The following is a 57,671-nucleotide window of genomic DNA, read 5'->3' as shown; positions in this document are numbered from 1 at the left end:
CGGAAAACGCCTTTGTCGCGGATTTCATCGGAGATTCCAACATCGTCCCGGGACTCATGCTGGAGGACCGGCTGGTCCGGATCTTCGGCGCGGTCTTTCCCTGTGTGGACAGCGGCTTCGGGCGGAACCGTCCGGTGGATGTCGTCATCCGCCCGGAGGATGTGGAAATCCTGGAGAAGGAGGATCCGAGGGCGATTCTGCATGGCGTCATGAGCCACAGCATCTTCAAGGGGGAGATGTATGAGATGGAGTGTACTACGGAGAACGGCTATGAATGGCTGATTCACTCTACGGAGCTCCATGAGGTGGGAACTGAGGTTGGTCTCTATGTGAAGCCCTCCAACATTCAGATCATGAATAAGCCGGCTTCGGAGGATGAGGAGGCCATCGGCGTTGAAGAGTAAGAGGATGAAACTGCTGGCGCTGCCCTATCTCGTCTGGATGGTCGGCTTTATCGTAATCCCGCTGCTTCTCGTGTGCTTCTATGGCTTCACCGATCAAAGCGGCAGCTTTACGCTTGAAAATATCGCGGAGATTCTGGTCCGGGAGAATTACCGGCCGCTCTGCCTCGCACTGCTTCTCTCCGCTGTGAGCACGGCGATTTGCTTCCTCGCGGCCTTTCCGCTCGCTCTGATTCTGAGAAGCAGGAAGATCGGAAGGGGCTCCTTTGCCGCCTTCCTCTTCATCCTGCCGATGTGGATGAATTCCCTGCTCCGGATCCTGGCCTGGCAGACCCTCCTTGAGAGAAAGGGGGTCCTGAACGGGATCCTCACGGCCCTGCATCTCCCGGGGCAGAGACTGATCAATACGCCCTATGCGATCATACTGGGTATGGTCTACGACTTCCTGCCCTTTATGATCCTTCCGATCTACAATACGCTGAGTAAGATCGATGACAATACGATCAATGCGGCCTATGATCTCGGAGCGAGCATTCCGACGACGATTTTTCGGGTGATTCTGCCTCTTTCCGTCCCGGGCATTGTATCCGGCGTGACGATGGTCTTTGTGCCGGCCCTGACTACCTTTGCAATTTCAGATATCCTGGGGGGCGGGAAGATATTCCTGATCGGAAATGTGATCGAGCAGGAGTTCGTGCTGAACTCGAACTGGAATCTGGGCTCGGCGCTCTCCATGGTCCTGATGCTCTTTATCATCCTGTCGATGGCGCTTTTGTCCCGCTACGACAGCGGAGAGGGGGCGATGTTCTGATGAAGAAAGGGAAAAAGCTTCTCGAGAACAGCTATCTGATTCTGGTGCTGCTCTTTCTCTACGCGCCGATCCTCATGCTGACGGCGCTCTCCTTCAATGCCTCCCGTTCGAGAGTGCGCTTTACGGGGTTTAGTCTTCGCTGGTACCGGGAGATGCTCTCCGATCCCGCAGTCCTCCTCGCCCTTCGGAATACGCTGCTCATCGCCCTTGGCTCCGCCCTTTTTGCGACGCTTCTTGGGACGATGGCGGCGATTGCCCTCCGGAGCATGAGGAAGCTGAGCAGAAATCTCGTGCTCGGGATCACCAATGTCCCGATGCTGAACGCGGATATTGTGACCGGAATCTCCTTGATGCTTTGCTTTATCGCGTTTCGGATCAGCCTGGGCTTTCAGACGATTCTGATCTCGCACATTACATTGAATCTTCCCTATGTGATCCTCTCGGTGCTCCCAAAGCTCAAGAAATCATCCAATGTGAGCTTTGAGGCGGCGCTGGATCTCGGCGCGGGTCCGGTCTACGCCTTCTTTCGCGTGGTGCTCCCGGATATCATGCCCGGTGTGCTCTCCGGCTTCCTTCTCGCCTTTACGATGAGCCTCGATGACTTCATTATCACGCATTTTACGAGAGGGGCCGGCATCAACACGATTTCCACCCTCGTCTACTCGGAGCTTCGCCGCGGCATAAAGCCGAGCATGTACGCGCTCTCTACCATGATCTTCGCCGTCGTTTTCCTTGTGCTCCTTTTTGTCAACTTTGCGCCGGCCTGGTTCTCCGGGAAGGAGGAGAAAAAGTGAGAAAAGCTTCCGCTTTGTATCTTTTTTCGCTCTGTCTTCTTTCGGTTTTCCTCGGGCTTTTTCTCTCCTCCTGCGGAAAAAGCGCGGAAAAAGAGGAGAAGGAGCAGGGCGGGGAAAATGTCGTGAATGTCTACAACTGGGGGGAGTATATCGATCCGGAGGTCATCTCCCTCTTTGAGAAGGAGAGCGGGATCCATGTGGTCTATGATCTCTTTCAGACAAATGAGGAGATGTATCCCGTCATCGAGGCAGGGGCTGTGCGCTATGACGCGGTCTGCCCCTCCGACTATATCATTCAGAAGATGATGAAGAACGGTCTTCTCCGGGAGCTGGACTACGACAGGATCCCGAATATCCGGGAAATCGGAGAGGAATACGAGAGGATGTGCGCGGAATTCGACCCGGGAAACCGCTATGCGGTCCCCTATACCTGCGGTACGGTCGGCATCATCTATAACAAGGGGATGCTGGATGCCCTGGGCGTCCCGTATCCGACGAAATGGGCGGATCTCTGGGATCCCCGCTTAAAGGGGGAGATCCTGATGCAGGATTCCGTCCGGGACGCCTTCATGGTGGCGCTGAAGAAGGATGGCTCTTCCATGAATACCGTGGAGGATCAGGAGCTCGACCGGGCGAGGGATGAGCTGATCCGGCAAAAGCCGCTGGTGCAGGCCTATGTGGTCGATCAGGTCCGGGACAAGATGATCGGAGGAGAGGCAGCGGTCGGCGTGATCTATTCCGGGGAGATGCTCTATATCCAGGGAGAGGTCGAGGGCAGCGGCATGGACTTGGAGTATGTGATCCCGGAGGAGGGGACGAATCTCTGGATGGACGGCTGGGTTATTCCGAAGAACGCGCCCCACTGGGAGAATGCGGAGAAGTGGATCAACTTCCTCTGCCGGCCGGATATCGCAAAGAAAAACTTCGAGTATATCACTTATACGACGCCGAATGAGGGCGCATATCGGCTCCTCGACAAAAGCTATACGGAGAATAAGGCGCTCTTTCCGGATATGGGAGAGCTTCTGAAAAAGGGAGAGGTATACCGCTATCTGGGGGAGGCGGAGGAGGCGAAGTACAATAAGCGCTGGAAGACTGTCAAGGTGAGCTGAGAGCGCGGTATTCTCGGATCTTGGTGAAGGCGGAGACAGAGAGAAGGCAGGGCCGGATATCGGCCAGGCCGGCATTTTCGGATTTCAGCGAAGCCGGGCGCAGAGGGCACGGCAGCGCTGCTTTTTCTAAGGAGGCAGAAGGATGAAGAAAAGATACGCGGCTTATGTGGGCTCCTATTCCTATACCGGCTCCGCGAAGGGGATTACGATCTGCGATGTGGATCCCGAAAAGGGGATTCTCAGGAAGCGGACCGAGGTGGAGGTGAATAATTCCTCTTATCTTGTGGCCTCGCGGAATCAGAAGACGCTCTACTCGATCGCGGATGAGGGTGTGGTCTCCTTCCGCATCCTGGAAAATGGAGCTCTCTCCCGCCTGAACTGTCGGAATATCCGCGGCATGAGGGGCTGTCATCTCGCCATCGATCAGAAGGATGAGTATCTGATCGTATCCGGATATCACGATGGGAAGGCGACGCTTTTACAGCTCGAAAAGGACGGCTCCGTCGGGCCCATCATCGACGGCGTCTATGACAAGGGGATCGGCTCCGTCGCCGAGCGGACCTTTCGCCCCCATGTCTCCTGCTCCCGCATGACGGACGATCAGAAGTATATCCTGGTGGCGGATCTCGGCATCGATCAGGTCCGCATCTTCCGCTTCGACAAACCGGACGGGAAGATGCGCCAGATCGATACGCTGCGCTGTGAGCTTCAGTCCGGCCCGAGGCACTTCCGCTTCAGCCCGGACCGGAAGTTTCTCTATCTCATGTATGAGCTGAAAAATGTCGTCGATGTCTACCGCTTTTCGGAGGAAAAGGGAGGGAATGACGTCCTTCTCGAGCGGATTCAGACGGTCAAGACCCACAGCGATCCGGAGAATAACCCGCTGATTGCGGCCTGTCAGATGCGCTTTTCGCCGGATCCGGAGGCCAGGCATCTCCTCGTCTCCAATGCCGGGATCAACACGGTATCCGTCTATGACCGGGACGAGGAGAGCGGCCTCCTCACGATGAAGGGCTCTCTTCCGATCGGAGGCGAGTATCCGAAGGACTTTTGTATCTTCCCGAATGAAAAGCATATCGCGGTCGCGAACAATGAGTCGGGGACCATCACCTTCTTCTCCGTGGATTATGAGAGGGGACTGCTCGTCATGAGCGCAAGAGAGCTCGAGATCGATGAGCCGAACTGCATCTGCATGGTGCGGCTCCCGCAGGAGGGCTGATTTATGGCGGGAAATATCTTCGGAAAGCTCTTCCGCATCGCGAGCTTCGGAGAGTCCCATGGTCCGGCCCTAGGCGTCGTGATCGACGGCTGCCCGGCGGGACTTCCCTTGACGGAGGAGAAAATCCAGGCCTTTCTGGACCGAAGAAGGCCGGGGCAGGGCTTCGGGAGCACGGCGCGGAGAGAGGGGGACCGGGTCGAGATCCTCTCCGGCGTCTTCGAGGGGAGGACGAGCGGGACCGCTATCGCCATGCTGGTCCGGAATGCGGATCAGCGCTCCAAGGATTACGAGGAACTTCGGGATGTCTTTCGCCCCGGGCACGCGGACTATCCCTTTCAGGAAAAGTACGGTCTCCGGGACTTTCGGGGAGGCGGGAGATCCTCCGGGAGAGAAACCGTTGCGAGGGTCGCGGGAGGCGCCGTCGCAAGCCTGATCCTCTCGGAGCTCGGCGTATCGGTTCACGCCGAGCTCACAGAGCTTGCGGGAGAGGAGTTTGTGAGCGAAGAGGGGAGGAAGAGGGCGGAGAAAAAGCTTTCGGAGCTCCGGAAGGAGGGGGATTCCGCGGGGGGAGTCGTCACTTTATCCGTAAAGGGACTTCCCGCGGGGATCGGGGAGCCGGTCTTTGACAAGCTGGACGCGAGACTTGCGGAGGCGATGCTGTCGATCGGAGCGGTGAAGGCGCTGGAATTTGGGGCAGGGGAGGAGAGCGCGAGGATGCGGGGCTCGGAGAACAACGACTCCTTTCTTCCCTCCTTTTCCTCCGGAGGGGAGGAGGACGGGCAGAGAAAGGGCACGCTTCGGAAAGAAAGCAATCACTCCGGAGGAGTTCTCGGCGGCATGAGCGACGGTTCAGAGCTTTTGCTCCGTGTCTTTTTTAAACCGACACCCTCCATCGGACTTCCGCAGCGGACGGTCGATCGCTGGGGGCGGGAGAGGGTAATCGCGATCTCCGGCCGCCATGACCCGACGGTTTCCATCCGGGCCGCTGTCGTCGTCGAGTGCATGGCCGCGCTGGTTCTCCTCGACGGCATGATGGAGAATGCGCTCTCGCGGCTCGATCAGCTGAAGAAAATCTATCCCTGAGCTCTTTTCAGCAGAGACTTGAAGAGAAATTAAAGTGCGGCTATAATAAAAAGAGTGACTTATGGCAGGGAAATTTTCACAGAAAGGCAAAGACTATGGCGGAAAAGAAGCTGGTAGAGCAGATCACTCCGATGTCGGAGGATTTCGCGCAGTGGTACACAGATATTGTGAAGAAGGCGGAGCTTGCGGATTACTCCTCCGTGAAGGGCTTTATGGTGATCCGACCGGCGGGCTATGCGATCTGGGAGATGCTCATGCAGGCGCTGGACAGCCGCTTTAAGGCGAGCGGTGTGCAGAACTGCGCGATGCCGATGCTGATCCCGGAGTCTCTCCTCAGCAGGGAGAGCGAGCACGTGGAGGGCTTCGCCCCCGAGGTGGCCTGGGTGACGATGGGCGGAAAGAAGAGGCTGGAGGAGAAGCTCTGTGTGCGCCCGACCTCTGAGGTGCTTTTCTGTGATTATTACTCAAAGATCGTGAAATCCTATCGGGATCTGCCTCAGCTTCTGAATCAGTGGGTCTCGGTCATCCGCTGGGAGAAGACCACGAGGCCCTTCCTCCGGACGAGGGAATTCCTCTGGCAGGAGGGACACACGGTCCATGCCACCGCGGAGGAGGCGGAGGAGCGCACGATTCTGATGCTCAATATCTATAAGGATGTCGCGGAGAACGAGATGGCGATTCCGGTCGTGAGCGGAAGAAAGACGGACAAGGAGAAGTTCGCCGGCGCGATCGCAACCTATACCATCGAGGGGCTGATGCACGACGGACAGGCGCTGCAGTGCGGAACCTCCCATAATTTCGGAGACGGCTTCGCGAAGGCCTTCGGGGTGCAGTTCCTCGATAAGGACAATCAGCGAAAGACGGTGCACCAGACATCCTGGGGCTTTACGACCCGGATGATCGGCGCTCTCATCATGGTGCATGGGGATGACTCCGGACTGAAGATTCCCCCGAGGATCGCGCCGACACAGATCATGATTGTGCCTGTGCAGCAGCAGAAGGAAGGGGTTTTGGACAAGGCCTTTTCTCTCAGGGAGAGGCTCATTAAGGCGGGATTCCGCGTCAAGGTCGATGACTCCGACCGCTCCCCGGGCTATAAGTTCGCAGACTGTGAGATGCGGGGCATTCCGCTTCGCCTCGAGATCGGACCGAGGGATATTGAAGCGGGACAGGCCGTTCTGGTCCGCCGGGATACGGGGGAGAAGCTCACAGCTCCTCTCGATGGGCTGGAGAAGGAGTGCGGAGAGCTCCTGGAGCGGATCCAAAGCGATATGCTGGAGCGCGCGAGGAAGTTTATGAAGGAGCGCACGACCGACGCGAAGAGCTTAGAGGAGCTGGTGTCCTCTATCGACCGTCGGCCCGGCTTCGTCCGTGCGATGTGGTGCGGCTGCCGGGAGTGCGAGGATAAGCTGAAGGAATACTCCGGCATCAGCGCCCGCTGCATCCCCTTTGAGCAGGAGAAGATCTCCGATCACTGCGTCGTCTGCGGAAAGCCCGCATCGAAGATGGTCTACTGGGGAAGAGCGTATTGATTTCGCGGAGCTCCGCCGCATGGCGGGGCTCTTTTACTGTATCAGTTCCCGTTTAGAGGGAGAGGCGTTTGTGATGCAGAGGATTGAGCTTCCGGACGGGGTGCAAAGAATCATCGGAAGACTGGAGAGCGCCGGCTTTGAGGCCTATGCCGTCGGGGGCTGTGTGCGGGACAGTCTTCTCGGAAGGACGCCGGAGGACTGGGATATCACGAGCTCTGCGCGCCCGGAGGAGCTGAAGAGGCTTTTTAAGAGGACGGTGGATACCGGAATCCAGCACGGCACTGTGACCGTTCTGATCGGAGGAGGGGAGGGCGGCAAACGGGCGCAGGCCTTCGAGGTTACAAGCTATCGGGTCGACGGGGAGTATAAGGACGGAAGGCATCCGGAGTCCGTCCGCTTCACCCCCTCTCTCTCGGAGGATCTTTCGAGGCGGGATTTTACGATCAATGCGATGGCCTACAATGAGAAAAGCGGGATCGTGGATCTCTTTCAGGGCATGGAAGATCTTGAGAGGCGAGAGATCCGTGCAGTGGGAGAGGCGGAGCTTCGCTTCCGGGAGGACGCGCTTCGGATGCTCCGGGCGCTCCGCTTCTCGGCGCAGCTTCGCTTCCGTATCGCTCCGGGGACGCTGGAGGCGGTTCGAAGCCTCGCACGGGGACTTTCCAGGGTATCGAAGGAGCGGATCCGGGGGGAGCTCACAAAGCTCCTCCTCTCGGACAGTCCGGAGCAGATGGAGCTTGTGTTTCAGACCGGACTCGCCCCCTATGTCTCAGAGCATTTTCCGGAGATCGCGTCTCCCTCTCTCCCCGAGCTCTCGGGAGATATGGAGAGAGAGGCCTTTCTTCGCTGGGGGATGCTCCTTCGGGGAAGAGAGCAGCTTGCAAAGCGGATCCTCCGGGAATTGAAGATGGACCGGGCGACGATCGATCGAGCGGGCTCGATCGCGGCTCTCCACGGAGAAAGGATTCCGGAGGAAGCTCCCGAAGCAAGGAGGCTTCTCTCCCGCTATGGGGAGGAACTTTTCTTTTCCTGGCTTTCCATGGAGGAGGCACTCGCCCTGCATTTTCCGAGGGAGAGGGAGGCTCCGCTTCCCGGAGAGAGAAGCCAGGGGAAAATCCGAAGGGCGCGCGCCCTCGGAGAGGAGATCCTGAAAAACGGGGACTGCCTCTCCCTTTCTGCCCTTATGATTAACGGGGAGGATCTGGCGGAGCTCGGGATTCCGAGGGGGCCGGAGTACAGCGCTGTCCTCCGCGCCCTTCTCTCCGAGGTGCTGGAGGATCCGAAGCGGAACCGCCGCGAATACCTGAGAAAGAGAGTGAAGGAGATCCGGGGCTTAACGCACTGATTCCTCTCTTTCTTCGCTTCCTTTCGGACAACAGAGCAGGAGCATCAGAAACATCCATAGATTTCCAATGCTGATCTCCGATGTAAGCATTCCATTCTCAAAGGCGGAACTCCCCGGGAGCAGAACAAAAAGAGAGCTGCAGAGAATCCCGATAAAAATATTAAAGAAAGCGGCATAGCGGGGATAAGGGGTTTTTCTCTGAAAAAAGGCGATGAACTGAGATAGGTTCATCAGCATAAAGCCGAGCATAAAGAGGAGATAGACCGGGAGCAGGAAGTGGTACTGAAAGTCAGATGCGATGACAAGGGCTGCCTCTTCATTGAGAGCAGAGATTCTCTTAAAGAGGAACATCAATACGCTGCAGTTTAAGTGCACGCCGCAGCAGCCCCACGCGAGATAGCAAAGCATTCCTGCCCGAAACAGTGTGGAGAGCCGGGGACTCTTTCTCTGGATTAAAAGATAGATCTGGTAGAAGCCGATGCATTCTGCGGCGATGCCGACTACGCCGAGCAGTCCTCCTGCTAATATCCTGCTCTCCGGAATTCGGAGGGCATACTCCAAGAGACGGTAGCGGCTCGCTTCTGCGCCATTTAAGCTGACGGCGCCGAGTAAAAGGTCGCCGATCAAGGTGAGGACAGCCGCAAAAAGACCGATCAAAAGACCCCTTCGATAGGATGAACCTGCTCCGCAGAGTCCGCGCGTTTCTTGAGTCATTTTCATAAAAAGCTCCTTTCTTAGTATTTGTTGGTGTTTTCCGGCCTTACATAACAAGCGTTATGTAAGGCCGGAAAGAAAAGAAACTCGCCTTGCGGGTTTCTTTTCTTTCCGAAATCCTCTTTTTTACTCCTCCCTTAGGAGAGCGAGAAAACCGGATTCCGCATAGATTCTCATCTTCTGCACCAGCGCTTTCGCAAGAGGCAGAGGGTAATCATGATCGATCAGCTCCAGATAACCTGCCATTCTCATTTTCACAAGGATGCGGATCAGCTCCGGATCGGCTCGCTGCCCCCGCTGCTTTTCGTAGAACTCCAGAAAGCCCTCCTGCAGCTGTTTCTCCAGAATTTTCCCGAAATCACGGTATTTCGTCTCTCCGGCACAGCCAAAGAGAAGCTTTATCTCTTTTCTGTGATGAATGAGGTATTCCAGAATTTCGGATTCGTTTCTCTCACTGCTGCTGATATCGGAAAGCTCTCTTTCCCGGCTCAGCTGAAGCATATCGAGGAGATGTTCATAGCTTCCCTTTACGATATTTTCCAGGAGATCCCTTTTGTTCCGGAAGAAAAAGTACAGAGCCCCGGTCGTCACTCCGACCCTCGAACAAATGTTTCGAACGGATGCACCCCGATATCCCTTTTCCAGAAACTCCTCTGTCCCGGCCCGAAGGAGAAGCCCTCTTACATTCTGCCCCGCTCTATCCTCCATCTCCCTCCGCCTTCCCGGAATCAGGAAAATTTCTCCGGCATTTTATCGTCTTACGCTGGCTCGTTGAGGCCAGGCAATTTTTCAGCCCCGGGCTTCCATTCGCCGTCCGCCGTGCTGCTATGGGAAAAATACGAGGAAAGCTCGAAAAAAGGCAGACAGAGGAGACGACGCAGAAGCCGCAGGATGGAAAATCATGAAAAGCAGCCTTTGCAGCAAAATCAATATATTCCTTCCGGGGTGAGACGTCAATATTTTTTTATGCCGTTCCAGGAAGCCGTAAACACCTTAAATGACCGTCTTTGCGGCCATTCTGCATGGAAGCGAGACGGTGCGGAAGGCGGGTACAGCCGTAAAAAGCGCCGACAAAGCGAACCGTAGGTATACGGAGGAGAGCTGTGTCAGCGGCTTCGGCGAAGCGATGAGAAGCTTCCATGTCTGTCGAAGCGATGGGACTTTTGGCAGAGCTATTGCACGGAGGGATAGCAGCTGTTATGATCTTTCGAAAGAGAGCCGGAGCTTCGGGAAGCTTCTGGAGGATGAGAAGAAAGCATGAGGATGAGAGGGGAGCATGAGGATGGGAAGGGAGCATGCAGGAGCTTTGCGGGAATGGATCAGCGATGCAAGGGCTTAGAAGAACGGAAGCGGCAGCCGGGGCTGTCATGATAGGGATGCTGCTCTTAAGGGCTTCGGCAGGGATATCTAGAGGGGGGAGGCAGCTGTGACGACGGAGGATTTTCAGAGGAAGAGCGAGTTTTCCATCCTGTTTTCTTATTTCAGGCCGCACTGGAAGCTTTTCCTTTTGGATATGGCGGCCGCTCTTATGATTTCCATCATCGACCTGTCCTTTCCCTTTGCCTCCCGGCTCTGTCTCTACTACCTTCTCCCGAAGCAGGCCTTCCGAGCCTTCTGGGCGATCATGGGGCTTTTTCTCCTGCTCTTCCTGCTCCGGGGGCTTCTGAACTTCGTGATCACCTTCTTCGGGCACAATTTCGGAATCCGCGTGGAGACGGATATCCGAAGGGACCTCTTTTGCCACATGCAGGAGCTCGGCTTTCGCTACTATGATGAGACGAGGACCGGACAGCTTCTGAGCCGGCTGACCTCGGATCTTTTCGATATCACGGAATTTTCCCACCATGCGCCGGAGGACCTCTTTGTCTCTTCCGTCACGATCATCGGGGCACTTATCCTCATGTTCCGCATCCAATGGAGGCTCGCCCTTGTGATTGCACTGATGCTCCCTGTCTTTCTCCTTCTGATCTGGAGCTGCAGGATCTCCATGCGGAACGCTTCCCGTAGGGTGAAGGCCGTGATCTCCGGGATCAATGCGGACTTCGAGTCGGAGATCTCCGGCATCCGGACGACAAAGGCCTTCGCGAATGAGGAGAAGTCCCTCGAGCGCTTTGACCGGGCCAATATCCGTTATCAGGCGGCGAAGGTCTCCTATCATCTCGCGATGGCGCGCTTCTTCTCGGTTCTTGAATGCAGTCTTTCGATTCTTCCGCTCGCGGTGATTTCGGCCGGCGGAGCGCTGATCATGATGGGAAGACTGGATCTGATCGACCTCATCACCTTCAGCCTCTACACGGCGACCTTCGTCAATCCGGTCCGAAAGCTCGCGAACAGCTCCGAGCTGATCGCAAACGGCATGGCGGGGCTTCACCGCTTCACGGAGCTTATGCGGACGGAGGCGGAGCTTCGGGACAGCCCGGATGCGGTCTCGCTCCCCTCGATCGGAGGAGAAATCTGCTTTGAGCATGTGGACTTTTCCTACCGGGAGGGAAGGGAGGTTCTCTCCGATGTGAACTTCCGGATCCCCCCCGGAGAAATGCTGGCCCTTGTCGGCTCCTCCGGCGGCGGAAAGACGACGATCAGTCAGCTGATCCCCCGCTTTTATGAGGTCAGCGCCGGGGCGGTCCTTCTGGACGGCTGCGACATACGTAAGATCCGGCAGGATTCCCTCCGAAGGGGGATCGGGATCGTGCAGCAGGAGGTTTTCCTCTTTGCGGACACGGTGCTCGAAAATATTCGCTGCGGGCGCCCGGACGCATCATACGAGGAGGTGATCGAAGCCGCGAAACGGGCGGAGATCTATGAGGACATCCTCAAGATGCCGGATGGCTTTTTGAGTAATGTCGGGGAGCGCGGAGTCCTTCTCTCCGGGGGGCAGAGGCAGAGGATCGCGATTGCCCGCATCTTTTTGAAAAATCCTCCCGTCCTGATCCTGGATGAGGCGACCTCGGCTTTGGACAGTGTCACGGAGGCGAGGATACAAAAGACCTTCGAGCAGCTCTCCCGCGGAAGAACCAGCATCGTCATTGCGCACCGCCTCTCGACGGTAAGGAATGCAGACCGGATCGCAGTCGTCGAGGGCGGGAGGATCCGGGAGCTTGGAAATCACGAGGAGCTCATGAAAAGGGGAGGAGAATACGCGAGGCTGATCGAGAGCCAGAGACTGATGTAGACAGGGACCGCTCGGAGGGATATCCGATTTTTGCCGTTTCGCCGCTCCGACAGGAAATGCTTTTACCTTGCGGCTTATATCCGCATCGGGCTAAGAGACGGCGGTGTGGAAAGGCCCGGGAAGAGGACGGGGCTCTGGGGAGCTGCAGCCGGACGGATGGGGAAGCGGAAAGTCCTGCAAAAAGTGCTCGGAGAGCACAAAGTTCCGGCATAATGCAGAGCGGCAGAAAGTCTCGAAAAAGCGCTCAGCGACTGCAAGGCTCCGGCACGGTGAGTGAGGACGGCAGAAGATCCTGAGAAAGGTGTTCAGCGCCGCGGAAGCAGATCATTTCAATGAAAAAAGACACCCGGGAAAATCCCGCGGCGTCCTTCGTCCAAGCGCGAGACGGGAATCGAACCCGCGACCTTCTCCTTGGCAAGGAGACGTAGTACCACTCTACTACTCGCGCAAATATCTCAATTTCTCAGAATAAACTTTACTAAATGCCAAAAGCTAGTATAAGGGAAGGAGGGGAGAGCTGTCAAGAGGATCAGAAGCTAAAGCAAGGCTCAGACAGGAACCGAAGCGGATTCGCATCGGTTCCGCTCAGCTCTCTGAGGAAGGAAGGAATGTATAGAAGAGAAAGGCCGCGGACAGCCGAAAGAAAGGGCTTGGAGAGGCGGAACGCAGAAATGCAGAATAGACAGCAGAATAGATCAGAATAGATAAGAGAAAGAATTTCAGGGAGGAAAGTGCATTGATGGGAGACTTATCGATCCAAAGAGCGGCGCGGGAGGACATCCCGCGCATACTTTCGATCTATGAGAGAGCGAGAAGCTTTATGGAGGAGCAGGGAAACGGAGGGCAGTGGGGAAGGCATTACCCCGCGAGAGAGGATGTGGAGGAGGATATCGCCCGGGAAAGCAGCTATCTCCTTCTTTCCGAGGGGAGAGTCGTCGGCGTCTTTTGCTTTTTCATCGGGGAGGAGCCGAGCTATCGGAAAATTACCGGGGAGGGCTGGCACAGCGATTCTCCCTATGGTGTGATCCACCGCGTCGCCTCGGACGGGAGCGTCCGCGGGGTGGCCGAAAGCTGCTTCTCCTTTTGTCGGGAGAAATCTCCCTATCTCAGAATCGACACCCACGAGAGAAATATCCCGATGCAGCGCGCGATACGGCGCTTTGGCTTCCGGGACTGCGGGATTATCCGGCTCCGGGAGGGGGAGAGACTCGCCTTTGACTACCTTCGGGAGAAGGACATAGATTGTTCACAAAGAAATTAGCACTCGATCATTGACAGTGCTAACAGCTGTGCTATAATATTCGGCAGATAGAAGAAAATACAGATGCGCTGTCAGTGTGAGAGAAAAGACGCGCCCTTAGAAGAGGGGGTAGACTATGAATATCAATAAATTTACGCAAAAATCGGTGGAGTCGATCAATGACTGCCAGAAGGTGGCCATGGATCACGGGAATCAGCAGATCACTCAGCTCCATCTCCTCTACAGTCTGATGACGGTGGAGGACAGCCTGATTGAGAAGCTTCTGACCAAGATGGGAGTTCCGAAGGATGCCTTCCTCAGGGATCTTTCGGAGGAGATCGACAAGCTCCCGAAGGTCTCCGGCGCGGGACAGCAGTATTTCTCGCAGGGGGCCAACCGGGTGATCAGCTATGCGGAGGACCACGCGAAGGCGATGGGGGATGAGTATGTCTCGGTGGAGCATCTCTTCCTCTCTCTCCTGAAGGAGGCAGAGCCCGAGCTGAAGCGTCTCTTTCAGAAGTATCAGATCACGAAGGACGGCTTCCTGAAGGTCCTCTCCGAGGTGAGGGGGAATCAGAGGGTGGTCTCGGACAATCCGGAGAGCACCTACGATACTCTGAATAAGTACGGCTATGAGATGGTGGAGCGGGCGAAGCAGCAGAAGTTCGATCCCATCATCGGGAGGGACGAGGAGATCCGGAACATTATCCGGATTCTGTCCCGAAAGCAAAAGAACAATCCCTGTCTGATCGGGGAACCGGGCGTGGGAAAGACCGCGGCAGTAGAGGGTCTGGCCGAGCGGATCGCGAAGGAGGATGTGCCGGAGACCTTAAAGCATAAGAAGATCTTTGCCCTGGATATGGGAGCTCTCATCGCGGGGGCGAAGTACAGGGGAGAGTTCGAGGAGAGACTGAAGGCTGTCCTGGACGAGGTGAAGAAGTCGGAGGGGGAGATCATCCTCTTCATCGATGAGATTCACAATATCGTCGGAGCGGGGCGGACCGAGGGCTCCATGGATGCGGGAAACCTCTTAAAGCCGCTTCTCGCAAGAGGCGAGCTCCACTGCATCGGCGCCACGACGCTCGACGAGTACAGGAAGTATATCGAAAAGGACGCGGCGCTCGAGAGGAGGTTCCAGCCGGTGCAGGTGGATGAGCCGAGCGTCGAGGATACGATCTCCATCCTCCGGGGCATCAAGGAGAGATACGAGGTCTACCACGGCGTGAAGATCACAGATTCCGCGCTTGTCGCCGCGGCGGCGCTTTCCGACCGCTATATCTCGGACCGTTTCCTCCCGGATAAGGCGATTGACCTCGTGGACGAGGCCTGTGCGATGATCAAGACGGAGATGGATTCCATGCCGGAGGACATGGATGAGCTTCGTCGGAGGATCCTGCAGCTTCAGATCGAGGAGCTCGCGCTGAAGAAGGAGGACGACACGCTCTCGAAGGAGCGGCTTTCGGATCTCCAGAAGGAGCTCTCGGAGCTCAGGGACCGCTTCAATGTGAAGAAGGCCCAGTGGGAGAATGAGAAGAACTCCGTCGGAAAGCTGCAGGCGCTCCGCGAAAAGAAGGATAAGCTGAATTCCGAGATCAATATCGCAAAGCAGAAATACGACTATGAGAGGGTCGCAAAGCTGCAGTACCAGGATCTCCCGGCCGTGGAGAAGGAGCTCAAGGAGGCAGAGGAGAAGGCCCAGAGCGAGAGCAGTGAGAGACTGGTCCGGGACAAGGTGACGGAGGAGGAGATCGCCCGCATCATCAGCCGCTGGACCGGAATTCCGGTGACGAAGCTCAATGAGTCCGAGCGCTCGAAGGTGCTCCATCTGGATCAGGAGCTCCATAAGAGATTGATCGGACAGGATGACGCGGTGCGGAGGGTCTCCGATGCGATTCTCCGCTCGAAGGCGGGCATCAAGGATCCGACGAAGCCGATCGGCTCCTTCCTCTTCCTCGGGCCCACCGGTGTCGGAAAGACGGAGCTCGCGAAGGCGCTCGCGCAGAATCTCTTCGACGATGAGAATGCGATGGTGCGGATCGACATGTCGGAGTATATGGAGAAGTATTCGGTCTCCCGCCTGATTGGCGCGGCCCCCGGCTATGTCGGCTACGAGGAGGGAGGACAGCTCACGGAGGCGGTCCGGAGAAAGCCCTACTCCGTGGTCCTCTTCGATGAGATCGAGAAGGCGCATCCGGATGTCTTCAATATCCTTCTGCAGGTGCTGGATGACGGTCGGATCACGGATTCCCAGGGAAGAACGGTGGATTTCAAAAATACCATCATTATTCTGACCTCGAATATCGGAGCGCAGGATCTTCTGGAGGGGATTGACGCGGAGGGGAAGATCTCGAAGAAGGCGGAGGAGCTCGTTATGGAGCAGCTGCACGCCTCCTTCCGACCCGAATTCCTGAACCGGCTCGATGAGATCATTCTCTTTAAGCCGCTCACGAGAGAGGATATCGAAAAGATCACGGCGCTGATCCTGAAGGATATCAATCGGCGCCTTTCGGACCGGAGACTCAGCGTAAAGCTGAGCCCGGAGGCGGAGCGCTATGTCATGGAAAACGGCTACGACCCGAGCTTCGGCGCGCGTCCCCTGAAGAGATTCATCCAAAAGAATGTGGAGACGGTGGTCGCAAAGGTCATTCTGGAGGGCAATGTGAAGGAAGGAGACACGATCCTTCTCACAGAGCGGGACGGAAGGATGCAGGCGGAGATCGAAGAGGGAAGAGAGGAAAAATAAAGGCTCTGAGGCCGCGAACTAAGCAGAGATCCGCGTTCGAAGAAGTACTGGACAGGAGAAGAATGGGATCACCGGGATCACTCCGGCGATTCCGGGAAAAGAAGGATTGGCCCGCCGCACAAGAAAGCTGTGCGGCGGGCCGAGATTTTTTGGCTGTGTTTTCGGATCAGTACTTTTCCGGATCAGTACTTTTCTTTTTCCTCCATTTTCGATAAAAGACGTAGAGGAAGGCCAGTAGACCAAGAGCCAGGGCAAGCTCAAAAAGGAGAAGCTTGTTTCTGGGAGGACGGAAGCAGAAAAGAAGCGAGATGAGAAAGAAAGGAATGCCGACGATCAGATTGACGATCCCGTTCTCACGGTAGTCTCTTTTGAGATTGAAAATCCCGACAAGGATCAACAAAAAACCAATCAATGCGGAAAAGAGATAATGGCTCAATGTCCCCACCTCCCGACTGAACCCTGGTAAGAAGTTCACCATGTGTATCGCTGCAGAAATTATGCTGCTCAGCGCTGCGCCTGATGCGGCGGATAGCAATACCGCTGCGGATAAGTTTTTTATAACATAGCAGGTTTTATTTGCTATGTAAATAATAATATTAACATTAGTCAATTAGCTAATTGAGAGACCCGATAGATGTGAGGTTGAGGGAGCATAAAGACAGTTTTCCGGACCGATCCATTCCTATCGGAGGTGCATAATCGAGGAGGTCGTTCTCTTGACCCGGTTTTCAAGAGATGAGAGGCATTAAAAAAATATTAAATTTTAGGGGCTTGTTCTGTAAGAGACAGAGAGGATAAAATAAGAAAAAAGCGGAGGAGAGTCTCGGCTTGTCATCGAGCGGACGGGGAGGGGGCCATGAGGAAGATTGAGTATTCGAAGGTGTATACGGCGGGCTGTGAGGCCCCTCTTAAGATATGCAGGGGGCACTTCGCCACAAATCACGCGCACTTAAACTACTATATCGATATCACGACTCTGAAGACCCGGAGCGGGGAGGCCTATGATATCGCCCGCTGCCTGAGCGGAGTCTACTTCTACGGCGCGGTGATCGACACCATCGTGTGCATGGAGGGGACGGATGTCATCGGGGCCTTCCTCTCGGAGGAGCTCACGAAATCCGGTGTTCTCTCCGCAAATGCCCATAAGTCGATGTATGTGGTGCACCCGGAGTTCAACAGCAATTCGCAGCTTATCTTCCGGGACAATCTGATCCCGGAGATCGAGGGAAAGAACATCCTGGTGCTGCTGGCCAATCTGACGACGGGGAAGACGCTGGACAAGATTCTGGAGTGTATCCAGTATTATCAGGGGAGGCTCGTCGGGGTTTCCGCGATCTTCAGCGCGGTGGAGGAATACCAGGGGATTCCGATCTTCTCCGTCTTCGGGAAGAAGAATATCCCGGACTATGCCTCCTGGAACTACAGGCAGTGCCCCCTTTGCCATGCGGGAGAGAGGATCGACGCTCTGGTAAATGCCTATGGCTATGAGCCGCTGGAGCAGTAGCGGAGCTTATGGAAGGGCGGGCATTACCGTGCCCGGGCTTTGACTCCGGGATTTTGACCCTTGGCGGAAAGTGTGCTACAATACCCCAAATGCGCAAGAGCCATCTGGGGTTTTTTTATGTCTGAAAATGCGAGCAGCAGAGAGAGGGAGGAGGCGATTTCCGTCCGGGATGTGACGAAGATCTACCGCCTTTATGATAAGCCGATCGACAGACTTTTGGAGTCGGTGAATCCGTGGCACAGAAATTATCATCGGGATTTCTATGCATTAAACCACATCAGCTTTTCCGTCGGGAAGGGGGAGTCGGTGGGGATCATCGGGACGAACGGCTCCGGGAAGTCGACGATCCTTAAGATCATCACCGGCGTGCTGAGCCCAAGCTTCGGCACGGTTCATACGAAGGGCACGGTCTGCGCGCTCCTGGAGCTCGGGGCCGGATTCAATCAGGATTATACCGGTATCGAGAATATCTATATGAACGGGACGATGATGGGCTTCAGCCGGGAGGAGATGGATCAAAAGCTCCAGGCAATTCTCGATTTCGCGGATATCGGGGACTTCGTCCTTCAGCCGGTGAAGTCCTATTCCAGCGGAATGTTCGTCCGGCTCGCCTTTGCGCTCTACATCTCCGTGGATCCGGAGGTGCTGATCGTCGATGAAGCCCTCTCCGTCGGGGATGTTTTCTTCCAGGCGAAGTGCTATCATCGGATGGATGAGCTGAAGAGGAAGGGGACGACGATCCTGATGGTGACACATGATCTCGGCTCCGTCATGAAGTACTGCGATCGGGTGGTCCTCTTAAACCGCGGGGAGAAGATCTCCGAGGGAAGGCCGGGGGAGATGGTGGACCTCTATAAGAAGATTCTCGCGGGGCAGTACACGGGGCATGAGGACTTCGTGGACAAGCAGGACTTCGGGGTGAATTCCATCGGGGCCTCCGTCGTGGAGGAGCTCAAGGGAAGGGCCGCCGGAGAAGCGAGGGGAGAAGAGGAAAAGGGGAAGGACAGAGAGCGGGAAGGAAGGGGAAAGACAGAGTCCGAAGGAAAAGAGAAGGAAGGGGCCGGCGGAGGAGATTCGCTTATGATGTCACGCCTTTCGCTGAACCCGGATGTGAAGCATTACGGGAATGGAAAGGCGGAGATCTATGACTTCGGGATTTTCGACGAGAGAGGGCAGCTCACGAATGTCATCTTGAAGGGGGAGTACTTTTCGATCCGGGAGAAGATCCGCTTCCACGATCGGATCGAGGCCCCGATCTTTACCTTCACCATAAAGGATAAGCGGGGGATGGACCTGACCGGGACCAATACGATGTTCGAGGGGAAGGAGACGAAGGCGGTGAAGGCCGGGGACGAATATATCTGCACCTTCCGCCAGCGCATGAATCTGCAGGGGGGAGAGTATCTTCTCTCCATGTCCTGCACCGGCTTCGAGGAGGGAACGCATACGGTCTATGACAGAAAGTACGATGTGGCGAGTCTCACCGTGCTGTCCAATAAAAATACGGTCGGCGTCTATGATATGGAGTCGGAGCTGACTCTGGAAAGGCATGAAGCATGAGTTTTCTTCAGCACAAGGGAAATCTGGTCGACTGGATCTATTTCGGAGAGCTGGAAAATGGCTATGAGCGGGATGCCGCTGTGCTGCTTCTCGGAGACCGGGAGGAGACCGCGCCCTTTGAGGAGCTTCTGAGAAAGCGGGTGAAGAGGGTGTCCTTCCGCCTGGACGATGCGAGCTATGACTATGTCCTGATTCCGAAGCTCACCAAAAGAGTGCTCTCCATGTTCGGGACGAGGACGGAGAAGCTCATCCGGGGGCTTTCGGACGCCTGGCTGAAGCCGGGGGGAGAGCTCATTCTGGGGATAGAAAACCGAAATGAGATTGACCGGATCGCGGCGGGGGAGCTCTATGACAAGGATACCGTATATCTCTCGAAGCCGGAGCTTTGGTCTCTCCGGGAGCGCCTTCGGGGGGACTTTCCGGACTGTCGGGAGCTCCTCTATTTTCCGCTCCCCGCCCTGGATATGCCGATGCATATCTACTCCGAGGAGCGGCTGCCGGAGGCCGGAGAGGAGGATGAGAAGATTCGGGCCCTCGCGGAGCTTCAGGATTTTCCGGACTTCGCGCCGGCCTATCTCTACCGCTTCTGCCCGGAGCAGGGGATCGCAAAGAGGCCGAAGGACTACCACGGATGGCTTCCGATCTATGTGAAGTATAATTCCAGCCGGAAGGCGGAGTACGCGATCAAGACGGAGATCCTGAAGGACCCGGAGGGGGGGAAGCATGTCCTTAAGGAGGGGATTACGAAGGAGGCGAATGCGCACATCGAGTCTCTTCCCTTAAAGAGAAAGCTCCTCCTTTCCTCCGAAAATTACAGCGGGATCCCGGTCCTAAAGGAGGAGAGCTTTCGGAGGGCCTATGGCTCCGGGGATATGCTCTCCGCCCTGGTCTACCCCTATATTACGGGGAAAAGTCTCTCGGAGCTCCTCTCCCGGAGGATACGGAACGGGAGCGCGCCGATCTCGGAAATCAAGGAGAGTATGGAGCTTATCCTCGGAAAGAGGACAGGGAGTATTCGCCCGGCGAATCTCGACTGTCTCTTTGAGAATGTCCTCCTCCGGGAGGGAAAGCCCACGGTCATCGACTGTGAGTGGGTCATGGACCAGGAGGTCCCGCTTCGTTTTTTGCAGTTTCGGATCCTGAAATACTGGTATGAGGACAACCGGGAGAAGCTCCGCTATGAAAATCTCGCGGCTTTTCTCCGGTATTTCGGCTATGACGCGGCGGAGAGCGCGAAGTGTGAGGAGAGGGAGGCCGCCTTTCAGAGGGAGATCCACGGCTCGGGGGAAGAGTCCAATGTCTGGGCCTATCAGGAGAGAAAGGTCTCCGTTCGAAATTATAAAAAGCAGGAGAAGAAGATCTCAGAGCAGGAGAAGAAGATCCTTGAGCTAAAGGAGACTTTGGAGAGGGAGGTTCGGGCGAGAGATATCACGATCCGGAAGGAGAGGGAGGAGAAGCGCCTGACCAGCATTCATGTCGGAAATCTCGAGCGGGTGATCGGGGTCCACGAGAGAGACATCGAGGCCTTGCAGAGGGATATCGAGTATTATAAGGCGAACCAGAGCTTCCGGAGCCAGATGCATCAGAGCTTCCAGGAAAAGTATACAAGGCACTTTCCGATCGGCTCACCGCGGCGGAAGGTCATGAGCTATATCAAGCGGACGCTCCGTCACCCCTTCCGCATGCTCCCGATGTACTTCACCGCGGGCGGACGGAATCGGATCCGGGGGGATTTCAGGATCGGGGAGGTCTATCTCGAGGAGGGGAGGCTCCGCTTCGAAAAGCAGGAGAGCCCGCTGGTCAGCATCGTCATTCCCTGCTATAACCAGATCGGCTATACCTACAGCTGCCTTCGCTCGATCCTAAGACGCACCGATCAGGCGGAGACGCCCTATGAGATCATCATCGCGGACGATGTTTCGACCGATGCGACGCGGGAGATCCGGGAGTATACCGAGAATCTCGTCATCGCGAGAAACACGGAGAACATGGGCTTTCTGAAGAACTGCAATCAGGCGGCGAAGCTTGCGAGGGGAGAGTATATCTTCTTTTTGAACAATGACACCACCGTGACGGATGGCTGGCTGAAGAGCCTTGTCGATACGATGGAGCGGGATCCTTCCTGCGGACTCTGCGGCTCGAAGCTCGTCTATCCCGACGGAAGGCTCCAGGAGGCGGGGGGAATCATCTGGTCCGATGCCTCCGGCTGGAACTACGGAAGACTCATGGATCCGGCGGAGCCGGAGTACAACTACGTGAAGGAGGTGGACTATATCTCCGGAGCGGCGATCCTGATCCGGAGGTCGCTCTGGGAGGAGATCGGCGGCTTCGACGAGAGGTTCGCCCCGGCCTACTGCGAGGATTCGGATCTCGCCTTTGAGGTGAGGAGGCACGGGAGCCGGGTGCTCTACCAGCCGAAATCCGTCGTCGTCCACTATGAGGGGGTCTCAAACGGGACGGATGTCGAGGGAAGCGGCCTAAAGCGTTATCAGAAGGTGAACCAGGAGAAGTTCCGGGAGAAGTGGGCGGAGGAGCTGAAGAAGCAGTCCGTCAACACAGGAAGTCCGAATCCCTTCCGCGCGAGGGAGAGAGGACAGGGCAAGCGCTATGTCCTCGTTGTCGATCACTATGTGCCGACCTGGGACAGAGACGCGGGCTCGAAGACGACCTGGCAGTACCTGAAGATGTTCCTCGAGAAGGGGCTCAGAGTCAAGTTCCTCGGGGATAATTTCCTCCACGAGGAGCCCTACAGCACGGAGCTCCAGCAGATGGGGATCGAGATTCTCTACGGGCAGAGGATGCAGTCCGAGATCTGGAACTGGATCGAGCAGAACCGCTGTGAGCTGGACATGGTCTACCTGAACCGGCCGCACATCGCGATCAAGTATCTGGACTACATCAAGGAGAGAACGGAGTGGAAGTGCATCTTCTACGGCCATGATCTCCACTTCCTCCGGGAGAGGAGAGAGTACGAGCTGAACCACGACCCGGCGGTTTTGGAGGATTCCGAGTACTGGAGGGATATGGAGCTCTCGGTGATGCGAAGAGCCGATCAGAGCTACTACCCCTCCTCGGTCGAGGTCAACGCAATCCGGGAGATCGATCCCTCGATCGAGGTGAAGGCGATCACGGCCTATGTCTTCACGGAGCCTGCGAAGGTGGAGAAGAACTACCAGAAACGGGAGGGACTTCTCTTTGTAGGGGGATTTGCGCATCCGCCAAATAAGGACGGGGTTCTCTGGTTTTCGCGGGAGATCTTTCCGCGGATCCGGAAGCAGATTCCGACGATGCGCTTTCGAATCGTCGGTTCCCACACGGACGAAGAGATCGAGGAGCTCTCCCGCACTCCGGGGATCGAGGTGCTGGGCTTCGTCTCCGATGAAAGACTTTCCGAGCTCTATCAGGAGTCCAGGCTCGTCGTCGTACCGCTCCGCTACGGCGCGGGAGTGAAGGGGAAGGTCGTGGAGGCGCTTCACGAGGGCTCCGCGGTGCTCACGACCTCCTGCGGCGCGGAGGGAATCCCCGACGCGGAAGAAGTCGTCCGAATCGAAGACAGGGCGGAGGACTTCGCCGATGCTGCCGTGGAGCTCTACCACAATACGCCGCTTCTCCAGAGGATGTCGGAGCTCTCCGAGCGCTATGTCGCGGAGCACTTCTCGGTGGAGGGCGCGTGGAAGCGAATCCGCAGGGATTTCGGGATAAGGGAGGACGGGAGTCTCTGTGATCTCTATGAGAATGAGGAGGGAGAGAGCTGATGCAGGCGATACTTTTATGCGGCGGACTGGGCACGAGACTTCGTTCCGTGGTCTCAGACCGCCCGAAGCCTCTCGCGGATATTGAGGGCAGGCCCTTCATGGCGTATCTTTGCGAGGAGCTTGTCCGGCAGGGAATCGATGAGATCGTCTTTGCCGCGGGCTATCTCGGGGAGATGATCGAGGAATGCTTCGGAGACGGGAGCCGCTATGGCTTTTCCGCCTCCTATGCTTTTGAGAAGGAGGCGCTCGGGACGGGGGGAGCGATCCGAAACGCCCTCCCCCTTGTCAAAAGGGAGCAGTGCTTCGTCTTAAACGCGGATACCTATTACAGGATCCGCTACGCCGCGCTCCTGGAGCTGATGGAAGAAAAGGGATTGGACATGGCGCTTTTTACGAGGGAGGTGGAGGACATCTCCCGCTATGGGGAGGTCCGGCTTTCGGACGGCCTTTTGAGTGCCTGGAATGAAAAGAGAGAGGGAAGACAGGGAAAGGGAGAGATCAACGGAGGGGTCTATCTCCTCCGCCGCTCCCTCATGGAGCGGATTCCGGAGGGAAAGCACAGTCTGGAAAATGAGCTCATCCCCCGCTGGATCCAGGAGGGCGTCCGGATTGGGGCGAAGAAGGCAGAGGGGTATTTTATCGACATCGGGCTGCCGGAATCCTATCGGCAGTTTTCGGAGGATGTCAGAGAGGGGAGGATATCGCAGTGATTTATCGGGGAAGAGCACCGCTTCGGATTTCTTTCGGAGGGGGCGGAACGGATGTGGCGCCTTTTTGCGAGGAGCAGGGGGGAGCGATCATCGGCAGTACGATCAATAAATATGCGTACTGCTCGATTTTACCGAGAGAGGATGATAAAATCATCGTGCACTCCCTCGACTTCGACATGACGGTGCAGTTCAACGCCAAGGAGAATATCATCTACGACGGAAAGCTCGACCTCGTGAAGGCGGCGATGAAGGCGATGAAGATCCGGCAGGGCTGCGAGGTCTTTCTCCAGTGCGACGCCCCGGCGGGTTCGGGACTCGGCACGAGCAGCACGGTGATGGTCGCGATCCTGAAGGCTCTTGCGAGATGGCAGAAGGAGGAGCTCGAGGGCTATGAGCTCGCGGACCTCGCCTTCCAGGTCGAGAGACTGGACCTCGGAATCAGCGGCGGCTACCAGGATCAGTACGCGGCGACCTTCGGCGGCTTTAACTTCATCGAATTTCACGGCAGGCATCATGTCGTCGTCAATCCCCTCCGGATTAAGAAGGAGACGATCAATGAGCTCCAGTACAACCTCCTTCTCTGCTATACGGGAGGCATCCATGTCTCCGCGAAAATCATCGACGACCAGGTGAAAAATTATAAGAAAAAGTCCGCCTTCGAGGCGATGTGCGAGGTGAAGAAGCTGGCCTATGATATGAAGGATGCGCTGCTTCGCGGCGAGCTGAATGAGTTCGGCCTTCTCCTAAATGACGGCTGGCAGGCGAAGAAGCAGATGTCCGACAAGATCACGAATCCGCAGATCGACCACCTCTACGAGGAGGCCAGAGCCGCGGGGGCTCTGGGGGGGAAGCTTCTCGGGGCGGGGGGAGGAGGCTTCCTTCTCGTCTACTGCCCCTATAATGTGCGCCATATCGTCTCGAAGAAGCTGAAGGAGGCGGGCGGACAGCTCACAGACTGGGTCTTTGAGCTTCGGGGCGCGCAGAGCTGGAAGGCGAAGGGCTGACGGATGGAGAAAGTCGTCTTTCTGGACCGGGACGGGACGATCAATGAGGAGGTGAATTATCTCCATAAAAGAGAGGATCTCCGGATCCTTCCCGCTGTCACAGAGGGGCTTCGGCTCCTTAGCGAAGCGGGCTTTCTCCTTATCCTGATCACGAATCAGGCGGGGATCGGGAGGGGCTACTACAGCGTCCGGGACTGTATCGAGCTGAATGATTTTCTCGCCGCAGAGCTTCAGAAGGGGAGCGCGGGACTTTCTGCGGGCTATTACTGCCCGCACCATCCGACGCACGGCATCGGAGAATGGAAGAGAGCCTGCCTTTGCCGGAAGCCGGAGGCCGGGCTTTTCTACCAGGCGGAGTGGGATATGCTTTCGGAGAAGCTGCGGGAGGACTGCCTTTTCGGGCTCTCTGAAAGGGAGAGGGAGGAGGCAGAGCGTGAACTGCTGCCGGATAAGGGCGGCGGGGAGAGCGGGTCCCTTTTACAGAGCGGTCTGAGGCTTCCGGAGGCACTGCTTTCTGAGCTGAAAAAGAGGAATGAAACGCTTTCGGAGCTTCGGAGCTGGCTCTCCCACTGCTACATGATCGGCGATAAGCTGATCGATATGGAGGCGGGGCATCGCTTCGGCGTTTGCGGCATTCTCCTCTCCACGGGCTACGGGGCGGAGGAGGAGAAGAAGGCGAAGCCGGGGGACTATGATTATTTTTCGAAGGATATGAAGGAGGCAGCAGAATGGATTCTGAAAAGAGAGCGGAGAGACAGCTTGAGATCCTGATCGAGCGCTACCCGGCGCTTTCCGGGCTTAAGGATAAGATCCGGGAGGCCTATCAAATGCTCCGGGACTCCTATGAGAGAGGAGGGAAGCTTTTAATCTGCGGAAATGGAGGCTCCTGCGCGGATTCGGAGCATATCGTCGGAGAGCTCATGAAGGGCTTTTGTAAAAAGAGGAAGATTTCAGAGAAGCTTCGCCTTCGCTTAAAAGAGATCCATCCGGAGGACGGGGAGGCGCTCTATGAGAATCTCGAGCAGGGGCTTCCCGCGATCGCGCTCACGGCGCAGACCGCTCTCAACACCGCCTTTTCCAACGACAAAAATCCGCTCATGATCTTCGCGCAGCAGACGCTCGGCTACGGGAAAAAGGGGGACGTGCTCCTCGGCATTACGACCTCCGGGAACTCAAAGAACGTGCTCTATGCCTTTGAGGTCGCAAAGGCTCTCGGCATGAAGACGATCGCGCTCACCGGAAAGGACGGGGGGAAGGCCGGAAAGCTCGCGGACCTTTCCCTCATCGCACCGTCGAATGAGACCTATCAGATACAGGAATATCATCTTCCGATCTATCACGCGCTCTGCCTCATGCTGGAGGAGAGATATTTCGGGGAATGAGCTCCCCGGCTTCGGAGTTCTCCGCATTTTTCGAAAAAGCGCGGAGAAAAGGATCTGAGCGCTTCGGATTGTCGCTTCAATCTCAGAGAGGAAAGGCTCTGCCTTTGGGGCGACTGGAATTTTGGGCCGAAGCGGGCAAGCACCCTTTTGTGAGCGTTCTCCGCTCAAGCTGTGGTTTTAGAGAGAAGAAGGAGAAGAGAGAGGGAGATCCTTTATGAGAAAAAAGAAATACCGCCATGTCTTCTCCGTCCCCTGCTACGGGGACTCCCCTTATCTTGAGGAGCTGATCCGGAGCCTTTTGCAGCAGAGTCTCCGGGCGTACATCATCCTCGTTGCTGCAGGGGAGAGTGCCTTTTTGAGAGAGCTCTCCTCCCGCTTCGGACTTCCGCTCTATCTCAGGGAGGGAAAGCCCTGCCTCCGGGACGACTGGAATTTCGCCTATGAAAAGGGGGCGGAGCTTGCGGAGCTTGTCACGATCGCGCATCAGGACGATCTCTACGACCCGGACTATCTGAAGGCCGTGCTCCACGCCTTCTCTCTCTACCCGGATATGTCGCTCTTTTTCTGTGACTGCCGGACGATCGATGCCTCGGGAAATGTCTTTTCGCGCCGGGCGGAGGCGGTGAAGCGTCTTCTCCGCCTGAGGCTTCGGAATCACGAGAAGGCGGACCGCTGCTCCGTGAAGCTTTCCGCGCTCCGCTTCGGAAACGGGATCATCTGCCCGAGCTGCTGCTATCGTCCTTCCCTCTGCGGGACCCCGCTCTTTCAAAATTCCTACCGCTTCATCATAGACTGGGACACCTTCCTCCGCCTCTCCCGCAGGCCGGGGCGCTTTCTCTCTCTGGAGAAGCCGCTCCTGTCCTACCGGGTCCACGGCGGGGCGGAGACCGCAAGGCAGATCGAAAGCCACAACCGGGAGAAGGAGGAGGAAGAGGAGTTTCGGAAGCTGCACGGGGCGTTTCTCGCAGGCATATTGATGTTGTTTTACAGGAGGGCGTATTCCGCCTATGGAAAAGACAAGAAAAAGTAGCGATGCGGCGGGAAATCCGAGAAGAGGAGCGGGAACGGTCCTGTACGGACTGTTCTTTTTCCTTTGCGCGCTTTCCTTTTCGATTTTTTTCTATGAGTCCGGGAACTGGGGAAGGCTCACGGGGGAGGCGGGGAATCTCCCCGCGCTTTTCGAGATCGGGCTCGTCCTTCTCCTTATCCTCCTTTTTTATGCGTTCCGGCGGATTTTCCTTAAAAACCGGAGGCGGACGTTTCTCTGCATCGCCGCTGTCCTCCTCCCGGAGCTCTATCTCCACAGGATGCTCTTTCCCTTCTTCCTCTCCGGCCTGTATTTCTGGCTTCTTTTCTTCCTCTTCTTCCTCCTCTTCGGAGAGGGGAGGCGCGTCCCTCTCCGGGAGCTTCTCCGCTCGGCCTCCTCTCTCCCGGGCCCCGATTTTCTCCCCCTCCTTTTCTCCCTGCCTCTTCTCCTGATCCAGTTGAACCGGATGAATATCGCGGCGGACTACGATTCCCTTCGCTACGGCCTTCGGAGCAGCTATGTGCTCTTTAACGGGGACTTTTTCTCCGCGCTCGGCCAGATCAATGCGGTCTACAGCTACCCGAAGGGGCTGGAAATCCTGAGCTTTCCGCTCTCCCACTTCCGCTGCTTTTCCCTCCAGCTCATGTTTCAGTTCTGGACCATGATCGCGTGCGCCTTCCTCCTTTTTCGAATCCTTCGCCTTTTGGGGAGGACGGGGAGAGACAGCTCCTACGCCGTCCTCTTCTTCTTTTTGATGAGCTCTGTCGGAAATATGTCGATCACGGCGAAGACGGATCTCATCACGCTTCTCGTCCAGCTCGCCATGCTTTTCTTCTTTCTCAGAGGGGAATGGCTGAAGGGGACGGCGGCCCTTGTACTGAGCTACTCCTTTAAGCCGACGGCCGTCGTTTTCAGCACGGCGTCCTGGCTGATCCTGATGGCGGGCTCTCTCTGCCTTGCCATCCGAAGCGAAAGCAGAGCGGGACTTCTCCGGGAGGAGAGAAGAAAAGGAGGAGCTGCGCTCCTCTTCTCCCTGCTGTTTACGGGCCTTGTAACGCTCCGGACTCTCCTCATCACAGGGCTTCCCTTCTCCACCACCTTCACAGGCTTCTTTCAGGCGATCGGCTTTCAGGTGAAATGGCCCTTTAATCTGGACGCTCATATCGACTATGCGACAAAGGGAGGGGCGGCGGAGCTCTTCCTTTCCGTTCTCCGGCGGGCGCTTCTCTTCCTCTTTTGCCCGATCGGGGAGGATATGAATCATGTGCAGATCGCCTGGGGAGGCATCTCGATCCCGATCCTCCTCTTTCTCACGATCCGAAACATGCATCATTTCCGGGCCGGAGGCAGAAAAGGGGAAGGGGACGAAGAGAGGAGAAGGCGCCTTTTCCTTCTCTTTTTGCTTTTTTCCGGGATCGGCCTTCTCTCTCTCATGACGCTCTCTATGCTCTGGCAGGTGGACGGAAACTACTATATCCTTCTGGACTCCCTGCTTTTGCTCACGGCCTTCTCCCCGATCCCGGACGCATCTTCCAAAGAGGCGTTTCTCCCCTTCTTTCGCGGGAGAGAGGCGGAGAGGGAGAGGGGGATCCGGCTTCCCGGCGCCGCAATCCTTTATCTCGCCTCGCTTCTCACCACGCTGATTACGAGCTGGGTCGGGGCCGTGGGATTTACGCCCATTGACCTTTTAAACCGCGGCTACTATGATAATGTGGCGATGATCAAGGAGTTTGAGGCGGAGCGGGGTTCCCTCCGGCACTTTTCCGAGATGTCTTTGCGAAAGCAGAACCGGGTGCTCGCCTTCGCCAGGACACCGGACTGCTACTATATCCTCTGCAATGTCCAGAGCATCGCCGATGTGGAGGGCTCCGGGGGGAGTCCGGGCCTCTATGATGATCCGGAATTCTTCGAGTGGTTTCTGAAGTGGGCCGATATTGACTATATCTACCTCGAGCGGAGCTTTCTCTGGGATGAGAGGGAGGAGAGGGCGAAGGAAATGCTCCACTCCCTCCTTAAGGACGGCATGCTCTATGAGCTGGATGTCGAGGAGGGGAGGGCGGATCAGGACGGCTTCCTCCTGATGAAGGTGGACCAGCAAAGACTCTCCTATGTCTGGGACGGAAGGGAGCTCCCCGCGCTTTCGGAATCGGAGCTCTCCCAGAGGAGAGAAGTCTTTGAGCGTTTCCTCTCCGGCGGCTTTTCCTACTGGGAAATACTGGAGGCAAAGAAAAAGATGGGCGGCGCATACCGCTGATTTCCGTCCGCGCAGACAGATGCCGTCTGCCCTGCTGACGGGGACTGATACAGACAGTATTTTTCATAGAAGAAGATAGAGAGGAGAGAGATGGATTCAGCGAGGGACAGAGATCGCGAAAAGGGGAGGCGTACAGCGGTACGGGAAGCGGCGGTTTTTCTCCTTCTGCTTCTCGCGGGCTTCTATGTGAACCGCCATATTCACATTCACGGTCTCTACATGGATGACCTCTATATGTGGTCCTGCTACGGGGAGCAGAGCTATTTCGCCTTTGCTTTCCCGATCGGCACTTCGACCCGCTTCCGTCCGGTCTACTGGACGCTCACCTATCTGGAGATGATGCTTGTCAGGAATCATCCCTCGCTTTTTGTGCCGGTAAATATTATCCTGAATGTCGGCTGCGCCTACTTTATCTATCGCTTTTCCCGGAGGCTTTCCGGGGGGCTCACGCTGATCCCGTTCCTCTCCGCTCTGCTCTATCTCTTCTCCCATTTTTCCTATTATCAGATCGGACAGGCCCTGGGGCTTCTGGAGACCATGTCCCTTTTCCTGGCGCTTTATATCCTCTTCCTGCTCTATGACTACCAAAGGGACGGTGCAGTTTGGCGCTTTCTCCTGGCAAACCTCGTCTACTTCCTTCTGGTCTTCTCCCATGAGCGCTATCTCGCTCTCTTTCCGCTCTTCCCCCTCGCCCTTTTTTCGGGAAAAAGGAAGGAGGGACGCGTCCGCCTGCTTTTCCTCAGCATTCTGAACCTGATCCTGATCCTTCTCCTCCGGGGACTTGCGATCGGAAGCATCCTCCCGGCGGGGACGGGCGGGACGGAGGTGAGCGATACCTTTTCTCTGGGCCAGGCGCTTCGCTTCTCCCTCTCTCAGGTCGCCTATCTCTTCGGGGTCAATGCGGGGCCGGAATACCTGTCCGGAATTCCCTTTTCCGAGGCCGCGCCCTGGCTGAGACGCCTGGTCTTCTTAAGCTGGCTTCCGCTTTTCCTCCTGCTTTTTTCCGCGCTTTTTTGGGCGATCCCGGGAGGGCGCGGGAGGAAGGCGTCTTTCCTCGGGGGGAATCTCCTTTTTCTCAGCTTCATCGCGCTCTGTATCGGCTGCTCCTCCGTAACGATCCGGGTGGAGATGCGCTGGATCTATGTGAGCTATGCGGTGGCGCTCCTCTATCTCTCCTGGATTGTCGGAGAGGGCCTGAGAGCGCGGAGAGCAGCGGGAGCAGTGGAAGAAGCAGGGGGGAGCTTCGGAGGAGAAGGCGGACAGGAAGCGGAAGAAGGAGCGGATTTCTCCTCCGGGCATGATGCAGGATCAGAGGGATCAGAGCCCACGGGGATGCTCAGCGAAGCAGAAGGGAAGGGCACGGCAGCGAAGGACCGGAAAGGGGGGCGGCGGATCTGTCTCTCCCTCCTCTTTTTCGCCTATTTCCTGTGCATCTCCCCGGTGGAACGCTATTACCGCTCCTATTTTCCGAAGATCTACTTCTGGGAGAATCAGGACCGCATGAATTCCCTCGCGGATCAGACGATCGGACGCTACGGGAGAGAGGGCGTTTTCGGGAAGCAGGTATACATTCTCGGAAACAGTTACCATATGACGGACTTTTACGCGAGGACCTTCTTCAAGGTCTATGACCGGGAGAGAACGGCCGGAGGAACGAGGATTCATTTCCTCCGGGACCTTTCTGAGCTCCCGGACGGCGCGGGGAGAGAGAACAGCCTGATCCTGGAGGAGGTCCCGGAGGAGAGGGGCTACCGGGATATCACGGAGCAGAGCTTTGGAGGAGGGAAAGATGCGTAAGGATATGGAAGGGAGAGGAAGGCTTTTCTATACGCTGCTGCTTCCCGCTTTCTTTTCGGGGCTTCTCGTTCTCTATCTCCGCTTTTCTTCCATGGATATCGTATCCTCTGACTATATCCGCCTGATAAACTCCTATCTTCCGGATACGATGAACCCGGATAAATTCTTTGTGCCGGATATCCTGACCCGGATTCCGATCAGCTTTCCCCTTCGTGCGATCAATGTAAAGTTTTTCGGCTTCTCCGTCGTCTTCGACCGTCTTCTCGGGCTTCTCGGGCTCTGCCTCTCTGCGATCCCCCTCGCGCTCTTTTCCCTGCGCGAGCGCGTTTTCGTGCGGGGAAGCCTTCTCCCTCCCATTCTGTGTCTTTTTTTCCTCCATTTTGGGCTGAATAAATGGGAGCTTCTCTTAAACGGCTCCGGCTATGCTCATTTTCTGGCCTTTGCCATCTTCTACGCGCATTTTCTCCTGCTGGACCGCTTTTTGAGAGGGGAGGAGAAAAGGGGGAGCACAGTGCTTCTTTTTCTTCTCCCCTGGATCTCTCTTCTCGTCGCGGGGCCCTATCTGATCGTCTATCTCCTGACACTGGTTCCGGCCTACAGCTTTCTCCTTCTCCGGGAGGCCTCCCGCGCGGAGGAGGGCTCCTCTCCTTCGGAGGAAAAGGGGGAGGGCGCCGAGACCGGGAAAGCGCAGCCCGGGCCGTCCCGCTGGATGATGCTTTTGATCCTCTCCGTCCTACTGCCCCTCTTCCTCTACATTTTGAGTAATCATTTTGCGGTATATGAATATTCCGGCGCGGAGAAGCGGACACTCTTTTCTTTGCTCCGGGAATTTCCAAGCTTTCCCATACGCTTTACGCTGAACGGCTTTGCCTCAATGCTCCTCTCCGGGGAGAGCCTGGAGGAGCTCCTCTCGCAAGGTGAGCTGAGTCAGAGCAGGATCTATCTCATGGGGGGCGTCACGGCATTCTCCTACCTCTTCTCCATCTGGCTCTACCTGAAAAGAGGCTATTACAGGGAAACTCTCTTTCCGGCCCTTTTGATCCTTCACGGTCTGGGGAGCCATGCTATCGTCCTCCTCTCCCGCTTCATCTTCCAAAATCCGGATTATGCCTGGCAGAGCCGCTACGCGCTCCAATACGAAAGCGGCATACTCGGTATCCTCCTCCTCTGCTTTTTGCTTCTCCGCGATGCGCGGGCCGTGGCCCCGGGGGAAGAGGAGGACGAAAGCGATACGGGCGGCATTTTCCTCCGGAAGGCGGAGAGGGAGGAAAGAGAATGCGGCGGATGGGCGGCGCCGGGGAGAGCGGCGCGCTGCCTGGCTCTCCTCCTTCCATTGACCTTTTTCCTCGGGAACTGTTATACTACTGTGCGGGAGATCCGGAAGATCCCCTACCGAAGGCAGAGCTATGAGCGGATGACTCGGACAGCCTGGGAGCTCGAGAGCTTCAGCGACGAGGAGCTTCAGCAGATATTTGAATACCACCACGGCGGCGGGCGTATTGAACGCGCGTTTCGCATCCTCCGGGAGGGAAAGCTCAATGTATACCGCGCTCTCCGAGAGGGACAGGAGGAAAGAGCATGAAGGTTTTGATACTGGCCGGTGGGCTCGGAACCAGGATTTCCGAGGAATCCCATCTGAAGCCGAAGCCCATGATAGAGATCGGAGAGATGCCGATCCTTTGGCATATCATGAAATACTACTCCTCCTATGGCTTTCACGAATTCATCATCCTGGCCGGTTATAAGCAATATCTCATCAAGGAGTATTTTGCGAACTACTTCCTCCACAATGCGGACATCACCTTCGATATGTCGAACAACCAGATGGAGGTCCACCAGAATGCCTCGGAGAACTGGAAGGTGACAGTCGTCGACACCGGGCTCCGCACCATGACGGGGGGGCGAATTCGCCGTGTCAGAAGCTATTTAAAGGGAGAGCGCTTCATGCTGACCTACGGAGACGGAGTCTCCGATGTGGACCTTCGAAAGCTTCTCGCCTTCCATGAAAGCGCCGGGAAGACCGCGACCATTACCACGGTGAACCTCGCTCAGCAAAAGGGTGTCCTGGACCTTTCCTCCGATGGGAGGATCCGGGCCTTCCGGGAAAAGGAGGAGTCCGACGGAGCTGTGATCAATGGGGGCTTCATGGTCTTTGAGCCCGGGATTTTTGACTATCTTGAGGGAGACGAGACGGTGCTGGAGCGGGAGCCGATGCGAAGGCTCGCATCCGACGGGGAGCTCATGGGCTTCTATCACGAGGGCTTCTGGCAGTGCATGGACACGCAGAGGGAGAAGAAGCTTCTGGAGGAGCTTTGGTCCAAGGGAAAGGCGCCGTGGAAGCGCTGGTAACGGCGCTTTTTCTGCCGCTCTTTCTGCCGCTTTTCCCGCCGCTTTGCCGGCCCGACGCAGGGCGCTCTCGCTCCGACCGCCGCGGCCAACGGCGCGGGCGTAGAAGTCTGCCATCAGGCAGACTCGGAGCGTTCTTGAGTCTTCTCGAAGAGAAGTGCCTCCCGGAGGGAGGCCGGCGAAAGTCACATGGGCAAAGCCGAGTCTTGATGTTTAACGGTATTTGCCGGATCAGGGTGCTTCGGAGATCCGGGAGGGAGAGGAAAAAGGGATGAATTATGCCGAATTAAAAAGCTTCTATCGGGGCCGCCGCGTCTTTGTCACAGGGCACAGCGGCTTTAAGGGGAGCTGGCTCAGTCTGATTCTTCTCCTCCTCGGAGCAAAGGTCTATGGCTACTCCCTCCCGCCGGAGACAAAGCCCTGCCTCTATGAGCTTCTCGGACTGAAGGGAGAGATCCGGGAGCTCGGAGGGGATGTGCGGGATTTCAGTGCCCTGCAAAAGGCCGTCACCGAGGCGGAGCCGGAGCTTATCTTCCATCTTGCGGCGCAGCCCATCGTCCGGGAGTCCTACCGCTTTCCCAGAGAGACTTACGAGACGAATGTCATGGGAACAGTGAACCTCCTGGAGGCACTTCGCTTTTCTTCCTCCGCAAGGAGCTTTCTGAATGTGACGACAGACAAGGTTTATGAGAACCGGGAGCTTCCGGAGCACGCCTTTTCCGAGGAAGAGAAGCTGGATGGCTTCGATCCCTATTCGAACTCGAAGTCCTGCTCGGAGCTTGTGACGCACAGCTATAAAAGCTCCTTCTTCTCCGGGGAGTCCGCGCTCCGCATCTCTACGGCGAGAGCCGGAAATGTGATCGGAGGCGGGGATTTCGCAAAGGACAGGATCATCCCGGACTGTGTGCGGGACACGGTGGAAGGAAGACCGATCCGCGTGCGGAATCCCTTTTCCACAAGGCCCTACCAGCATGTTTTGGAGCCGCTTCTCGTCTATCTCACGATCGCGGCGAAGCAGGAGGGATATCAGGAGGAGAGCGGAAAGACGGAGAGCTCGGAGGGCGCCCGCTATGCGGATTATTACAATGTGGGACCGGACGAAAGCGATGCGATCACGACGGGGGAGCTCGCGGAGCTCTTTGTGAAGAGCTGGGGGAAGCCGGCCTCCTGGGAGAGCAGACCGGAAGAGAAGGCGCCGCACGAGGCGAGCTATCTCCGGCTGAACTGCGAAAAGCTCAGGGAGAGGCTTCGCTGGGAGCCCCGCTGGCAGGTCCGAAAGGCCGTGGAGGAGACCGTCCTTTGGTACCGGGCCTGGCACGAGGGGAGGGAGCTTCGCTCCTTCACGGAGCAGCAGATCCTTCACTTTCTCCGCTGAGGGACGCTGTGCTCCTCCCTTTGGCGCTCAATTTCTCTCAATGCTTCTCTCCCGGAGACCGGGCGCTTCCGAGGCCTCTTGGACTCTTCCCCGCCGAGCGTTCCGGAGAAAGCCGCGTGCGGCCCTTTCCGAAGCGGCCGCTCTCTCTTTTCCGGTCACCCTCTTTCCCGATCGCTCTCCTTTCGCTATTTCGGGGGGAGGGCGGCGCAGGAAAGGACGGGAGACGCTGTGTCTTCTGCCCTTGTCAGGAGAGCCGCGCTGCGGGCTTCGTGGATGCAGAGATCGGGGAACGACTATGATTCAGGCTGCTGATTCGCCAAAGGGCGCTTCAGCTTCGTTTGCTGTCAGGAGATTTCATGGAGAAGATGGAAAAAACGGAAAAGGAAGCGAGGGAGGAGATTCTCTCCCTCGTCGCGGATTACGCGAGGAAATATAAGAGGCAGGATGCCGCCTTCCAAAGGGGGGACAGGATCCCCTATGCCTCCAGAGTCTACGACGAGAGAGAAATGGTGAACCTCGTGGATTCCGCTCTGGAGTTCTGGCTCACCGCGGGGCGGTATACGAAGCGTTTTGAGAAGGAGTTCGGGGACTATCTGGGAGTGAAGCATGTGAGTCTTGTAAACTCGGGCTCCAGCGCAAATCTCCTCGCCTTTATGGCCCTGACCTCTCCTCTTCTCAAGGAGCGGAGAGTGAAAAGGGGGGATGAGGTCATCACGGTCGCGGCGGGCTTTCCCACGACGGTGAATCCGATTCTGCAGTACGGCGCTGTCCCGGTCTTTCTGGATGTGGGGATCCCCTCCTGCAATATCGACACAAGCCTTCTGGAGAGCGCGCTCACGGAGAAGACGAAGGCCGTCATGCTTGCGCATACCCTCGGAAATCCCTTCGATCTCAAGACAGTGAAGGACTTTTGTGAAAGACACGGCCTCTGGCTCGTGGAGGATAACTGCGATGCGCTCGGCTCACGTTATAAGATGGACGGGGAATATCTTTTCACCGGCTCCATCGGAGACATCGGCACCAGCTCCTTCTACCCGCCCCACCATATGACGATGGGAGAGGGGGGCGCGGTTTATACCAGTGATCCTCTCCTTCACAGGATCCTCCGCTCTCTCCGCGACTGGGGCCGCGACTGTTGGTGCGATCCCGGGAGGGACAACAGCTGCGGACATCGCTTCGACGGACAGTACGGAGAGCTCCCCAGGGGATACGATCATAAATATGTCTACTCGCATCTCGGATATAACCTGAAGGCGACTGACCTGCAGGCCGCGGTCGGCTGTGCGCAGCTTGAGAAGTTCCCGAGCTTCGCAAGGAGGAGGAGAGAGAATTTCACCTTCCTGAAGAAGCTTTTGCAGGACGGCGGGGCGGAGCGGAGTCTGATCTTTCCGGAGGCTTCCGAGAACGCGGATCCCAGCTGGTTTGGCTTTCTCATGACGGCGAAGGAGGGCACGGACCGGGGGAGGCTCGTCCGCTATATCGAGGGGAAGGGCATTCAGACCAGGATGCTTTTTGCCGGAAATCTGATCCGGCACCCCTGCTTCGATGAGCTTCGCTCGAAAGGAGAGGGATACCGCATCGTCGGCGAGCTCACAAATACCGACCGCATCATGAGGGACAGCTTCTGGGTCGGCCTATACCCCGGTATGACGGAGGAGAAGCTTTCCTATATGGCGGAGATGATCCTCGAGGGGCTTGGTTAAGCTTTCGCCGCACGAACGCAAAATGGGAGAAGAGGAAGCTTTCGAAGAGATAGGAAACGGAGGCATAGATGAAAGCGGAAGGGAAGGAAGAGGAGTTTTCGTCGGATCTTAAGGCGGTGCATGAAGCCAATCTCTACATCATGCGGGAGATCGACAAGTTGTCGAAGCGGCATGGAATCTCGTACCGCATGGACTCCGGCACACTGCTCGGGGCCGTGCGGCACCGGGGCTTTATCCCCTGGGATGACGATGTGGATCTCCTCTTTCGGAGAGAGGAATTCTCAAAGCTCTGTGCCGTTTCTTCCGAGCTACCGGAGGATTTAAAGCTCCTTCTCCCATGGGAGCTCCGAAAGGGAAGAGCCTTTTATGACTTTGTGCCGAGGATTCTCTATCTTCGCTCCAGAAGACACGGGGAGGAGAGTGCCGAGCAGGAATTCTACGAGGGGAAGCTGAACCACCTCTGGGTGGATCTCTTCCTCCTGGATGCCCTTCCGGATAATCCCTTTCTGAGCTTCCTCTATCGCTTCCGGCAAAAGCTCGTCTTCGGCCTTGCGATGGGGCACAGGATGCGGATCGAGCTTTCGAAATATAAGGGCCTGCAGCGCCTGCAGGTCTTATTTCTCTCCGGCATCGGAAGACTGCTTCCGATGCCTCTCCTCTTCCGCCTCCAGGAGCGCTGGGCGGGCGCCTGTACGAGAGCCTGCCGAAGAAGCGGGAGGAAAACGAAGCGCTCCTACTTCTCGAACTACCAGCCGGACTTTCAGCACTGCACGGTGGAGAATGCCTGGGAGGAGCCCTACTCCCCCTTCGCCTTTGAGGGGGAGCGCTTCCCCGGGCCGAAGAACTGGGACAGGGTGCTCCGCATGCTCTACGGTGACTACCGGAGGCTTCCGCCGGAGGAAGAGCGCCGTCCGAGCCACAGCGGACAGATCGAGCTTTGGGAGAGCACAGAGCGGGAAGAGCAATAGAGCAATGCGGATAGACCGTTGCGAAGGGCAATAGGGCAATGCGGATAGACCGCCGCGAAGAACAATAGGGCAATGCGGCAATGCGGATAGACCGCCGCGAAGAACGATAGGACAATGCGGATAGAAAGAGAACAATGCTGGCGGACAGATCCGTGAGGCGGCAATGCCTTGCAGGAAACTCCCGGGCAAAGAAAAAGCCGGAAGGCTGCCGGATCATTCTCCCGTCCCCGCTGTGGTTCTAAGCCGCGGAAGATATAGAAGAGCATAGGTATAAAAGAGTATCGTTATAGAAGAAGGGTATCGAGGAGGCAATATTTGAAGAAGATCAGTCTCATCGTCTCCGTCTACAATGAAAAGGAAGGACTGGAAAGCTTCTATGAGAAGGCGGACAGCGCCTGCAGGGGACTTATGGAGCTCGGCTATGATTACGAGCTCCTTTTTGTAGATGACGGCTCTCAGGATGGGAGCCGGGAGATTCTGCGGGAGCTCTCGGGGAGGGACCGCGGCCACGTCCGAAGCCTGAGCTTTTCCCGGAACTTCGGACATGAAGCTGCGATGACAGCGGGGCTGGACTACGCCTCCGGGGAGCTTCTGGTCTTCATGGACGCAGATCTCCAGCACCCTCCCTCCTGCCTCCCGGAGATCGTGCGCTGCTATACGGAGGGCTATGAGGTGATCTCCATGGTCCGAAGCTCGAATCCCTCCGCAGGCCTTCTGAAAAACTGGAGCTCCGGCGCCTTCTACTGGCTTTTGAACCGGGTTTCCGATCTCCATTTCGAACCGAATGCCTCCGACTTTTTTGCGATCTCCCGAAGGGTCCAGGCGGTGCTTCGGAAAAACTACCGGGAGAAGATCCGCTTCCTCCGGGGCTATGTGCAGAATGTCGGCTTCCGAAAGACCACTCTCCGCTATGACGCGGCCGTGCGGGTCGCCGGAAAGAGTCACTACTCTCTCCGAAAGCTTTTTATCTTTTCGAGAAATACCATCATGTGCTTCTCGAATCTCCCCCTGCGCCTCGGGATCTTCGCCGGCCTGTGCAGCGGGCTCCTCGGACTCCTCGTGCTGATCTACACTTTGTTCACGAGAAAGGGAGCGCCCTCCGGCTACGCCACCATCGTCGTTCTGATCTGCTTTATGTTCGCGGTGCTTTTCTTTATCGTCGGCATCATCGGGGAGTATATCGCGGTATTCTTTGAGGAGATGAAGGACCGCCCGATCTACATCATAGAGGACAAAGAAAATTTCCCGGAAAGTTGATTATCAACGAGCTTGAAAGCTATGAAAAAAATGATGAAAGGACGCGGTTTAATAAAGACGATTCCGGGCACGGGCAAGGGTCGGTATATCCTGAAGGTGTCGGAGTGAGAAGCGATATCTAAAGAGGAAAGCAAGATGGAACAAATATGGGAAAGGCTGTATAACGCAGCGAAAGGGGCACAAAATCCGAGAGAGATTTCCGAGAGAATCTATGCCGGTGGCGTGGCGGCTGCGGTTGAGTCCGTGAGCGGTAGGATTTATACCGGCGTTTGCGTAGATACATCCTGTACACTTGGAATCTGCGCGGAACGCAATGCGATGTTTCATATGATTACAAACGGCGAGAACGAGATTAAACGGGTATTGGCGCTTATGCCTGATGGATTGACAGCCGCTCCGTGCGGCGCGTGCAGAGAATTTATGGCGCAGCTAATGCCAGGCAGATACCATGACGTAGAAATAATGCTTGATTATGAGCGGGGAAAAGTGGTGACGCTTGGCGAGCTGACTCCGGGATGGTGGATATAATTTCCGCCTGCCGCGGAGAAAGCTCTTGACGATTTTGTACTTTTTTATGATTTGGGAAAAGGATGCCGCCTTTGAGCTCGGCAACAGCCGCAGCATATATTGACAAGGCAAGCAGCATGACCTGATTTACGGCGCAGTGGCAAATGATAGCGTCTATCGTACCATTACCTTGGGAGATCATTGCATTGTGCAGGATATCGACGATTATATCAGCAGCATCAGAGACAGCAAACAAAGCAAGGCATAACAGTTTTGCATTTTGGGAGAGATAAGTATGATAAGGAATGTCGCAATCGTAAGTCTGTCCAGTGGGATCATGGGAGAAGAAGAGATTCAGTACGAAGTGGAGATCGGCTTTCGAAGGCTGCGGGAATACGGTCTTAACGTAAAGCTCATGCCCCATGCGATGAAGGGTCTGGAATATGTCCGGAATCATCCGGAAAAACGAGCGGAAGATCTGCTGGAAGCCTTCCGTGATCCGGAGATTGACATGATTCTATGCGCCATCGGCGGAGACGATACCTATCGACTGCTGCCGTACCTGTTCGATCATAACGAACTGGCGGAAGCTGTGACGGACAAGGTATTCCTGGGGTTTTCGGACAGCACGGTTAATCACCTGATGCTTCACAAAGTGGGACTCAAAACCTTCTACGGACAGGCCTTCCTCTCGGATATCTGTGATCTGAGTCCGGAAATGCATCCCTATACCAGAAGGTATTTCGAGGAGCTGATCAGCACGGGTAATATACAAGAAATCACCCCCAGCGACACCTGGTACGAGGAAAGAAAGAGTTTTTCACCGGAGCAGGTCGGAACAACAACACCTTCCCATCCCAACAAGGGCTTTGAGCTTTTGCAGGGGACTCCTGTTTTTTCAGGAAAGATTCTCGGTGGCTGCATCGATTCGCTGTATGATTTCTTTAACGGCGACCGCTATAGAGATATGCCGGTGTTGTGCCGGAAGTATCATTTGTTCCCTGAGGCAGAGGACTGGAAGGGGCGGATTATCTTGCTGGAATCCAGCGAGGAAAAGCCGAAACCTGAACGGTATCGAAAAGCTCTGGAATATCTGAAGGGCAGCGGAGTTTTTGATGAGGTTTCCGGTGTACTGGTCGGAAAGCCGATGGATGAGACATATGCAGAAGAATATAAACAGCTTTTGGTCGAGCTGATTGATAAACCGGAGCTCTCGATCGTCTTTAACCTGAATATCGGGCATGCGATGCCGCGCTGTATTATGCCCTTCGGCGTTCCAGCTGTTGTTGATGTAAAAAGGCAGATCATCCGATTTGCAGACTGACGATCTGCCTGCTTCAGTACTAGCTGATATTTAGGTATTCTTTCAGCCCGGTCTGAAGCACGGCGGAGAAATTCACTGCATTTTTCTCTGCGATATCGTTCAGCCACTTCGGGATGGTGAGCGTTTTTCTTACTGCCTGGTTGTTTACCCGGTCTCTCACCATCCCTACCCATGCATCAATATAGGTCACATCCGCAGACCCTTTCTCGAAGAAGCTCGGAGAAGGCAGAGGCTTTCCATTCTTTATGTAGCTGAAGATGATTCCTTCCAGCACGTCGCGGGCATTGGTCAGAACCTCCTCCGGACTTTCTCCGTCTGTGAAGCATTCCGGGAAATCCACAAACTCTACATAATATACGCCGTCTTCTTTTCTGATTTTGCAAGGATACAATACTCTATCCATTGTGCCTCCTCTCTATAAAGCGGCTGGGCTGGAATTTCAGCCCCGTGATCCTCTCAATGCTGGAAACGGTTCCCGATGGAATATCTTTCTTGGTACACTTCAGCGGACACATCTTTCCGTTTTTAATATAGATTTCATGCGAGCCTGTCGTGTGATCCAGTTCCCAATTCAAGGCTTTTACCACTTCTCTGTAAGGCTTTGTTTTTGACATGCCGGCCTCCTTACAGCATATATAATACGTATTGCAGATACGTGTGTCAAGAAAGGATTATTGTGAACTTCCTGAAAATCAAAACTCGACGGCTTCCGGGCGTATTCTCGAAACAGGGATACGTCAGTCTATAAAACCCGGCATATTTGTTTGGAATTCATGGGAACAGAATTGAGCCGGAATAGCGGTTCTGCTCTACCTGATTCGCTGTCAATTCAGGAACGGGGAGAAATAAGAGCATATAAAAAGCGGGGGACAGATTCACCATGCCTCCCGCTTTCAGAGTGGGCAGATTCCAGCAGCATTGAAAGAACTGTCCGGATTTACAGATACAGGCTGTTATTCTCAAGAATCAACTCACTCGACACAGAACTCATTTGGCATCAGATACCGTTTCTCGCTGGTGGCTATGCCGCCGTTCTTTGTCACGGTGACATATATTGTCCTGTCCCCATCCTTCAGGGTCAGATAGCAGTAATCGCTGCCCGAGAATTCATCTGTGATGTCATATTTCTGCTTCCCGTAAAAGAGATACATCCTTCCATCGATTGTGTCCGTTGTGACCTGATTTTCCATGTCTTCGGCGATCTCCTCTGAAGTAAGCGGCCGTTCCGTCCCATCCGCCTCTATCGCGACACCACCGCCCTCTTCCACGACGTTTCCCTTTCCGTCTGTGAGAGTATAAGTTCCTTCCTCCTCGTCCACCCTAAGTATAGCATCAGTCAAATCGCCATGAATCCAGATCTGAATGGCTCTCTGAATCCCGCCGATGTCGGCTGCGTAAGCGCTTGTCCCACCGATGAGAAGCGCCAGTACGGCACAGGCTGCCGCAAGGGCTCTTCTTGTTTTAAAATACTTCGCTGCCATCGTATTATCCTCCAGTCTGACTTTGAAATTTTCTGATGTGTGCAGAGATGAGAATGCACGCTGGTACCTCTCCTTATTCGTCATCGTTCCACTCCTCCTTCAGCATATTTTTCAGCATCTGTCTTCCTCGGAGCAGCCGGTTCTTTACGGCGCTCTCGGACAGCGTCAGCACAGCGGCGATTTCCCTCACCGAATAATCCTCATAGTAGTAAAGGTGGACAACAAGCCGGTATTTTTGCGGTAAGGATAATACGGCATCGATCAGCTCATGATCCATCGGATTTTCAAAGGGAATCGTTGCCAGGTAATCTTCAAGAGAAACTTTGTTTCTGTGCCAGAAAGCCATCCTGAGATTTTTTGCCCTATTGATTGCAGTCCGCAGAAGCCACGCTTTGATATGTTCTTCGCTGTCAAACTCGCGGTCTGAACGTAGATATTGGAGGAAAGTGTCCTGTACCATGTCTTCTGCATCCGCACAATTCTTTACAATGCTGAATGCTGCCCGGAAGATATTTTCCTGATATCTTTCCACCAGGTATTCTGTTTGCAGTCTCATCTCATAGTCACTCCGTTCTGAAAGGATCCTTCATAAAAGATACAAAGCAGAGCGCCGTTTGGTCTCGAAAATAGAATCTCCTGAAATAATATTTTTCAACAGTGAAAAAAGCAATGACTGCTGTGAAGTTTTATCAATGGATTGAAAAAATGAACCGAGGAAGGACTGCGAAAATCGCGGCGGCTTGCGATTGATTTCATTCGCTTTTGGGAGTAAAATGCAAGACAGAAAATCACGAGCTGCCGCAGAGGACTTCAGACAGGAAGAGGTTCCGGATGGATTTTATGACGATAAAGCAGGCCTCTGAAAAATGGGGCATCTGTACGAGAAGAGTACAGACCTTATGCACAGAGGGCCGGATCAAGGGGGCCGAGCGGCTGGGCTATCAGTGGATTATCCCGATTGACGCGGGGAAGCCGAAGGATGCAAGGATCAAGAGCGGCAAATATATTAAAACAAGATCCGGGAGGGAAGAGAACGAGGATGGAGAGAAAACCGTATAGTGCCGGGGCGGTAAAATTTTCGTTCTGGTTCACGGAATTTCGAAAGACCGTGCAGCTTTTGAGTGAAGGAAAGACATACGCGGATATCAAAAAGCGGAATGAAGAGAAAAACATCTACAGCGCAGCGACAAAAGCGCGGGCAAGGCAGATTTATTCTACAGTGACAGCCCGCATAAAGTCGCTGGACGAGAGCTTCTATCCGATTTTCATGAGCAGCGATCTTTCGGCGCAGAAGCTGTTCGCACTCACCGCGTCCCTTCTCCATGATACCCTCTTCTTTGACTTTGTGTATGAGCTCGTGCGGGAAAAGATGATTCTTGGAAGCGATGTTGTATCATAAATCTTGACACCTCTCATTCACGGATTTAAATAAGAAATCAGGTGAAGATGGAGGTCAAAATGGCACAGAAAAAAGTTTACGACCAAGAGTTTAAAGTCCAGGCCGTAAAGCTCGGTCGGGAGATCGGCTTCAGCAAGGCAGCCAAGGAGCTCGGAATCAACGTGGATACGCTTTATGGATGGAGCAAGGCTGCCAAGGAAGGGCGTCTGGATCTCGGACTGGGTTACCCACACTCCGGAAACCGCAATGAGCCTCGCAGAGGCAAGCGCTTTTTTCGCAGCGAGCCGTCGGAAGTCTCCAAAGGCCTGAGGATGAGGTTCCTTGAGCGAAAGACGGACGGCGGCCGGAGAAGGGGAAAGATCGCGTTTTTACTGCAGTGTGCTCCCTGTTTCTCGGCAGGGATTCTACTGCTTCTTAAAACGCCGGAATACCCCCAGGAAATACGAGGATATTGCAGATAAGATGCGCGCTGTCGTGGCAGAGGAGGAATGGAACGATACCTACGGTCGCAGCCGGATACATGATGCCCTGAAACTAAAGTATCCGGAAGCAGACATGCCCAGCGAGAGGACCGTCTACAGGATCATGGAGAGAATCGGACTACGCCACAGACCACGGCGGAAACCAAATGGGATCACGAAGACGGATAAAAATGCCCGGAAGTCCGATGATCTTCTAAAGCGCGACTTTCGTTCTGAGAAGCCGCTTCAGAAATGTATCACGGATATTACCGAGATCTCGACGAAGGACGGCAAACTCTATGTCTCAGCCATTTTTGACTGCTTTGATCTCGGCGTTCTGGGGCTCTCCATGGCGGACAAGATGAGGGCAGATCTCTGTATATCCACGGTAGAGAACGCACATAAGGCATTCCCCGGTATCGAAAAAGCAATCCTTCACAGTGACCGCGGAAGCCAGTACACCGGTGCAGTCTACCGTGCCGCACTTGCTCGCTGCGGTATCGTACAGAGCAGGAACAGTGATGGCGGCAGATGTCATGACAATGCGCGCTGTGAAGCAATGTGGGCCAGGATGAAAGAGGAACCCCTGTACGTGCGGTACGACACGAAGAAGATGACCATCAGCGAACGGAAAACTCTGATCTGGAGGTACTTCATCATCTATTGGAACAACAGGCGTATCTGCACAGCAAATGGCGGCCTTCCTCCGATGGTCATGAGACAGCAGTATTATGACTCTCTGGGACAGGATGCATAAAAGTTCCGTGTAGAAGATGTGTCAAGTGATATTGACAATATCAGGTAACTGACATGAGTGAAATGAACGGTGTTATCACAAACCAATTTGACTGGGTGGATTTCTATAAGGAATTGGCCAGCAAGTTATTACAGTACAAGGATAACCGGCAGGAGCTGGTGGAAAAGGTCAGGAGGATTTATGAAGCTACGGGCATCAATCTTCCTACCCTTGAGCGGGATAACCAGATTGTGGACATTGATCCGTTCACCGTTTTTGGCCTGTTCAATAAAAGCTCCATGAAAGAGGCTAACCGGAAAAAGATTATTTCTGCTGTTGCGGATTTATTTGGTGTTACCACACCTGTGCCGACCTCGTTTGACAGCATCCCGGTGCTCAATAACCAGAATGCTACGTTTTATTACTTCGTGGGAGACCGCGAGGATAGCGATATCGATGACCTCTGGTCGCTGTTTGAATCCGCCCTCGCATACGCTGCCAGCCCGACAACGGACAATCGCACAAAGCTCTCGAAGTATTTTGATCTGACCATCAATAAAAGAGGAAACGGCAACAGCAAAATAACGATGGGAATGTACTGGATCGCGCCTAATGCATTCTTGAATTTGGACCAGCGCAACACGTGGTACATTTATGAGTCCGGGAAGATACCAGCCGAACTGGTACAGACGCTTCCGACTATTGAACCGAAAATTCCGTCCTCGGGGTATTTTGACATTGTTGAAAAACTGCGAGCTTACTTGCAGAGCGATGAGAGTGCTCTGAAGGATTTCAAGGAGCTGAGTTTTGAGGCTTGGCGGTATTCAGAGGAAATCAACAAAGAGAATCGTGCTAAAAAGGTGCAGGCCGAGCGCGAAACCAAGGGTGCTGCTTTAGCGGATGAGGATGTGGAAACTACTCATTATTGGATTTATTCTCCCGGTGATGGAGCAACAATCTGGGATGAGTGTTATAACAACGGGATCATGGCAATCGGATGGGACCCGATTGGTGATTTGAGCGCTTACAGCAGCAAGGATGAGATGAAGCAGGCTATGAAGGAAAAGATTGATCCTTCCAAGCCATATAAAAATGCTGCACACGCTACATGGCAGTTTGCCAATGAAATGAAGCCCGGTGATGTTGTATTCGCAAAAAAGGGAAGGCATCTCGTTATTGGCCGTGGTGTCGTAGAATCGGGATACGAGTTTGACCCGAGCCGCCAGCATTACAAAAATGTACGAAAAGTAAACTGGACGCATAAGGGTGAATGGGATCATCCCGGTCAGGCTGTTATGAAAACGCTGACTGACATCACCTCATATACAGACTACGTCGAGAAGCTGAACGCCATGTTTGAAAGCGACATCATCGACGATGTTGAAGAGCAGGAAATCGAATACCCTGCATACGATGCAGAGAAGTTCCATGAAGAAGTGTATATGGATGAAGACAACTATGAAACTCTTGTAGCTCTCGTCCGCAACAAGAAAAATGTCATCCTGCAAGGTGCACCGGGAGTTGGTAAGACCTTCGCGGCAAAGAGGCTGGCCTATTCGATGATGGGTGTTAAGGACCCGAATCGCGTAATGATGGTGCAGTTCCATCAGAGCTATTCATACGAAGATTTCATAATGGGCTTCCGTCCTTCTGAGAAAGGCTTTGAGCTTAAACGCGGTGCATTTTACAATTTCTGCAAAGAGGCAGAGATCGACAGCGAAAACGACTACTTCTTTATCATCGATGAAATCAATCGTGGCAATCTGAGCAAGATATTCGGTGAGCTGTTTATGCTGATTGAAAGCGACAAGCGTGGTGTAGAGCTGCAGCTGCTCTATTCGGACGAGAAGTTTTCTGTTCCGAGCAATGTTTATATCATCGGAATGATGAATACGGCGGACCGCAGTTTGGCAATGCTGGATTATGCTCTTCGGAGAAGATTCGCATTTTATGAGATGAAGCCCGGTTTTGAGACTGATGGTTTTAGGGAGTATCGGATGAGCCGCGCCAGCGAGAAATTTGATAGCCTTATAAACTGTGTTGAAAATCTGAATGCGGTAATTGCGGCAGATGAGTTGCTTGGCGAAGGTTTCTGCATTGGACACAGTTATTTCTGTAATCTCGATAAGGCCACCGATCAGACTCTTTCAGGTATTGTGGAGTTTGAGCTGATACCGCTGTTAAAGGAATACTGGTTTGATGAGCCTGTTAAGGTAAAGGGCTGGATCAACAATTTAAGGAGCGCTATTAAGTGATACCTATTCAGAATATTTACTACATGCTGTCTTATGCCTTTCAAGTGCTAAACGAGCAGGGCTATAAGAATATAGCGACGGAACAATTTAATAATGTGGCGGAGTTATGCGCAGCGATTCTGGCAAAGGGTATCTCAGTACAGTTAAAACGCGGGCTTGGACGAGAGTACATAGAGCAGACAGAATCACTGTCTTCGCTGCGTGGTCGAATTGAGATATCCGAGTCAATAAAAACGAGAAGCATGCTTAAAAAGCAGCTGATTTGTTCCTATGATGATTTTTCTGTAAATTCCTACATGAATCGAATCATCAAAACGACAATGGAGTTGCTTCTTCACGCTGATATTTCCAAGGCCCGGAAAAAGGAGCTTCGAAAGCTGCTGGTATTCTTCGGAGATGTAGAACTTCTCGATGTTCATACCATCAATTGGAATGTGCAGTATAACCGCAATAATCAGACATACCGGATGTTGATCTCGATTTGCTATTTGGTAGTCAAAGGGCTGCTGCAGACAAATTCGGATGGAACGACTCGCTTGATGGATTTCTTGGACGAGCAGCGGATGTGCCGTCTGTATGAGAAGTTTATCCTTGAATACTATCGCAGGGAGTTCCCTCAGATATCGGCCAGCGCTTCACAGATACCTTGGGCCGTTGATGATGGAATGAGAGCTATGCTCCCGGTTATGCAGAGCGATATCATGCTTTCCTACGAGGATAAGGTCCTTATCATCGATGCGAAGTATTATTCGCACACTACACAGGCGCAGTATGACACGCATACGCTTCACTCGAATAACCTCTATCAGATTTTTACCTACGTTAAGAACAAGGATTCTGAACTTGCAGAGGTGCCTCATGTAGTTTCGGGAATGCTGCTTTATGCCCGGACCGAGGAAGCGGTGCAGCCTAACAATACATACCAGATGAGTGGAAACAAGATAAGTGTTAAAACGCTGGATTTGAATTGTGATTTTTCAGATGTTGTCGCACAGCTGTATAAGATCGCAGCAGAGCACTTTGGAATTGCGGCATAGATAGCTTTTAACGATACCAAACAATTTAACGATAGCAGAAAGGGGTGTCGCTTTTGAGCACAGCTACAGCAACAGCATACCTATATCCTACATTCCCGTGATTCCACACTAGGATATCACTGTGATAAGTGCCGCAAAGCCGCATAAATACTGATAAAATTTGGCATCTATGATTAAACAGCTTGATAAGCGCAGTGGCATCACATATGTTTACGAGTCAACTTCCTACTGGGACAGGGCTAAAAAGCAGCCCCGTTCCAAAAGGACGCTGATCGGACGACTGGATCCGGACAGCGGAGAAGTCGTTCCAACCGATGGCCGTGGAAAACGCCGCAGCATAAAGAACCTGAATCCTCCTGCAAAAAGAGGACTGGTACCTGTTACACAGACAGAACGGCTCTTCTTTGGTACCACTTATTTATTCGATCAAATCGGCATCGTTACCGGCGTGACAGCGGATTTAAAGACCTGTTTTCCGCATACCTATAAACAGATCCAGTCGATCGCCTATTACCTGATCCTGGAGGATCAGAATCCGCTCTTCCGTTTTAGGAAGTGGGCCATGCTCCATAAACACCCTTACGGGAATACCATTCCCTCTCAAAGGAGTTCGGAGCTTTTCCAGTCCATTACGGAGGACGCAAAGATGCAGTTCTTCCGCCTGCAGGGAAAGCGACGGATTGAAAAGGAATACTGGGCTTATGGCAGCACTTCTATATCCGGTTATTCTGAGAACCTGAGGCAGGTCAAGTACGGCAAGAACAAGGATGGGGAAAAGCTTCCGCAGATCAATCTGGCTCTGATCTTCGGAGAAAACTCCGGCCTGCCGTTCTATTACCGTAAGTTTGCCGGGAACATTCCGGACGTCAAAACGATTCGTGAACTGCTCCGCGAACTGGATGTCCCTGGCTATGAGAAGATCAGGCTGGTCATGGACCGTGGATACTACAGCGCGGATAATATCAATACTCTGTACAAAGAGCATCGGAAGTTCCTGTGCAGCACCTCTGCGGCGTTGCAGTTTGCGAAGAATTCCATCCGTAAAACCGGAGCAGAGAAAGACCGCCATGAACACTATAACAGTGATCTGGAGCTGTATGTCTTCTCCAGGACGATCGCATGGGATTACGAACAGGAACGTCCTTACAAAGGCGATACGATCCGGGAAGAGCGCCGCATGTATCTCCACCTGTATTTCAATCCAGACAAGTTTTCCGATGACAGTAAGGCTCTGAACAGGAAACTGGATGCCCTTAAAGCGGAACTCCTTTCCGGAAAGCGTGTACCGGAGCATGAGAAAGACTACCGGAAGTACTTCGAGGTCAAAGAGACACCCAAAAGGGGGATCTCTCTTTCCTACAAGCAGGAAGCTATAGATTCTGTCCGAGATCGATATGGATTCTTTGTCCTGATCAGCAACGAAGTGAAGGACCCGGTCACAGCACTCCGCCTGTACAGGATGCGCGATGTCATCGAATGCTTCCGGGAACCCGGAAAGGCAGCAATTCAGGGCGAAGTCCTGAAGAAGCAGGAACAAATCTATCGCGATCTCGGCGTGGAGCCGCTGCCGGCAGCACCGGAGATGAAGTAACTTTCAATCTACATAGTTATGTGTTGCGGGAATCTAGGATGAACAATAGGTGCATCTGCTATGTGGAAGGTCCCTGTGAACGGCAGTTGATAGCCGCTCTGAAGGAAGCACCGGAAAGGCTGATTCCCGGTAAGATCAAAGTGTTCAATGTTGTGCAAAATCTGATTCCAAAGTCACAGATATTGTCTATTCGGTCGGGGACAACTGTGGTACTGGTATTTGACACGGATGTATCGTAGACATCAAACCTTCAAAAGAATTTGGAGCTTCTTGCCCGGTATTGTGGAAAGCTGAAAATCGTTTTCCTGCCGCAGGTTCTGAATCTGGAAGAAGAACTGGTTCGCTGCACAGACGTGAGGGTTGTTACGGAACTGACCCAAAGCGGCAGCATTAAAAACTTCAAGACGGACTTTTGCGAAATGAAAACAAAAGAGTGCCGCTCCATGCTTGGGCGCCACAAGCTGGACTATATGCGTCTGCGGATGACGAAAACGCCGGAAGGTTTTGCTTTTGTGGAAAACAATGGCTTTCAAATCAAGCTTGTTTGATCCATATTTTTTTGAGATTGGAAACGCCCTCTTTATTAAGTGCTTACCTTCGTACTCCACGGGACGCATACTTTCTGCCGGCGGCATCGGGGCGATTTTTATCTTTGTGTCATGTTCGATTCAATTTCTGCTTCAGCGCCTCCTGCAAAACCTGCGAAAAGTTGACGTTGCGTTCAAGAGCAGCGGCGTTGAGCCATGCCGGAAGAGTGATCGTACGGTTTACAGCTTTATTTACATTTGCCATACGGATGGACGGCATATAGACGTCGATCAGGACGGCGCGCTCATTACCTGTGGCTTGAAGATTCGAAAGCTGCGATGGTTCCGGAATGGGCTCTCCATCCTCTTCAAGCCCGAACATGGTTATTCCGAGCAGTTCACGGGCGGAGATGAGAGCGTCCTGCTCATTTTCTCCGCTGGTTGCCACATCAAGATCGGGAAAGAAAACGGAGATTTCTTTGCCGTCTTCATACCCAAATACTGCGGGGTAAAAATATCTTTCTGCTTTTTTTATAGATATTCCAAAATAGCACATATAAAGATATTTGTAAATGAGCGATTCCTCAGCATAGACAAACGCTATAGCGGTGCGAGGCTTATCATGAAAAATTGGCAGAGACAACTCTTGCATCCATTGCGATTGCTCGGACGCGGTTTCCGTCCTTATGCCGGATTTGAATCGGCATACGATTTTCGTAAGGAAGATCTTATCCTGTTCACTGTTCCTTTGTGCTAGAATAAAAATTATTCATTTACAATCAGCCCTGGTCGGGAAGCCGATGGATGAGACATATAACGACAGACCAATTCCGGTCTGCAGAGGAGAATAATGGAGTATCTGAAAAAAATAAAATTGAAGGATGGCAGGGAGTGCATCCTGCGAAATGGGGATGAACGGGATGGGCAGGCCGCTTTGGAAAACTTTATTCTGACGCACGGGCAGACGGACTATCTGCTCACCTATCCGGATGAAAATACAATGACAGCAGAAGAGGAAGCCAAGTATCTTAAGGAAAAGAGGGAAAGCGAAAGGGAGATTGAGATACTTGCCGAGGTCGAGGGTGTTCCTGTCGGCCTTGCCGGAATCGCGGCAATAGGGGAGAGGGATAAAATTCGGCATCGTGCCGATTTTGGCATCAGCATCGACAAGGCATACTGGAATCTTGGGATCGGCACGGCCCTGCTTCATGCTTGTGTGGACTGCGCCGGGAAAGCAGGATATGAACAGATCGAGCTGAATGTTGTCGCCGAAAATGAAAGCGCCGTCTCAATATACAAGAAGGCCGGATTCGTGGAATGCGGCAGAAATCCGAGAGGATTTAAGTCCAGGCTTACAGGCTATCAGGAAGTCATTTATATGAGGATGGAACTGTGAATAAACAATAAGTAAGTATTTTGACGAGCACAAATATTTTATCGACAGCAGAAAGGGATGCTGCAAACGAAGCTGCTTCTCTTTGGACCAATACGCAGAGTAAGGAGGATGGATGGATGAAGGACAGATGTGTCGTTTTGAATTCGAAGAAAATGAATTTTGATGGGAAACTGGATTTCTCTATCTTGTCTTCTGAAGTAAAGGTATACGAGGACAGCGCTCCGGAACAGCTTTTGGAACGGATTCAGGGGGCGGACATCATTGTGACAAAGGAACTGCCGCTGAGTGCCGATCTAATCCATCAGTTCCCGGAGTCTGTGAAATTGATCTGCGAGGCAGGGACAGGATACAATAATCTGGATCTTGTCGCGGCCCGGGAGATGGGAATTACGGTCTGCAATGTTCCGGCATACAGCACGGAGCGGGTGGCCCATACTGCAATTATGATGATATTGAATTTAAGCTCCAGCATGCAGCTCCAGATGAAGATGCTGGCACAGGGAAATCATGAGAATTTTACAAAAAATCTTCGTCTCCCTCATGTTGAGGTGAATGGAAAAATACTTGGGATTATCGGAGCAGGGCATATCGGAAGAACCGTTATGAGGATTGCGCGGGCTATGGATATGGAGCTTTTAGTATATACCAGAACACCGGGGGAGGATGAGGAGGGGCTTCGCTATGTTTCCCTCGAAAGCTTGCTGAAGAGGAGCGATTATATTTCTCTGCACTGCCCGCTGACAGCGGAAACAAGGCATATGATCGACAGAGAGGCTCTTTCGTTGATGAAGCCGAGCGCGTTCCTCATCAATACTTCACGGGGTGCCTTGATTGAGGAAGCGGCGCTGATCGAAGCACTCGAGAAGCGCAGCATAGCCGGAGCGGGACTGGACGTCCAGGAAACGGAGCCTCCGAAAGCCGATAGCCCGCTCTACACGCTGGATAATGTGATTCTGACACCGCATATGGGCTGGAAGGGACTGGAGACCAGGCAGCGGCTGCTTTCCATTCTGGCAGGTAATGTGAACGGCTTTCTGAAGGGAAAGCCTGTCAACGTAGTATCGTGAAGGGATCAGCGGGAAAGGAGATCTAAAAGAAATACTATGAGAAATGCTTTGCATCGCCCTGCGGAGCGGCGAAGGCCATGGATCTTGCTTTACGGAATATTTCACCATGAAAGGGACGCTTCATAAGGATCTATGCTTTGGCGCATCGAAGGAGCGAAAAAGGAAGCATCGGCTTCAGGAAAGGAAGGATGCTTTTTTGGAATGGGAGAGGAGGAGAAGATGGCGAATCTGGAAAAGACCGGGGGGATGCGCGGAGGAAAAAAGCTTTTGGGAATGCTTTCCGCGGTCTTGCTCTTTGCGGGGATTTTAGTCGCCGGCGTTTTCCTTCTGGGCGGCAGGGGGAAGGATGCTCCTGCGCAGCGCACAGAGGATATCCATCGTTGGATCTACGGGATCACCGTGGACGATGCCTGGTATGACGATATCAAAACAGAGGATGTAGTCGATGCAATCAGGAGGATGCCGGTGAAGCCGACCGTTCGGATCGTCATATCACAGGAGAGCAGTGCAGAGGACTATAAGGAGCTTTTTTCCGCGCTCCACAGCGTCGCCTTCGTCATGGCCTGTCCGGTGGATTCCTATTACATGAAGTATTATGAGGACGAGGACTCCTACAGAAGACGCTTTCAGGACTGCTGGCGCGTTCTGGCTCCCTATACGGACCTTTGGGAAATCGGAAATGAGATCAACGGGGTGGAGTGGATCGGACAGGATCCGGAGCTGATCGTGAAAAAGGTGGAAAGCGCGAATGAATATATCCGCTCTATGGGCGGGAAGACGGCATTGACCATGTACTACGCCAGGCCGGAGGATCAGGATCTTTTCCGCTGGATGTCGGAGCATCTGTCGGATAAGCTGAAAAAGCAGGTGGATTTTGCTTTGATCAGCTATTATGAGGACGATAATGAGGGCTATCTTCCAAATTGGGAGGAGATCTTCCCGAAATTTGAAAAGGTCTTTCCGGGCGCGAAGGTCGGGATCGGGGAATGCGGGAATACCGCGGAGGACGCGACGGAGTCCAGCAGGATCCGTATGGCGAAGTCCTATTATTCCATGAAGAAGCAGTCAGAAAATTATGTCGGAGGCTATTTTTGGTGGAACTGGGTGGAGGACTGTGTTCCGGAGGAGGGAGCGCGCGTGTATGAGGCGATCGGAAGGGACATGCTGGAGGGAGGCAGAGGATAGCCGTTTCTCCGCCTTCCCTTTGACAGAGCGAGGAAATTAGGCTAAGATTCCAGATCATGGCTTCTTTTCGGAGGGAGTGGGAATGCGGCTTTTTCACAGAGCGGACTGGATCCTGTACCTTTTTTTCTATGCCTTTTTGGCCTGGCTGATTGCGACGCTTTACCACAGCTTAAGGGAGCACCGCTTTGTGAACTGCGGTGCCCTGGACCTCCCTCTTCTCCTTCCCCACGGGATCATGATGGGGCTTTTGATTCTGCAAAGCTACGCCGGGGAGGGCGGCATTTTTCAGGAAATTTTCTTTTCCTGGATTCTGACTCTGGCAGTCGGAGGGATATCGGACTTTTTATCGGAGCGCCTCTGGAAGAGGAGGGTCCGGAGAGAGCTTCGCTTTTCCCTTCTGAGAGAGTTCCGGGGCAGGCTTCTCTTCTCTTTTTTTCTGACGCTTCTCTATCTTTCGGCTCTTGTGGTCCTGCAGCCGCTTCTGTTTTTTCTGCTTTCTCTCCTTCCGCGCATCCTGCTAAGGACGGCAGCGCTCCTCCTCCTTCTGCTCCTTCTTTTGGATTTTTTGCTGATCTATGTCGTGGCGCGCTGGGGGAGTCCGGAAACGAATTTTCTGGAGAGAAATAAGCTCGGACTCGGGAGAAGGATTTCGCGCAGGCTCTGGGAGCGGCTTTACCGGGCTTATCCCTCCCTGAAGGGGAGCTCAGAGACGGGGATTTACGGATCGGACCGGATGCTTTTGGGCGAGGGGATGGTATTTGCGAGAGGACTCAGCCTGGAGAAGCTCATATGGGTGCTCTTTCTCTGCGCATTCATCGGGGATCTCATCGAGACAGGCTATGTCTTTCTCACCGCGGGGATTCTGATGCGCCGCTCCAGTCTGGTCCTCGGGCCGTTCAGCATTGTGTGGGGGCTCGGCGCGGTAGTTCTCACGGTGCTTTTATCCAGGATGGAGAAGCGGGGCGCTTTTCCGATCTTTCTCCTGGGCTTTTTCTTTGGCGGCGCGTTTGAGTACCTCTGCTCCGTCTTCACGGAGGTGGTATTCGGCATGAAATTCTGGGACTACAGCGGGATGCCCTTCAATATCGACGGGCGCACGAATCTGCTTTTCATGCTTTTCTGGGGCCTTCTCTCCCTTCTCTGGCTGCGCTTCGCCTACCCTCCGCTCTCCTCCTGGATCGAGAGGATCCCGCCTCTGATCGGATTGATTTTGAGCTGGTGCATCGTGCTCTTCCTGTCCTGCGATATGCTGGTCACAGCGGCTGTCATGCTCCGGGCCGTGGACAGGAAACAGGAGCCGAAGGCGAGGAATGTCGCGGAGGAATTTATCGACGAGTTCTATCCGGAGAGCAGGATAGAGAGGCTTTGGCCCAATATGAAGTTTCTGTCGGAGAGCAGTTAGAAGGAGCTAATTCGTGTTGCGGACGCAACATTGCCAGTGCCGCATTTTGTTATAGAATGATGGCGAAGAAAAGTGATTTCGCAGATTTGCCGAAACGGCAGGCATTGGGAAAAAGGAGTACCGCGATATGGAAAAGAGAATCAATGGCAGAGCCTCGATCTTCGAGCTGGTGGAGGAGTATCCGGAGATTCGGGATATTATGCTTTCTCTGGGATTTTCCGAGATCAAAAAGGATGCCGTCTTAAAGAGCGTGGGGAGAGTTATGAATCTGGAGAAGGGATCCCGGATGAAGGGGATTCCCATGGAGAAGATCAAGGAGAGCTTTCGCGCCCACGGTCTGATTCTGGATTTCGGAGACGGGGAGGCGGAACCGCCGTCCGAAGGGGATGACGCCGGGAAGCCGGAGGAGGAAGAGAGGGAGGAGAAGTCCGAAGAGCTTTTGAAGAGCTATCTGAAACGGCTGTCCGATGGGGAGGCTTTGGAAACGGTCCGGGCGGATTTTGCGAAAAGGTTTAGGACGGTAGATGCCTCCGAGATCATGGATGCGGAGCAGAAGCTTATGAAGGAGGGGACGAAGATCACGGAGCTTCAGAAGCTCTGCGACCTCCATTCGGCGCTCTTTCACGGAGCGACGGAGGAGGAGAAGCTTCCGGAGGAGAAGCAGGATGAGGAGGCGCTTCCTGCGGGGCATCCCCTTCGCCGGTTTGCAAGGGAGAACGAGGCTCTCGCGGAGCGGATCAGGAAGCTTCGGAGAGAGCTCTCGGGCGGAGGGGACTGCGGGGAGAGTCTTCACAGTCTGAGAGAGGTATCGATTCATTATGCCAAAAAAGGAGACCTCCTCTATCCGCTTCTGAAGGTCCGCTATGGGATCACGGGTCCGTCCGATGTGATGTGGAGCGTGGATGATGAGATTCGAGACAATCTTTCCGAGCTCGATGGGGAGAAAGAGAGAGGGGACAGGTGGAAGACGAGACTCTCTGCGCTTCTCGACCGGATGGAGGAGATGATCTATAAGGAGACGAATATCCTTCTTCCGCTCTGCCGGGAAAAGTTCTCCGAGGAGGAGTGGGCCGGGATCTACCGGGATGGAAAGGATTATGCCGCCTGCTTCTCCGTAGAACCTGTACTTTGGGAGAGGGGAGAGGAGCTTTCGGGGAGTGCGGGACAGGGCAGCGTACAGAGCGGCGCTTCCTCTCTTCCGCGGAGTGCGGGAGGGGCCGTTTTGAAGGAGGCGGAGGTCTTCCTCCCGGGCGGACATCTGAAGCTCTCTGAACTCACGGCACTTCTCAATACGATCCCGATGGAGATCAGCTTTGTGGATGCGGAGAATATAAACCGCTTCTTCAATGAGGGGCCGAAGGTCTTTAAGAGGCCCGGCATGGCCATCGACCGGGAGGTCTTCAGCTGTCATCCTCCGAAGGTGGAGCCGATGGTCCGAAGCATCATTGAAAGCTTCCGGGAGGGAAGGGAGAGCAGTGTGCAGATCTGGATGGAAAAGGCCGGAAGGACGATGCTTGTGAATTATACGGCGGTCCGGGACAGGGACGGAAATTATCTTGGGACCGCGGAGCTTGTGCAGGATATGGAGTTTGCGAAGGAGCATTTTCTGGAGAAAAGGAGCGGAGGAAGCATCAAGGAGCCGAAGGGCTGATTATCAGATCTGCCGCTATCAACTACGGACTGCGTGATTTTATCAAGCCCCGACCCGACAATTTCATATCATCGACAAAGGGGCTGTCGCACTAAGTGATTAGTGCGGCAGTCTTTTTCATCGGATGAAATCCGGCCATTCAGCCGGATTTCTCTTATAAAAAACAAAGACCCGGACTTCGAAAAGTCCGGGCTTTATTGTAAAATAATGGTATGCAAACCCCATTACATTTACAGCCCGATTATACGACATATCGAGGCTATTATCAAATCAAACTTCCATTGGAAACGGAACACATGATCCCGGCTGATGACCCGGTCCGCCTTCTGAGTGCATTTGTGGAGGGAATGGATCTTTCGGAACTTTATGCCACCTATGACAGAGTCCGGAAAAATCGGGCGACTTCGCGACAGATGCTCAAGATCATGATCTATGCTTCCATGAACCGTCTGTTTTCCAGCCGCGACATTGAAACAGCCTGCAGAAGGGACATTAACTTTATGTTCCTTCTTGAAGGAATGCCGGCTCCGGATCACTCCACGATCGCAAGGTTCATTTCGCTTCATCTGTCTGCCTGTTCCAAGACGCTTCTGTCTGACATGACATCGATTCTTCATGATCTCGGAGAGATTTCCGGTAAGACCCTATTTATTGATGGGACAAAGATCGAATCCTGCGCGAACAAGTATACGTTTGTCTGGAAAAAATCCGTTACAAAGCATCAGGCCCGCCTGTTTGAAAAGATCCTTTCTTTTATCGAAGAATGCGAAACTTTGTATGGAATCAAAGTGGTCTATAACGGTAAAGCGACACTGCACACCATGAAACGGCTGCGCAAAAAGCT

51 protein-coding genes, 1 tRNA gene and 1 pseudogene (1 of these 53 only partly in view) are annotated in these 57,671 nt (G+C 54.2%); 44 read left to right on the top strand and 9 right to left on the bottom strand.

All coding sequences use genetic code 11. The features are described from left to right. The 8 genes from GCWU000341_RS11570 to GCWU000341_RS11535 form a co-directional block, all read left to right on the top strand. Positions 1-404: the 3' portion of an ABC transporter ATP-binding protein gene (locus GCWU000341_RS11570; RefSeq protein ID WP_009216234.1), read on the top strand. It extends 679 nt beyond the left edge of the window; 404 of the gene's 1,083 nt are visible here — the last part of the coding sequence; the start codon falls outside the window, past its left edge; the stop codon is at positions 402-404. Continuing rightward, a complete protein-coding gene (locus GCWU000341_RS11565) occupies positions 376-1,212 on the top strand; it encodes an ABC transporter permease (protein WP_050762008.1) in 837 nt (278 codons plus the stop codon). The genes GCWU000341_RS11570 and GCWU000341_RS11565 overlap by 29 nt, the downstream gene beginning before the upstream one ends. Continuing rightward, complete coding sequence (locus tag GCWU000341_RS11560) at positions 1,212-2,006, top strand: ABC transporter permease (RefSeq protein ID WP_009216232.1); 795 nt, start codon at positions 1,212-1,214, stop codon at positions 2,004-2,006. Before GCWU000341_RS11565 ends, GCWU000341_RS11560 begins: the two co-directional genes overlap by 1 nt. Beyond that, positions 2,003-3,118 (top strand): ABC transporter substrate-binding protein, encoded by a 1,116-nt coding sequence (locus GCWU000341_RS11555; RefSeq protein ID WP_009216231.1) that lies wholly within the window; start codon positions 2,003-2,005, stop codon positions 3,116-3,118. Before GCWU000341_RS11560 ends, GCWU000341_RS11555 begins: the two co-directional genes overlap by 4 nt. A 142-nt stretch (positions 3,119-3,260) precedes the next feature. Continuing rightward, a complete protein-coding gene (locus tag GCWU000341_RS11550) occupies positions 3,261-4,337 on the top strand; it encodes a lactonase family protein (protein ID WP_009216229.1) in 1,077 nt (358 codons plus the stop codon). A 3-nt stretch (positions 4,338-4,340) separates the two neighbouring features. Next, positions 4,341-5,420, top strand: coding sequence for a chorismate synthase (aroC, locus tag GCWU000341_RS11545; protein ID WP_009216228.1), 1,080 nt, complete (start codon positions 4,341-4,343; stop codon positions 5,418-5,420). A 95-nt stretch (positions 5,421-5,515) separates the two neighbouring features. Beyond that, positions 5,516-6,952 carry a proline--tRNA ligase gene (gene proS / locus GCWU000341_RS11540; RefSeq protein WP_009216227.1) on the top strand — a complete coding sequence of 479 codons (1,437 nt, stop codon included), beginning with the start codon at positions 5,516-5,518 and terminating at the stop codon, positions 6,950-6,952. Between the two features lie 73 nt (positions 6,953-7,025). Then, positions 7,026-8,297, top strand: a complete 1,272-nt coding sequence (locus GCWU000341_RS11535) for a CCA tRNA nucleotidyltransferase (RefSeq protein WP_040654377.1) — start codon at positions 7,026-7,028, stop codon at positions 8,295-8,297. Here the strand turns inward: GCWU000341_RS11535 and GCWU000341_RS11530 are convergent. Together GCWU000341_RS11530 and GCWU000341_RS11525 are read right to left on the bottom strand one after the other, a co-directional pair. Continuing rightward, positions 8,286-9,011 carry a DUF6796 family protein gene (locus GCWU000341_RS11530; protein ID WP_155812863.1) on the bottom strand — a complete coding sequence of 242 codons (726 nt, stop codon included), beginning with the start codon at positions 9,009-9,011 and terminating at the stop codon, positions 8,286-8,288. The two genes, GCWU000341_RS11535 and GCWU000341_RS11530, sit on opposite strands and share 12 nt — an antisense overlap. Positions 9,012-9,137: 126 nt before the next feature. Continuing rightward, positions 9,138-9,719, bottom strand: a complete 582-nt coding sequence (locus GCWU000341_RS11525) for a TetR/AcrR family transcriptional regulator (RefSeq protein WP_009216224.1) — start codon at positions 9,717-9,719, stop codon at positions 9,138-9,140. Between the two features lie 183 nt (positions 9,720-9,902). Here GCWU000341_RS11525 and GCWU000341_RS13660 point away from each other — a divergent pair, with 183 nt between their 5' ends. Then, positions 9,903-10,097, top strand: a complete 195-nt coding sequence (locus tag GCWU000341_RS13660) for a hypothetical protein (protein WP_155812862.1) — start codon at positions 9,903-9,905, stop codon at positions 10,095-10,097. Between the two features lie 340 nt (positions 10,098-10,437). Then, positions 10,438-12,183, top strand: a complete 1,746-nt coding sequence (locus GCWU000341_RS11515; RefSeq protein WP_009216221.1) for an ABC transporter ATP-binding protein — start codon at positions 10,438-10,440, stop codon at positions 12,181-12,183. Positions 12,184-12,559: 376 nt separating this feature from the next. Here the strand turns inward: GCWU000341_RS11515 and GCWU000341_RS11510 are convergent. Beyond that, positions 12,560-12,631 (bottom strand) — tRNA-Gly (locus tag GCWU000341_RS11510). A 291-nt stretch (positions 12,632-12,922) separates the two neighbouring features. Between GCWU000341_RS11510 and GCWU000341_RS11505 the strand changes: the two genes are divergently transcribed. Continuing rightward, positions 12,923-13,444 (top strand): acetyltransferase, encoded by a 522-nt coding sequence (locus GCWU000341_RS11505; protein ID WP_009216218.1) that lies wholly within the window; start codon positions 12,923-12,925, stop codon positions 13,442-13,444. 115 nt (positions 13,445-13,559) lie between these two features. Then, positions 13,560-16,166 (top strand): ATP-dependent chaperone ClpB, encoded by a 2,607-nt coding sequence (clpB, locus tag GCWU000341_RS11500; RefSeq protein WP_009216217.1) that lies wholly within the window; start codon positions 13,560-13,562, stop codon positions 16,164-16,166. A 166-nt stretch (positions 16,167-16,332) separates the two neighbouring features. Here the strand turns inward: clpB and GCWU000341_RS11495 are convergent, their stop codons facing one another. Then, positions 16,333-16,602 carry a hypothetical protein gene (locus GCWU000341_RS11495; RefSeq protein WP_040654321.1) on the bottom strand — a complete coding sequence of 90 codons (270 nt, stop codon included), beginning with the start codon at positions 16,600-16,602 and terminating at the stop codon, positions 16,333-16,335. 420 nt (positions 16,603-17,022) lie between these two features. Between GCWU000341_RS11495 and GCWU000341_RS11490 the strand changes: the two genes are divergently transcribed. The 18 genes from GCWU000341_RS11490 (at position 17,023) to GCWU000341_RS11400 (ending at position 40,639) form a co-directional block, all read left to right on the top strand. Beyond that, the gene (locus GCWU000341_RS11490) at positions 17,023-17,670 is read left to right on the top strand and encodes a phosphoribosyltransferase (RefSeq protein WP_009216215.1); all 648 of its coding nucleotides are present in this window, start codon (positions 17,023-17,025) and stop codon (positions 17,668-17,670) included. 117 nt (positions 17,671-17,787) lie between these two features. Continuing rightward, entirely contained in the window at positions 17,788-19,230 is a 1,443-nt protein-coding gene (locus GCWU000341_RS11485; protein ID WP_009216214.1) for an ABC transporter ATP-binding protein, read from the top strand. Further along, positions 19,227-22,985, top strand: a complete 3,759-nt coding sequence (locus GCWU000341_RS11480) for a glycosyltransferase (protein ID WP_009216213.1) — start codon at positions 19,227-19,229, stop codon at positions 22,983-22,985. The genes GCWU000341_RS11485 and GCWU000341_RS11480 overlap by 4 nt, the downstream gene beginning before the upstream one ends. Then, positions 22,985-23,695: a nucleotidyltransferase family protein gene (locus GCWU000341_RS11475; protein WP_009216212.1), complete on the top strand. Its 711-nt coding sequence runs from the start codon at positions 22,985-22,987 to the stop codon at positions 23,693-23,695. Before GCWU000341_RS11480 ends, GCWU000341_RS11475 begins: the two co-directional genes overlap by 1 nt. Continuing rightward, positions 23,692-24,699, top strand: a complete 1,008-nt coding sequence (locus GCWU000341_RS11470; RefSeq protein WP_009216211.1) for a GHMP family kinase ATP-binding protein — start codon at positions 23,692-23,694, stop codon at positions 24,697-24,699. The genes GCWU000341_RS11475 and GCWU000341_RS11470 overlap by 4 nt, the downstream gene beginning before the upstream one ends. Before the next feature lie 3 nt (positions 24,700-24,702). Then, positions 24,703-25,470, top strand: a complete 768-nt coding sequence (locus tag GCWU000341_RS11465) for a D-glycero-alpha-D-manno-heptose-1,7-bisphosphate 7-phosphatase (RefSeq protein WP_009216210.1) — start codon at positions 24,703-24,705, stop codon at positions 25,468-25,470. Further along, positions 25,428-26,081, top strand: a complete 654-nt coding sequence (locus GCWU000341_RS11460) for a D-sedoheptulose-7-phosphate isomerase (RefSeq protein WP_009216209.1) — start codon at positions 25,428-25,430, stop codon at positions 26,079-26,081. The genes GCWU000341_RS11465 and GCWU000341_RS11460 overlap by 43 nt, the downstream gene beginning before the upstream one ends. Before the next feature lie 214 nt (positions 26,082-26,295). Continuing rightward, positions 26,296-27,111 (top strand): hypothetical protein, encoded by an 816-nt coding sequence (locus GCWU000341_RS11450; protein ID WP_009216207.1) that lies wholly within the window; start codon positions 26,296-26,298, stop codon positions 27,109-27,111. Beyond that, complete coding sequence (locus tag GCWU000341_RS11445) at positions 27,089-29,362, top strand: hypothetical protein (RefSeq protein WP_009216206.1); 2,274 nt, start codon at positions 27,089-27,091, stop codon at positions 29,360-29,362. Before GCWU000341_RS11450 ends, GCWU000341_RS11445 begins: the two co-directional genes overlap by 23 nt. Positions 29,363-29,452: 90 nt before the next feature. Continuing rightward, positions 29,453-31,159, top strand: coding sequence for a hypothetical protein (locus GCWU000341_RS12830; protein ID WP_009216205.1), 1,707 nt, complete (start codon positions 29,453-29,455; stop codon positions 31,157-31,159). Beyond that, positions 31,152-32,741 (top strand): hypothetical protein, encoded by a 1,590-nt coding sequence (locus tag GCWU000341_RS11435; protein WP_009216204.1) that lies wholly within the window; start codon positions 31,152-31,154, stop codon positions 32,739-32,741. The genes GCWU000341_RS12830 and GCWU000341_RS11435 overlap by 8 nt, the downstream gene beginning before the upstream one ends. Beyond that, on the top strand, positions 32,738-33,508 hold the full coding sequence (rfbF, locus tag GCWU000341_RS11430; RefSeq protein ID WP_009216203.1) for a glucose-1-phosphate cytidylyltransferase: 771 nt from the start codon (positions 32,738-32,740) through the stop codon (positions 33,506-33,508). The genes GCWU000341_RS11435 and rfbF overlap by 4 nt, the downstream gene beginning before the upstream one ends. A 268-nt stretch (positions 33,509-33,776) precedes the next feature. Next, positions 33,777-34,880, top strand: coding sequence for a CDP-glucose 4,6-dehydratase (gene rfbG / locus GCWU000341_RS11425; protein WP_040654372.1), 1,104 nt, complete (start codon positions 33,777-33,779; stop codon positions 34,878-34,880). Positions 34,881-35,236: 356 nt separating this feature from the next. Continuing rightward, entirely contained in the window at positions 35,237-36,583 is a 1,347-nt protein-coding gene (rfbH, locus tag GCWU000341_RS11420; protein WP_009216199.1) for a lipopolysaccharide biosynthesis protein RfbH, read from the top strand. Positions 36,584-36,651: 68 nt separating this feature from the next. Then, the gene (locus GCWU000341_RS11415; protein WP_009216198.1) at positions 36,652-37,551 is read left to right on the top strand and encodes a LicD family protein; all 900 of its coding nucleotides are present in this window, start codon (positions 36,652-36,654) and stop codon (positions 37,549-37,551) included. Positions 37,552-37,866: 315 nt separating this feature from the next. Beyond that, on the top strand, positions 37,867-38,808 hold the full coding sequence (locus GCWU000341_RS11410; RefSeq protein ID WP_009216197.1) for a glycosyltransferase family 2 protein: 942 nt from the start codon (positions 37,867-37,869) through the stop codon (positions 38,806-38,808). 135 nt (positions 38,809-38,943) lie between these two features. Beyond that, the gene (locus tag GCWU000341_RS11405) at positions 38,944-39,336 is read left to right on the top strand and encodes a cytidine deaminase family protein (RefSeq protein ID WP_009216195.1); all 393 of its coding nucleotides are present in this window, start codon (positions 38,944-38,946) and stop codon (positions 39,334-39,336) included. A 274-nt stretch (positions 39,337-39,610) separates the two neighbouring features. Then, positions 39,611-40,639 (top strand): S66 family peptidase, encoded by a 1,029-nt coding sequence (locus tag GCWU000341_RS11400; RefSeq protein ID WP_009216193.1) that lies wholly within the window; start codon positions 39,611-39,613, stop codon positions 40,637-40,639. Between the two features lie 19 nt (positions 40,640-40,658). On the opposite strand, the gene GCWU000341_RS11395 is transcribed toward GCWU000341_RS11400, so the two are convergent. The 4 genes from GCWU000341_RS11395 to GCWU000341_RS11380 form a co-directional block, all read right to left on the bottom strand. After that, positions 40,659-41,042: a type II toxin-antitoxin system HicB family antitoxin gene (locus GCWU000341_RS11395; RefSeq protein WP_009216192.1), complete on the bottom strand. Its 384-nt coding sequence runs from the start codon at positions 41,040-41,042 to the stop codon at positions 40,659-40,661. After that, entirely contained in the window at positions 41,035-41,253 is a 219-nt protein-coding gene (locus tag GCWU000341_RS11390) for a type II toxin-antitoxin system HicA family toxin (RefSeq protein WP_009216191.1), read from the bottom strand. Before GCWU000341_RS11390 ends, GCWU000341_RS11395 begins: the two co-directional genes overlap by 8 nt. 357 nt (positions 41,254-41,610) lie before the next feature. Then, positions 41,611-42,204: a hypothetical protein gene (locus tag GCWU000341_RS11385; RefSeq protein WP_009216189.1), complete on the bottom strand. Its 594-nt coding sequence runs from the start codon at positions 42,202-42,204 to the stop codon at positions 41,611-41,613. Next, complete coding sequence (locus tag GCWU000341_RS11380) at positions 42,194-42,676, bottom strand: sigma-70 family RNA polymerase sigma factor (RefSeq protein ID WP_009216188.1); 483 nt, start codon at positions 42,674-42,676, stop codon at positions 42,194-42,196. The genes GCWU000341_RS11385 and GCWU000341_RS11380 overlap by 11 nt, the downstream gene beginning before the upstream one ends. Before the next feature lie 275 nt (positions 42,677-42,951). Here GCWU000341_RS11380 and GCWU000341_RS11375 point away from each other — a divergent pair, with 275 nt between their 5' ends. The 8 genes and pseudogenes from GCWU000341_RS11375 (at position 42,952) to GCWU000341_RS14035 (ending at position 50,147) form a co-directional block, all read left to right on the top strand. Continuing rightward, positions 42,952-43,179 (top strand): helix-turn-helix domain-containing protein, encoded by a 228-nt coding sequence (locus tag GCWU000341_RS11375; protein ID WP_009216187.1) that lies wholly within the window; start codon positions 42,952-42,954, stop codon positions 43,177-43,179. Continuing rightward, positions 43,160-43,507, top strand: a pseudogene (locus GCWU000341_RS11370) (DUF1819 family protein); the annotation flags it as partial. The gene GCWU000341_RS11375 and the pseudogene GCWU000341_RS11370, both read left to right, overlap by 20 nt. Before the next feature lie 71 nt (positions 43,508-43,578). Beyond that, on the top strand, positions 43,579-43,980 hold the full coding sequence (locus GCWU000341_RS14040) for a transposase (protein ID WP_242651682.1): 402 nt from the start codon (positions 43,579-43,581) through the stop codon (positions 43,978-43,980). Then, positions 43,898-44,737 (top strand): IS3 family transposase, encoded by an 840-nt coding sequence (locus tag GCWU000341_RS11360; protein ID WP_242651681.1) that lies wholly within the window; start codon positions 43,898-43,900, stop codon positions 44,735-44,737. The genes GCWU000341_RS14040 and GCWU000341_RS11360 overlap by 83 nt, the downstream gene beginning before the upstream one ends. Positions 44,738-44,790: 53 nt before the next feature. Beyond that, positions 44,791-46,971 (top strand): AAA family ATPase, encoded by a 2,181-nt coding sequence (locus tag GCWU000341_RS11355; RefSeq protein WP_009216183.1) that lies wholly within the window; start codon positions 44,791-44,793, stop codon positions 46,969-46,971. Next, complete coding sequence (gene mcrC, locus GCWU000341_RS11350; RefSeq protein ID WP_009216182.1) at positions 46,968-48,008, top strand: 5-methylcytosine-specific restriction endonuclease system specificity protein McrC; 1,041 nt, start codon at positions 46,968-46,970, stop codon at positions 48,006-48,008. Before GCWU000341_RS11355 ends, mcrC begins: the two co-directional genes overlap by 4 nt. 169 nt (positions 48,009-48,177) lie before the next feature. After that, positions 48,178-49,599, top strand: coding sequence for an IS1634 family transposase (locus tag GCWU000341_RS11345; RefSeq protein WP_009216181.1), 1,422 nt, complete (start codon positions 48,178-48,180; stop codon positions 49,597-49,599). Positions 49,600-49,859: 260 nt separating this feature from the next. Continuing rightward, a complete protein-coding gene (locus GCWU000341_RS14035; protein ID WP_242651680.1) occupies positions 49,860-50,147 on the top strand; it encodes a hypothetical protein in 288 nt (95 codons plus the stop codon). Positions 50,148-50,256: 109 nt separating this feature from the next. Here GCWU000341_RS14035 and GCWU000341_RS11335 read toward each other — a convergent pair whose 3' ends face one another. Continuing rightward, positions 50,257-50,778: a type II toxin-antitoxin system HicB family antitoxin gene (locus tag GCWU000341_RS11335; RefSeq protein ID WP_009216179.1), complete on the bottom strand. Its 522-nt coding sequence runs from the start codon at positions 50,776-50,778 to the stop codon at positions 50,257-50,259. 198 nt (positions 50,779-50,976) lie between these two features. Between GCWU000341_RS11335 and GCWU000341_RS11330 the strand changes: the two genes are divergently transcribed. The 6 genes from GCWU000341_RS11330 to GCWU000341_RS11305 form a co-directional block, all read left to right on the top strand. Further along, positions 50,977-51,522 carry a GNAT family N-acetyltransferase gene (locus tag GCWU000341_RS11330; RefSeq protein ID WP_009216178.1) on the top strand — a complete coding sequence of 182 codons (546 nt, stop codon included), beginning with the start codon at positions 50,977-50,979 and terminating at the stop codon, positions 51,520-51,522. 116 nt (positions 51,523-51,638) lie between these two features. Then, on the top strand, positions 51,639-52,589 hold the full coding sequence (locus GCWU000341_RS11325) for a 2-hydroxyacid dehydrogenase (RefSeq protein ID WP_009216177.1): 951 nt from the start codon (positions 51,639-51,641) through the stop codon (positions 52,587-52,589). A gap of 219 nt (positions 52,590-52,808) precedes the next feature. Then, entirely contained in the window at positions 52,809-53,774 is a 966-nt protein-coding gene (locus GCWU000341_RS11320; RefSeq protein ID WP_207635073.1) for a hypothetical protein, read from the top strand. 82 nt (positions 53,775-53,856) lie between these two features. Then, positions 53,857-55,176 (top strand): putative ABC transporter permease, encoded by a 1,320-nt coding sequence (locus GCWU000341_RS11315; protein ID WP_009216175.1) that lies wholly within the window; start codon positions 53,857-53,859, stop codon positions 55,174-55,176. A gap of 127 nt (positions 55,177-55,303) precedes the next feature. Further along, positions 55,304-56,827 (top strand): DUF438 domain-containing protein, encoded by a 1,524-nt coding sequence (locus GCWU000341_RS11310; protein WP_009216174.1) that lies wholly within the window; start codon positions 55,304-55,306, stop codon positions 56,825-56,827. Positions 56,828-57,123: 296 nt separating this feature from the next. Further along, a partial coding sequence (locus GCWU000341_RS11305; protein WP_009216173.1) for a transposase occupies positions 57,124-57,671 on the top strand: 548 nt, incomplete at its 3' end.

The sequence above is a fragment of the Oribacterium sp. oral taxon 078 str. F0262 genome (assembly GCF_000160135.1).
Classification (GTDB): Bacteria; Bacillota; Clostridia; order Lachnospirales; family Lachnospiraceae; genus Oribacterium.
The sequence above is the reverse complement of the archived record's forward strand: the minus strand, read 5'-3'. Positions and strand labels throughout refer to the sequence as shown.

What these genes read in the sequence shown, in the direction of transcription:
- GCWU000341_RS11325 (WP_009216177.1), top strand. Translation starts at nt 51,639, where the DNA reads ATGAAGGACAGATGTGTCGTTTTGAATTCGAAGAAAATGAATTTTGAT.
- GCWU000341_RS11535 (WP_040654377.1), top strand. Translation starts at nt 7,026, where the DNA reads ATGCAGAGGATTGAGCTTCCGGACGGGGTGCAAAGAATCATCGGAAGA.
- GCWU000341_RS11560 (WP_009216232.1), top strand. Translation starts at nt 1,212, where the DNA reads ATGAAGAAAGGGAAAAAGCTTCTCGAGAACAGCTATCTGATTCTGGTG.
- GCWU000341_RS11380 (WP_009216188.1), bottom strand. Translation starts at nt 42,676, where the DNA reads ATGAGACTGCAAACAGAATACCTGGTGGAAAGATATCAGGAAAATATC.
- GCWU000341_RS11390 (WP_009216191.1), bottom strand. Translation starts at nt 41,253, where the DNA reads ATGTCAAAAACAAAGCCTTACAGAGAAGTGGTAAAAGCCTTGAATTGG.
- GCWU000341_RS11465 (WP_009216210.1), top strand. Translation starts at nt 24,703, where the DNA reads ATGGAGAAAGTCGTCTTTCTGGACCGGGACGGGACGATCAATGAGGAG.
- GCWU000341_RS11530 (WP_155812863.1), bottom strand. Translation starts at nt 9,011, where the DNA reads ATGACTCAAGAAACGCGCGGACTCTGCGGAGCAGGTTCATCCTATCGA.
- GCWU000341_RS11345 (WP_009216181.1), top strand. Translation starts at nt 48,178, where the DNA reads ATGATTAAACAGCTTGATAAGCGCAGTGGCATCACATATGTTTACGAG.
- GCWU000341_RS11315 (WP_009216175.1), top strand. Translation starts at nt 53,857, where the DNA reads ATGCGGCTTTTTCACAGAGCGGACTGGATCCTGTACCTTTTTTTCTAT.
- rfbG (WP_040654372.1), top strand. Translation starts at nt 33,777, where the DNA reads ATGAATTATGCCGAATTAAAAAGCTTCTATCGGGGCCGCCGCGTCTTT.
- GCWU000341_RS11385 (WP_009216189.1), bottom strand. Translation starts at nt 42,204, where the DNA reads ATGACGAATAAGGAGAGGTACCAGCGTGCATTCTCATCTCTGCACACA.
- GCWU000341_RS11355 (WP_009216183.1), top strand. Translation starts at nt 44,791, where the DNA reads ATGAGTGAAATGAACGGTGTTATCACAAACCAATTTGACTGGGTGGAT.
- GCWU000341_RS11525 (WP_009216224.1), bottom strand. Translation starts at nt 9,719, where the DNA reads ATGGAGGATAGAGCGGGGCAGAATGTAAGAGGGCTTCTCCTTCGGGCC.
- GCWU000341_RS11335 (WP_009216179.1), bottom strand. Translation starts at nt 50,778, where the DNA reads ATGCAAGAGTTGTCTCTGCCAATTTTTCATGATAAGCCTCGCACCGCT.
- GCWU000341_RS11460 (WP_009216209.1), top strand. Translation starts at nt 25,428, where the DNA reads ATGGATTCTGAAAAGAGAGCGGAGAGACAGCTTGAGATCCTGATCGAG.
- GCWU000341_RS12830 (WP_009216205.1), top strand. Translation starts at nt 29,453, where the DNA reads ATGGATTCAGCGAGGGACAGAGATCGCGAAAAGGGGAGGCGTACAGCG.
- GCWU000341_RS11310 (WP_009216174.1), top strand. Translation starts at nt 55,304, where the DNA reads ATGGAAAAGAGAATCAATGGCAGAGCCTCGATCTTCGAGCTGGTGGAG.
- GCWU000341_RS11505 (WP_009216218.1), top strand. Translation starts at nt 12,923, where the DNA reads ATGGGAGACTTATCGATCCAAAGAGCGGCGCGGGAGGACATCCCGCGC.
- GCWU000341_RS11375 (WP_009216187.1), top strand. Translation starts at nt 42,952, where the DNA reads ATGGATTTTATGACGATAAAGCAGGCCTCTGAAAAATGGGGCATCTGT.
- proS (WP_009216227.1), top strand. Translation starts at nt 5,516, where the DNA reads ATGGCGGAAAAGAAGCTGGTAGAGCAGATCACTCCGATGTCGGAGGAT.
- aroC (WP_009216228.1), top strand. Translation starts at nt 4,341, where the DNA reads ATGGCGGGAAATATCTTCGGAAAGCTCTTCCGCATCGCGAGCTTCGGA.
- rfbF (WP_009216203.1), top strand. Translation starts at nt 32,738, where the DNA reads ATGAAGGTTTTGATACTGGCCGGTGGGCTCGGAACCAGGATTTCCGAG.
- GCWU000341_RS11550 (WP_009216229.1), top strand. Translation starts at nt 3,261, where the DNA reads ATGAAGAAAAGATACGCGGCTTATGTGGGCTCCTATTCCTATACCGGC.
- GCWU000341_RS11405 (WP_009216195.1), top strand. Translation starts at nt 38,944, where the DNA reads ATGGAACAAATATGGGAAAGGCTGTATAACGCAGCGAAAGGGGCACAA.
- GCWU000341_RS11485 (WP_009216214.1), top strand. Translation starts at nt 17,788, where the DNA reads ATGTCTGAAAATGCGAGCAGCAGAGAGAGGGAGGAGGCGATTTCCGTC.
- GCWU000341_RS11435 (WP_009216204.1), top strand. Translation starts at nt 31,152, where the DNA reads ATGCGTAAGGATATGGAAGGGAGAGGAAGGCTTTTCTATACGCTGCTG.
- GCWU000341_RS11480 (WP_009216213.1), top strand. Translation starts at nt 19,227, where the DNA reads ATGAGTTTTCTTCAGCACAAGGGAAATCTGGTCGACTGGATCTATTTC.
- GCWU000341_RS11415 (WP_009216198.1), top strand. Translation starts at nt 36,652, where the DNA reads ATGAAAGCGGAAGGGAAGGAAGAGGAGTTTTCGTCGGATCTTAAGGCG.
- GCWU000341_RS11475 (WP_009216212.1), top strand. Translation starts at nt 22,985, where the DNA reads ATGCAGGCGATACTTTTATGCGGCGGACTGGGCACGAGACTTCGTTCC.
- GCWU000341_RS11320 (WP_207635073.1), top strand. Translation starts at nt 52,809, where the DNA reads ATGGCGAATCTGGAAAAGACCGGGGGGATGCGCGGAGGAAAAAAGCTT.
- clpB (WP_009216217.1), top strand. Translation starts at nt 13,560, where the DNA reads ATGAATATCAATAAATTTACGCAAAAATCGGTGGAGTCGATCAATGAC.
- GCWU000341_RS11395 (WP_009216192.1), bottom strand. Translation starts at nt 41,042, where the DNA reads ATGGATAGAGTATTGTATCCTTGCAAAATCAGAAAAGAAGACGGCGTA.
- GCWU000341_RS11400 (WP_009216193.1), top strand. Translation starts at nt 39,611, where the DNA reads ATGATAAGGAATGTCGCAATCGTAAGTCTGTCCAGTGGGATCATGGGA.
- GCWU000341_RS11450 (WP_009216207.1), top strand. Translation starts at nt 26,296, where the DNA reads ATGAGAAAAAAGAAATACCGCCATGTCTTCTCCGTCCCCTGCTACGGG.
- GCWU000341_RS13660 (WP_155812862.1), top strand. Translation starts at nt 9,903, where the DNA reads ATGGAAAATCATGAAAAGCAGCCTTTGCAGCAAAATCAATATATTCCT.
- GCWU000341_RS11565 (WP_050762008.1), top strand. Translation starts at nt 376, where the DNA reads ATGAGGAGGCCATCGGCGTTGAAGAGTAAGAGGATGAAACTGCTGGCG.
- GCWU000341_RS11445 (WP_009216206.1), top strand. Translation starts at nt 27,089, where the DNA reads ATGGAAAAGACAAGAAAAAGTAGCGATGCGGCGGGAAATCCGAGAAGA.
- GCWU000341_RS14040 (WP_242651682.1), top strand. Translation starts at nt 43,579, where the DNA reads ATGGCACAGAAAAAAGTTTACGACCAAGAGTTTAAAGTCCAGGCCGTA.
- GCWU000341_RS11330 (WP_009216178.1), top strand. Translation starts at nt 50,977, where the DNA reads ATGGAGTATCTGAAAAAAATAAAATTGAAGGATGGCAGGGAGTGCATC.
- rfbH (WP_009216199.1), top strand. Translation starts at nt 35,237, where the DNA reads ATGGAGAAGATGGAAAAAACGGAAAAGGAAGCGAGGGAGGAGATTCTC.
- GCWU000341_RS11490 (WP_009216215.1), top strand. Translation starts at nt 17,023, where the DNA reads ATGAGGAAGATTGAGTATTCGAAGGTGTATACGGCGGGCTGTGAGGCC.